This window comes from Shimia sp. (genome assembly GCF_039969785.1).
Classification (GTDB): domain Bacteria; phylum Pseudomonadota; class Alphaproteobacteria; order Rhodobacterales; family Rhodobacteraceae; genus Shimia.
Genome location: NZ_JBDVNC010000033.1, coordinates 1 through 55,915 on the forward strand (window position 1 = coordinate 1; position 55,915 = coordinate 55,915).

The 55,915-nt window shown below is 57.4% G+C and carries 58 protein-coding genes, 1 tRNA gene and 2 pseudogenes (1 of these 61 cut by a window edge); 45 read left to right on the forward strand and 16 right to left on the reverse strand.

Features of this window, described 5'->3' with window-relative positions; genetic code table 11:
• From ABJI08_RS14335 to terL, 6 genes and pseudogenes are all read left to right on the forward strand, one after another.
• A partial coding sequence (locus tag ABJI08_RS14335) for an IS3 family transposase (protein ID WP_348402763.1) occupies window positions 1-103 on the forward strand: 103 nt, incomplete at its 5' end.
• A 36-nt stretch (window positions 104-139) separates the two neighbouring features.
• Window positions 140-478 (forward strand): annotated as a pseudogene (locus ABJI08_RS14340) (IS5/IS1182 family transposase); the annotation flags it as partial.
• 104 nt (window positions 479-582) lie between these two features.
• Entirely contained in the window at window positions 583-1,272 is a 690-nt protein-coding gene (locus ABJI08_RS14345; RefSeq protein WP_348402528.1) for an RraA family protein, read from the forward strand.
• On the forward strand, window positions 1,253-1,840 hold the full coding sequence (locus tag ABJI08_RS14350) for a 2-dehydro-3-deoxygalactonokinase (protein ID WP_348402529.1): 588 nt from the start codon (window positions 1,253-1,255) through the stop codon (window positions 1,838-1,840). The genes ABJI08_RS14345 and ABJI08_RS14350 overlap by 20 nt, the downstream gene beginning before the upstream one ends.
• Entirely contained in the window at window positions 1,837-2,232 is a 396-nt protein-coding gene (locus ABJI08_RS14355; RefSeq protein ID WP_348402530.1) for a DUF5681 domain-containing protein, read from the forward strand. Before ABJI08_RS14350 ends, ABJI08_RS14355 begins: the two co-directional genes overlap by 4 nt.
• Window positions 2,225-3,658, forward strand: coding sequence for a phage terminase large subunit (terL, locus tag ABJI08_RS14360; protein WP_348402531.1), 1,434 nt, complete (start codon window positions 2,225-2,227; stop codon window positions 3,656-3,658). The genes ABJI08_RS14355 and terL overlap by 8 nt, the downstream gene beginning before the upstream one ends.
• Window positions 3,659-3,673: 15 nt before the next feature.
• On the opposite strand, the gene ABJI08_RS14365 is transcribed toward terL, so the two are convergent.
• Window positions 3,674-3,889: a hypothetical protein gene (locus ABJI08_RS14365; RefSeq protein WP_348402532.1), complete on the reverse strand. Its 216-nt coding sequence runs from the start codon at window positions 3,887-3,889 to the stop codon at window positions 3,674-3,676.
• Window positions 3,890-4,064: 175 nt separating this feature from the next.
• On the opposite strand from ABJI08_RS14365, the gene dcm reads away from it, so the two are divergent.
• The 4 genes and pseudogenes from dcm to ABJI08_RS14385 all read left to right on the forward strand — a co-directional run bounded on the left by dcm (window position 4,065) and on the right by ABJI08_RS14385 (window position 7,062).
• Window positions 4,065-5,297, forward strand: coding sequence for a DNA (cytosine-5-)-methyltransferase (gene dcm, locus ABJI08_RS14370; protein ID WP_348402533.1), 1,233 nt, complete (start codon window positions 4,065-4,067; stop codon window positions 5,295-5,297).
• A gap of 31 nt (window positions 5,298-5,328) precedes the next feature.
• A pseudogene (locus tag ABJI08_RS14375) lies at window positions 5,329-5,447 on the forward strand (very short patch repair endonuclease); the annotation flags it as partial.
• Complete coding sequence (gene vsr, locus ABJI08_RS14380) at window positions 5,424-5,750, forward strand: DNA mismatch endonuclease Vsr (RefSeq protein WP_348402764.1); 327 nt, start codon at window positions 5,424-5,426, stop codon at window positions 5,748-5,750. The pseudogene ABJI08_RS14375 and the gene vsr, both read left to right, overlap by 24 nt.
• The gene (locus ABJI08_RS14385; RefSeq protein WP_348402534.1) at window positions 5,680-7,062 is read left to right on the forward strand and encodes an MvaI/BcnI family restriction endonuclease; all 1,383 of its coding nucleotides are present in this window, start codon (window positions 5,680-5,682) and stop codon (window positions 7,060-7,062) included. Before vsr ends, ABJI08_RS14385 begins: the two co-directional genes overlap by 71 nt.
• 289 nt (window positions 7,063-7,351) lie before the next feature.
• Here the strand turns inward: ABJI08_RS14385 and ABJI08_RS14390 are convergent, their stop codons facing one another.
• The 3 genes from ABJI08_RS14390 to ABJI08_RS14400 all read right to left on the reverse strand — a co-directional run bounded on the left by ABJI08_RS14390 (window position 7,352) and on the right by ABJI08_RS14400 (window position 10,954).
• Window positions 7,352-8,509 (reverse strand): alpha/beta hydrolase, encoded by a 1,158-nt coding sequence (locus ABJI08_RS14390; RefSeq protein ID WP_348402535.1) that lies wholly within the window; start codon window positions 8,507-8,509, stop codon window positions 7,352-7,354.
• A 163-nt stretch (window positions 8,510-8,672) separates the two neighbouring features.
• Window positions 8,673-10,241 (reverse strand): DUF1254 domain-containing protein, encoded by a 1,569-nt coding sequence (locus ABJI08_RS14395; protein ID WP_348402536.1) that lies wholly within the window; start codon window positions 10,239-10,241, stop codon window positions 8,673-8,675.
• A 38-nt stretch (window positions 10,242-10,279) separates the two neighbouring features.
• Window positions 10,280-10,954, reverse strand: coding sequence for a TetR/AcrR family transcriptional regulator (locus ABJI08_RS14400; RefSeq protein ID WP_348402537.1), 675 nt, complete (start codon window positions 10,952-10,954; stop codon window positions 10,280-10,282).
• Window positions 10,955-11,102: 148 nt separating this feature from the next.
• Here ABJI08_RS14400 and ABJI08_RS14405 point away from each other — a divergent pair, with 148 nt between their 5' ends.
• From ABJI08_RS14405 to ABJI08_RS14420, 4 genes are all read left to right on the forward strand, one after another.
• Window positions 11,103-11,579 (forward strand): hypothetical protein, encoded by a 477-nt coding sequence (locus ABJI08_RS14405; protein WP_348402538.1) that lies wholly within the window; start codon window positions 11,103-11,105, stop codon window positions 11,577-11,579.
• Window positions 11,580-11,668: 89 nt separating this feature from the next.
• Window positions 11,669-11,887: a DUF3489 domain-containing protein gene (locus ABJI08_RS14410; protein ID WP_348402539.1), complete on the forward strand. Its 219-nt coding sequence runs from the start codon at window positions 11,669-11,671 to the stop codon at window positions 11,885-11,887.
• Complete coding sequence (locus ABJI08_RS14415) at window positions 11,887-12,303, forward strand: DUF2924 domain-containing protein (protein WP_348402540.1); 417 nt, start codon at window positions 11,887-11,889, stop codon at window positions 12,301-12,303. The genes ABJI08_RS14410 and ABJI08_RS14415 overlap by 1 nt, the downstream gene beginning before the upstream one ends.
• Window positions 12,300-13,904, forward strand: a complete 1,605-nt coding sequence (locus ABJI08_RS14420; protein ID WP_348402541.1) for a recombinase family protein — start codon at window positions 12,300-12,302, stop codon at window positions 13,902-13,904. The genes ABJI08_RS14415 and ABJI08_RS14420 overlap by 4 nt, the downstream gene beginning before the upstream one ends.
• A gap of 167 nt (window positions 13,905-14,071) precedes the next feature.
• Here the strand turns inward: ABJI08_RS14420 and ABJI08_RS14425 are convergent.
• A tRNA-Gln gene (locus tag ABJI08_RS14425) sits at window positions 14,072-14,146 on the reverse strand.
• 212 nt (window positions 14,147-14,358) lie between these two features.
• On the opposite strand from ABJI08_RS14425, the gene ABJI08_RS14430 reads away from it, so the two are divergent.
• Complete coding sequence (locus tag ABJI08_RS14430; protein WP_348402765.1) at window positions 14,359-15,594, forward strand: acyl-CoA dehydrogenase family protein; 1,236 nt, start codon at window positions 14,359-14,361, stop codon at window positions 15,592-15,594.
• Between the two features lie 345 nt (window positions 15,595-15,939).
• On the opposite strand, the gene ABJI08_RS14435 is transcribed toward ABJI08_RS14430, so the two are convergent.
• Both ABJI08_RS14435 and ABJI08_RS14440 read right to left on the reverse strand, forming a co-directional pair.
• Window positions 15,940-16,383, reverse strand: a complete 444-nt coding sequence (locus ABJI08_RS14435; protein ID WP_348402542.1) for a hypothetical protein — start codon at window positions 16,381-16,383, stop codon at window positions 15,940-15,942.
• A gap of 127 nt (window positions 16,384-16,510) precedes the next feature.
• Window positions 16,511-17,761: an Hsp70 family protein gene (locus tag ABJI08_RS14440; protein WP_348402543.1), complete on the reverse strand. Its 1,251-nt coding sequence runs from the start codon at window positions 17,759-17,761 to the stop codon at window positions 16,511-16,513.
• A gap of 155 nt (window positions 17,762-17,916) precedes the next feature.
• Between ABJI08_RS14440 and ABJI08_RS14445 the strand changes: the two genes are divergently transcribed.
• A complete protein-coding gene (locus ABJI08_RS14445) occupies window positions 17,917-18,660 on the forward strand; it encodes a sulfite exporter TauE/SafE family protein (RefSeq protein ID WP_348402544.1) in 744 nt (247 codons plus the stop codon).
• Window positions 18,661-18,707: 47 nt separating this feature from the next.
• Here ABJI08_RS14445 and carB read toward each other — a convergent pair whose 3' ends face one another.
• On the reverse strand, window positions 18,708-22,037 hold the full coding sequence (gene carB / locus ABJI08_RS14450) for a carbamoyl-phosphate synthase large subunit (RefSeq protein WP_348402545.1): 3,330 nt from the start codon (window positions 22,035-22,037) through the stop codon (window positions 18,708-18,710).
• A 271-nt stretch (window positions 22,038-22,308) separates the two neighbouring features.
• Here carB and aspS point away from each other — a divergent pair, with 271 nt between their 5' ends.
• From aspS to ABJI08_RS14470, 4 genes are all read left to right on the forward strand, one after another.
• Window positions 22,309-24,159, forward strand: a complete 1,851-nt coding sequence (gene aspS / locus ABJI08_RS14455; RefSeq protein WP_348402546.1) for an aspartate--tRNA ligase — start codon at window positions 22,309-22,311, stop codon at window positions 24,157-24,159.
• Window positions 24,160-24,297: 138 nt separating this feature from the next.
• On the forward strand, window positions 24,298-25,740 hold the full coding sequence (locus tag ABJI08_RS14460; RefSeq protein ID WP_348402547.1) for a DUF1800 domain-containing protein: 1,443 nt from the start codon (window positions 24,298-24,300) through the stop codon (window positions 25,738-25,740).
• Between the two features lie 9 nt (window positions 25,741-25,749).
• A complete protein-coding gene (locus ABJI08_RS14465; RefSeq protein WP_348402548.1) occupies window positions 25,750-26,982 on the forward strand; it encodes a DUF1501 domain-containing protein in 1,233 nt (410 codons plus the stop codon).
• Between the two features lie 76 nt (window positions 26,983-27,058).
• Window positions 27,059-27,772, forward strand: a complete 714-nt coding sequence (locus tag ABJI08_RS14470) for a GNAT family protein (protein WP_348402549.1) — start codon at window positions 27,059-27,061, stop codon at window positions 27,770-27,772.
• A gap of 23 nt (window positions 27,773-27,795) precedes the next feature.
• Here ABJI08_RS14470 and ABJI08_RS14475 read toward each other — a convergent pair whose 3' ends face one another.
• The gene (locus tag ABJI08_RS14475) at window positions 27,796-28,512 is read right to left on the reverse strand and encodes a response regulator (protein WP_348402550.1); all 717 of its coding nucleotides are present in this window, start codon (window positions 28,510-28,512) and stop codon (window positions 27,796-27,798) included.
• A gap of 168 nt (window positions 28,513-28,680) precedes the next feature.
• On the opposite strand from ABJI08_RS14475, the gene mce reads away from it, so the two are divergent.
• Together mce and ABJI08_RS14485 are read left to right on the forward strand one after the other, a co-directional pair.
• Complete coding sequence (mce, locus tag ABJI08_RS14480) at window positions 28,681-29,085, forward strand: methylmalonyl-CoA epimerase (RefSeq protein ID WP_348402551.1); 405 nt, start codon at window positions 28,681-28,683, stop codon at window positions 29,083-29,085.
• A gap of 51 nt (window positions 29,086-29,136) precedes the next feature.
• Entirely contained in the window at window positions 29,137-29,436 is a 300-nt protein-coding gene (locus tag ABJI08_RS14485; protein WP_348402552.1) for a DUF1467 family protein, read from the forward strand.
• Here the strand turns inward: ABJI08_RS14485 and ABJI08_RS14490 are convergent.
• Genes ABJI08_RS14490 through ABJI08_RS14500 form a run of 3 tightly spaced genes read right to left on the reverse strand, consistent with a single transcriptional unit; the run spans window position 29,405 to window position 31,843 of the window.
• On the reverse strand, window positions 29,405-30,103 hold the full coding sequence (locus tag ABJI08_RS14490) for an EI24 domain-containing protein (RefSeq protein ID WP_348402553.1): 699 nt from the start codon (window positions 30,101-30,103) through the stop codon (window positions 29,405-29,407). The genes ABJI08_RS14485 and ABJI08_RS14490 overlap by 32 nt on opposite strands.
• Complete coding sequence (locus ABJI08_RS14495; protein ID WP_348402554.1) at window positions 30,088-30,666, reverse strand: nitroreductase; 579 nt, start codon at window positions 30,664-30,666, stop codon at window positions 30,088-30,090. The genes ABJI08_RS14490 and ABJI08_RS14495 overlap by 16 nt, the downstream gene beginning before the upstream one ends.
• A 55-nt stretch (window positions 30,667-30,721) precedes the next feature.
• Complete coding sequence (locus ABJI08_RS14500; protein WP_348402555.1) at window positions 30,722-31,843, reverse strand: class II histone deacetylase; 1,122 nt, start codon at window positions 31,841-31,843, stop codon at window positions 30,722-30,724.
• 86 nt (window positions 31,844-31,929) lie between these two features.
• Between ABJI08_RS14500 and ABJI08_RS14505 the strand changes: the two genes are divergently transcribed.
• Window positions 31,930-32,187, forward strand: a complete 258-nt coding sequence (locus ABJI08_RS14505; RefSeq protein ID WP_348402556.1) for a DUF167 domain-containing protein — start codon at window positions 31,930-31,932, stop codon at window positions 32,185-32,187.
• A gap of 140 nt (window positions 32,188-32,327) precedes the next feature.
• On the opposite strand, the gene ABJI08_RS14510 is transcribed toward ABJI08_RS14505, so the two are convergent.
• Entirely contained in the window at window positions 32,328-32,567 is a 240-nt protein-coding gene (locus ABJI08_RS14510; RefSeq protein ID WP_348402557.1) for a hypothetical protein, read from the reverse strand.
• A gap of 101 nt (window positions 32,568-32,668) precedes the next feature.
• Here ABJI08_RS14510 and ABJI08_RS14515 point away from each other — a divergent pair, with 101 nt between their 5' ends.
• The 22 genes from ABJI08_RS14515 (at window position 32,669) to ABJI08_RS14620 (ending at window position 51,784) form a co-directional block, all read left to right on the forward strand.
• The gene (locus ABJI08_RS14515; protein ID WP_348402558.1) at window positions 32,669-33,379 is read left to right on the forward strand and encodes a M48 family metallopeptidase; all 711 of its coding nucleotides are present in this window, start codon (window positions 32,669-32,671) and stop codon (window positions 33,377-33,379) included.
• Window positions 33,380-33,383: 4 nt separating this feature from the next.
• Window positions 33,384-33,737 carry a YigZ family protein gene (locus ABJI08_RS14520; protein ID WP_348402559.1) on the forward strand — a complete coding sequence of 118 codons (354 nt, stop codon included), beginning with the start codon at window positions 33,384-33,386 and terminating at the stop codon, window positions 33,735-33,737.
• Window positions 33,738-33,802: 65 nt separating this feature from the next.
• Window positions 33,803-34,066 (forward strand): DUF6455 family protein, encoded by a 264-nt coding sequence (locus ABJI08_RS14525; protein WP_348402560.1) that lies wholly within the window; start codon window positions 33,803-33,805, stop codon window positions 34,064-34,066.
• Window positions 34,063-34,338: a DUF6455 family protein gene (locus ABJI08_RS14530; RefSeq protein WP_348402561.1), complete on the forward strand. Its 276-nt coding sequence runs from the start codon at window positions 34,063-34,065 to the stop codon at window positions 34,336-34,338. The genes ABJI08_RS14525 and ABJI08_RS14530 overlap by 4 nt, the downstream gene beginning before the upstream one ends.
• The gene (locus ABJI08_RS14535) at window positions 34,338-34,607 is read left to right on the forward strand and encodes a DUF6455 family protein (RefSeq protein ID WP_348402562.1); all 270 of its coding nucleotides are present in this window, start codon (window positions 34,338-34,340) and stop codon (window positions 34,605-34,607) included. The genes ABJI08_RS14530 and ABJI08_RS14535 overlap by 1 nt, the downstream gene beginning before the upstream one ends.
• Before the next feature lie 23 nt (window positions 34,608-34,630).
• Window positions 34,631-34,885, forward strand: a complete 255-nt coding sequence (locus ABJI08_RS14540; protein WP_348402563.1) for a DUF6455 family protein — start codon at window positions 34,631-34,633, stop codon at window positions 34,883-34,885.
• A 348-nt stretch (window positions 34,886-35,233) separates the two neighbouring features.
• Window positions 35,234-36,400: a putative peptidoglycan glycosyltransferase FtsW gene (locus tag ABJI08_RS14545; protein ID WP_348402564.1), complete on the forward strand. Its 1,167-nt coding sequence runs from the start codon at window positions 35,234-35,236 to the stop codon at window positions 36,398-36,400.
• Entirely contained in the window at window positions 36,397-37,494 is a 1,098-nt protein-coding gene (locus ABJI08_RS14550; protein WP_348402565.1) for a UDP-N-acetylglucosamine--N-acetylmuramyl-(pentapeptide) pyrophosphoryl-undecaprenol N-acetylglucosamine transferase, read from the forward strand. The genes ABJI08_RS14545 and ABJI08_RS14550 overlap by 4 nt, the downstream gene beginning before the upstream one ends.
• Window positions 37,495-37,496: 2 nt before the next feature.
• The gene (gene murC, locus ABJI08_RS14555) at window positions 37,497-38,906 is read left to right on the forward strand and encodes a UDP-N-acetylmuramate--L-alanine ligase (protein ID WP_348402566.1); all 1,410 of its coding nucleotides are present in this window, start codon (window positions 37,497-37,499) and stop codon (window positions 38,904-38,906) included.
• 84 nt (window positions 38,907-38,990) lie between these two features.
• Window positions 38,991-39,248 (forward strand): DUF2484 family protein, encoded by a 258-nt coding sequence (locus tag ABJI08_RS14560; protein WP_348402567.1) that lies wholly within the window; start codon window positions 38,991-38,993, stop codon window positions 39,246-39,248.
• Window positions 39,245-39,490: a DUF2484 family protein gene (locus ABJI08_RS14565; RefSeq protein WP_348402568.1), complete on the forward strand. Its 246-nt coding sequence runs from the start codon at window positions 39,245-39,247 to the stop codon at window positions 39,488-39,490. The genes ABJI08_RS14560 and ABJI08_RS14565 overlap by 4 nt, the downstream gene beginning before the upstream one ends.
• Window positions 39,487-39,804, forward strand: a complete 318-nt coding sequence (locus ABJI08_RS14570; RefSeq protein ID WP_348402569.1) for a hypothetical protein — start codon at window positions 39,487-39,489, stop codon at window positions 39,802-39,804. The genes ABJI08_RS14565 and ABJI08_RS14570 overlap by 4 nt, the downstream gene beginning before the upstream one ends.
• A gap of 2 nt (window positions 39,805-39,806) precedes the next feature.
• Window positions 39,807-40,094, forward strand: coding sequence for a hypothetical protein (locus tag ABJI08_RS14575; RefSeq protein ID WP_348402570.1), 288 nt, complete (start codon window positions 39,807-39,809; stop codon window positions 40,092-40,094).
• Window positions 40,091-41,041: a UDP-N-acetylmuramate dehydrogenase gene (gene murB / locus ABJI08_RS14580; protein WP_348402571.1), complete on the forward strand. Its 951-nt coding sequence runs from the start codon at window positions 40,091-40,093 to the stop codon at window positions 41,039-41,041. Before ABJI08_RS14575 ends, murB begins: the two co-directional genes overlap by 4 nt.
• Window positions 41,042-41,123: 82 nt before the next feature.
• Window positions 41,124-42,038, forward strand: coding sequence for a D-alanine--D-alanine ligase (locus ABJI08_RS14585; protein WP_348402572.1), 915 nt, complete (start codon window positions 41,124-41,126; stop codon window positions 42,036-42,038).
• Window positions 42,026-42,901 (forward strand): cell division protein FtsQ/DivIB, encoded by an 876-nt coding sequence (locus ABJI08_RS14590; RefSeq protein WP_348402573.1) that lies wholly within the window; start codon window positions 42,026-42,028, stop codon window positions 42,899-42,901. The genes ABJI08_RS14585 and ABJI08_RS14590 overlap by 13 nt, the downstream gene beginning before the upstream one ends.
• Entirely contained in the window at window positions 42,898-44,232 is a 1,335-nt protein-coding gene (gene ftsA / locus ABJI08_RS14595) for a cell division protein FtsA (RefSeq protein WP_348402766.1), read from the forward strand. Before ABJI08_RS14590 ends, ftsA begins: the two co-directional genes overlap by 4 nt.
• A gap of 349 nt (window positions 44,233-44,581) precedes the next feature.
• Window positions 44,582-46,222, forward strand: a complete 1,641-nt coding sequence (gene ftsZ, locus ABJI08_RS14600; RefSeq protein ID WP_348402574.1) for a cell division protein FtsZ — start codon at window positions 44,582-44,584, stop codon at window positions 46,220-46,222.
• Window positions 46,223-46,430: 208 nt separating this feature from the next.
• The gene (lpxC, locus tag ABJI08_RS14605; protein WP_348402575.1) at window positions 46,431-47,354 is read left to right on the forward strand and encodes a UDP-3-O-acyl-N-acetylglucosamine deacetylase; all 924 of its coding nucleotides are present in this window, start codon (window positions 46,431-46,433) and stop codon (window positions 47,352-47,354) included.
• A gap of 107 nt (window positions 47,355-47,461) precedes the next feature.
• Complete coding sequence (locus ABJI08_RS14610) at window positions 47,462-48,316, forward strand: outer membrane protein assembly factor BamD (RefSeq protein WP_348402767.1); 855 nt, start codon at window positions 47,462-47,464, stop codon at window positions 48,314-48,316.
• A gap of 27 nt (window positions 48,317-48,343) precedes the next feature.
• Window positions 48,344-49,990: a DNA repair protein RecN gene (gene recN, locus ABJI08_RS14615; protein ID WP_348402576.1), complete on the forward strand. Its 1,647-nt coding sequence runs from the start codon at window positions 48,344-48,346 to the stop codon at window positions 49,988-49,990.
• Between the two features lie 105 nt (window positions 49,991-50,095).
• Window positions 50,096-51,784 carry a chloride channel protein gene (locus tag ABJI08_RS14620; RefSeq protein ID WP_348402577.1) on the forward strand — a complete coding sequence of 563 codons (1,689 nt, stop codon included), beginning with the start codon at window positions 50,096-50,098 and terminating at the stop codon, window positions 51,782-51,784.
• 11 nt (window positions 51,785-51,795) lie between these two features.
• Here ABJI08_RS14620 and ABJI08_RS14625 read toward each other — a convergent pair whose 3' ends face one another.
• From ABJI08_RS14625 to cobT, 3 genes are all read right to left on the reverse strand, one after another.
• A complete protein-coding gene (locus tag ABJI08_RS14625) occupies window positions 51,796-52,140 on the reverse strand; it encodes a DUF427 domain-containing protein (protein ID WP_348402578.1) in 345 nt (114 codons plus the stop codon).
• A gap of 75 nt (window positions 52,141-52,215) precedes the next feature.
• Entirely contained in the window at window positions 52,216-54,012 is a 1,797-nt protein-coding gene (locus tag ABJI08_RS14630; protein WP_348402579.1) for an aminopeptidase P family protein, read from the reverse strand.
• A gap of 134 nt (window positions 54,013-54,146) precedes the next feature.
• On the reverse strand, window positions 54,147-55,915 hold the 3' portion of the coding sequence (gene cobT, locus ABJI08_RS14635) for a cobaltochelatase subunit CobT (RefSeq protein WP_348402580.1). It continues 106 nt past the right edge of the window; only the last 1,769 of its 1,875 coding nucleotides appear in the window; its start codon lies off the right edge, out of view — the gene reads right to left on this strand; the stop codon is at window positions 54,147-54,149.

Sequence of the window (55,915 nt, forward strand, 5' to 3'; positions counted from 1 at the left end):
AATGGCAATCTTTGAATACATCAACGGCTTCTACAATCCACGCAGAAGGCACTCAGCCCTCGGCTGGAAAAGCCCGGTCGCTTTCGAACGAAAGCTGGCTTAAACGAGCACTTGGGGCGGAACAAAAGCGGGACAGGTCCACCGGCATGGACGCTTCCGCGAGAGCGAACTGCTGCGCCACCTATTCGAAACGACCGTCGCCCGGTGCATTGAGGAAGGATTGGTCAGCGGTCAACGCATGGCGATTGATGCCAGCCTGATCGAAGCCGATGCCAACAAACAGAACTCGACACCGAAGGACGACTGGGATGCATCCACCGTCGATCCAATGGATGCGCCCCGCGCTGTACATGAGTATCTCGACACGCTGGATGAGGCCGATTTTGGTGCAGCCAGCCCGGTCCAGCCCAAATTCACATCGCATTCTGACCCGGCCAGCCAATGGACCGCTGCTCGTAAAGGTCCGGCTTTCTTTAGCTAACGGCCGCAACACAAGTCGCGCTCGTCCTGACAGGGCAAGCACCAGATTATCCGGTCAATGCACAAGCATTGCTCGAAGTAACACCATAATTGGAGGCATAAATGCCAGAAGTTTCCGCTGATCTCAGAGTCTTTAACGATTTTGAGCGTAACCCAGACCTGCTCAAGAAATTCGACGAAGTACTAAGTGCTTATTCTGTCGCAGCAATTTTTGCTGATGTGCAATATCGCACGGGTGTAATGGACAGTGCAATCAAGCCGGCCTTTCGGTCCAGAATCACCGGACAGGCCGTCACGGTGCAATTGTCCAAAGGTGATCTGGTCGATCCACTCAAGGCACTTGAAATGAGCCAGGAAGGCGATGTGATTGTGGTAGACGCAAGTGGCGATATCAACACATCGGTATGCGGTGGACTGATGGGCGGTTTGGCTCAGAACCGCGGCATCCGTGGCATGATCGTTGACGGCTCAGGGCGCGACACGGACGAGCTTGAAGATATCAATTGGCCGATCTGGACACGCGCAATCACCCCGCGCGGCACGCACACAATGTTTTCCGGGCGCAAAGAAGAACTTTCGATCAACGTGCCAATCGCATGCGGTGGCGTCGTCGTTAACCCCGGCGATTTTATCGTGGCCGACCTGATGGGCGTTGTTGTTGTGCCTTTGGCAACCGCGGAAGAAGTCGTGAGACTTGCGCAGGAACAAGCTGACCGCGAGGAAGAAACCCGAAAATGGGTCGCGAAAGGCAAAACAGTCGAGGATTTGTTGAATGAATTCGGTCGCATCTAAACCGGCATTGATTGGTATCGACTGGGGCACATCTTCGCTCCGCGCCTTCCTGATTGGCGCGGGCGGAGAGGTCTTGGATCAGGTCTCGAAGCCCGAAGGTATTATGCACGTCAAGAACGGCGATTTTGAGGGGTCATTCAGAGACCTCATAGGTCCTTGGGAAAATGCGACCAAATTGCCTGTCATCGCATCAGGCATGATTACCAGTCGAAATGGATGGTTCGAAACACCTTATGTGTCCGTGCCGTCTGGTGTTCAGGAACTCGCCGGAGCTCTTGTAAGGCACAAGTCGTCTGATGGAATGACTGTGACCTTTGTGACCGGTATGACAACCGATCATGATGGCGCGCAGCGCGGCGGGATTATTACCGATGCTTTTGCCGGGTCGGGTACGACGTTGCTGGCGGCCGCAGAGACTGGTCGGATCGGGATCGGTATGGAAATCGACCTGCACTACGCAGATCTGATCGTTCGCCGTCTGCAGGACGCAACCGGAGAAACGGCGGTCCACGCTGCGAGCTTCGAAAGTTTTGCGGCTGTCGGTGCGGAAGCTGGAGATGACACATGAGCGGCAAGGATAAGCACAGCTACGATGTCGGTTACGGCAAACCTCCCAAGAGCGGGCAGTTTCAGAAAGGGAAGTCGGGCAATCCGCGCGGCCGGCCGAAAGGGGCACGTGGCCTGAAAACCGATCTGAAAGCAGAGCTCGGTGAGCGGGTCACAATCACGGAAAATGGCCGGGCGCGAAAGCTGACCAAACAGCAACTTATGGTGAAACAGCTCACGGCGAAAGCGGTGAAAGGCGATATGCGCGCCATCAGCAAACTGGCGGAACTGGCCATATCGCTTTTGGGGCCGGAGGATGAAGTGCCGGTCAGCGCGTCGCGACTTTCACCAGAGGATGACGCCATCCTGCAGCAGTTCATGGACCGGCAAGACGGGAACCCGGGTGATGACTGACCGCCAGGCGCTCTTCGACGCCATATTGCAGCAAGATTTTCTAGCGTTTCTTTCAAAGGCGTTCACGACAGCCTCTGGGGGTGACAAATTCGTACCGAACTGGCACCACGATGCCATTGGGCATCAGCTGGGCCGGGTGGAGCGCGGCGCGGCCACACGTCTGATTGTCACCATGCCGCCACGCTACCTGAAATCCATTTCGATTTCGGTTGCCTGGGTTGCGTGGCGGCTGGGCCGCGATCCCGGGCTGAAATTCGTCTGCGTCAGCTATTCGGCCGAACTGGCCCAGAAACACGCAGGTGATTGCCGCGCGATCATGCAGACAGACTGGTATCAGCGCGTATTCCCCAACACCCGCCTGAAACGCGGCGGTGGGGCCGAAATGGACTTTGCGACCACAAAGGGCGGTGGCCGGCTGTCTACTTCGGTTGGTGGCACGCTGACCGGGCGCGGTGGCGACATCATCATCATCGATGATCCGATCAAACCTGATGAAGCCATGTCTGAAACTGCGCGGCGCAAGGTCATCCACTGGTATGCAAATACGCTTTCTTCGCGCCTGAACGATAAATCGAAAGGTGCGATCCTGCTGGTGATGCAGCGCCTGCATGAGGAAGATCTGGCGGGGCATCTGCTCGAGGCAGGTGGCTGGGATCATCTGAGCCTGCAGGCAATCGCGGAAACCAGTGAACATGTGCCGCTTGGCAGCGGGCGGATTCACGAACGGCAGTCAGGCGATGCCTTGCATCCGGAGCGTGAAGATGTGGCCCGCCTGAATGCGCTGAAAGGCGTGATGGGGTCAGCGACGTTTTCTGCACAGTATCAACAATCGCCGGTCCCGGCCGAAGGCCTGCATGTAAAGCGGGAGTGGTTCAGACAGTACAATGAAATGCCCGAGCGCCAGCCGGGAGATCTGATTGTTCAGAGCTGGAATACAGCCAGCAAAGACGGAGTGTTCAACGATTTCTCGGTCTGCATTACAGGGCTCGTCCGACAGCGCCAGGTTTTTATTCTGGATGTGTTTCGTGACAGGCTGCAGTTTCCAGATCTGCGCCGCCGAACTAATGATCTGGCGCGATCATGGCAGTCGGATATGCTATTGATCGAAGATGCGGCGAGCGGAGCGCAGCTGATCCAGGTTCTGCGCCATGAGGCCCTGCAGGGGGTGCCGACACCAATTGCGCGAAAACCCGAAGGCGACAAGGAAACGAGGTTTTCAGCCCAGACACACCGCATCGAGGCGGGCGATCTGCTGATGCCCGAAGAGGCGCCCTGGCTTGCCGGATTTGAACGCGAACTGCTCGGGTTCCCGAACCTGCGCCACGACGATCAGGTGGATGCCCTGACTCAACTCCTTTCGTGGCGATCGCCGCGCCGCGCCCGCGTCGCGATGATTCCGCCGCAGCTGATCCTACTGGAAGAGTAACGACGGCTTTCCCGTTTAATCGCGCTGATACCGCGCGGCGATCATCTCGGCCGCATCCAGCTTTCGGTCAACCTGTTGCAGGTGCTCACGCACCGACAACGCGGCAATGCGGGCCTTTTCGGCGTCTATCCACGGCAACTGCCCCTCAAGTGCGGCAAGGGCCGCGTCTTCAAGCCGGGCCGTCACTTCCGCAAACAGGCGCTGAACCGTATCTTTCGGGTCGTTTTCCATAGCGGTGACTGACGCTTCCTTTGGAAAGCAGGTCCAGTGATTTCTTTTGTGATCAGGATTAACCCGACATTCATCGAAATGTTTTCTGAATGTTCTTGCCTCACGGGAATCGTGTCGCCATAGTGACAAAAAAATTCCCCGCGAGACTGAATCGTGGCACCGGAGGACGCGCAGAATGACCGAATTCGAACTACTGTTACAGAAAACAGGGCATTCAGTCGCCGAAGCTGCAAAGATTCTCGGCTATTCTGAAGGGCATATCTACCGCTGGAAACGTGGTGAGGAAACCCCGCGCGAAGGTGCGATGAACCTTCTTCGTATGGAAGTCGATGCGCGTCAGCCGGAGACTTCCGGTGCGGCGTTTTCCTTTATCGATCTGTTTGCGGGGATTGGCGGGCTGCGCAAGGCTATGGCGAGCGCAGGCGGGCGTTGCGTGTTTACCTCGGAATGGGATCGGTTCGCCCAGCAGACCTATGATGCCAACTTTTCGGACAACCGCCCGATTGCCGGGGACATAACCGAAATCGAAGCCGAAGAGCTTCCCGAACATGACGTGCTGGTCGCGGGCTTTCCCTGTCAGCCGTTTTCAATTGCAGGGGTATCGAAAAAGAACGCTCTCGGCCGCGCTCACGGCTTTGATGATGAAACTCAGGGCACACTGTTTTTTGATGTGCTGCGGATCCTCAAGCATCACCGTCCCGCCGCCTTCATGCTCGAGAATGTGAAGAACCTGCGCAGCCATGACAAAGGCCGTACGTTCCAGGTCATCATGCGCAAACTGCGGGATGAGCTTGGCTACTATGTGCCGGAACCCCGCGTCATTGATGCCGCGCATTTCGTGCCTCAGCACCGGGAGAGGATCGTCATTGTGGGCTTCCGCGAGGAAGTGCCATTCAGTTTTGATGATGTTGTGTTGCCGCCTCACCGGGAGCGCCGCATGCGGGACATCCTGCACCCGGAGAACGGCAATGAGAACCCGGAGAGCCATTTCACGCTCGGCAATGACGCCGCCGTCAGCGGCAAATACACTCTGTCCGACAAGCTCTGGAAATACCTGCAGAACTATGCCGCGAAACACAAAGCCAAAGGCAACGGTTTTGGCTTTGGTCTGGTGGACGGTGACAGTATCGCCCGAACCCTGTCCGCCCGGTATTACAAGGATGGTTCGGAAATCCTGGTAAGCCGTGGCGAAGGCAACAATCCGCGCCGCCTGACGCCGCGCGAATGCGCCCGGCTGATGGGCTATCCTGAGGACTTCCGGATCCCCGTCTCGGATACCCAGGCCTATAAGCAGTTTGGCAACTCGGTGGCTGTCCCGGTTTTTGCCGAGGTCGCCCGTGTGATGGAGCCGCATGTCCGGTCAATTCTGGAAAATCAGAAGGCCGCACCGGTCCGCAAAGTTGGCTGACGTCCATGATAAGGCAACCCGCAGCCGTAACATGGCTGCAATCCGGGGCACTGACACCAAACCTGAAATGTTTATCCGCCGCGGGCTCCACGCCCGCGGTTTTCGTTCCGGCTGCATGACAGGAAACTGCCCGGCCGACCTGATCTTGTCTTTGCAAGGTACAAGGCAGTTGTGTTCGTGAACGGATGCTTCTGGCACGGGCATGATTGTCCGCTCTTCAAATGGCCTAAAACCCGCGAAGAGTTCTGGCGTGAGAAGATCGGGGGAAACCAACGTCGGGATGAGCAAGCGCTGAGTTCGCTTCGAGCCGCTGGCTGGCGGATTGCATGCGTCTGGGAGTGCGCGCTTAAAGGTCGTGGCAAGCTTCCGCGGGAAGACCTGATTGACAACATCTCCACATGGCTGTCCTCTGACCGGAAAGAAGCAACTTTCCGGGGCGGGGACACTGTCTGACAATCTGACATCATTGCTGGATCGCATGGCTGCAGCCGGCGCAACGGCATTTTATGCCAAACGGCTTGCTCCAAACGACAATTCCAAGAACCAGATCTATCTTGGTGGTGGTTTTGAAGCGCTCAACACTATTCCTCATGGACCGATAGAAACCGACAGCACGTCAAAGGCAGGCAGTGTGCGGGATCGGGCAAAAGCTGGAGTGCGGTTCTTTTGGATTGACGGGCAAGGTTTGTCACTGGCGCCGGATGTCTCTCTGATCCTTTATCCGAAATACCCTGAAGTGCGTATCTCCGGGCTCCTCAAAGGCGCAGAGCGGGCGCCTTCAGACCTGATGCGGTCACGAGACCCGGGGCGGGTTCTCTTCCTTGGCACATGTCCGGACGGTCGTGTCTTTGGTTTTGCTGCGGCCTGGTCTGATCCGATCGTGTCAGCCCTTGATGCAGCAGAGCTTCCCGAAACCACCGGGGTGTTTCTGAATCTGACCGGGTTACGAACCGGGATAACAGACACACGCACGGCGCTCATCAACCGGCTCAGGGAAATCCACCAGGCCGGGTGGATCAGGTCCAAAAAACTAGGCCCTCACGGACCGCAGCCCTATCAGGCCCAAAACGGCGGCGGATACACGCTTGAGGCAGAACTTGGCATTACCCCGAACGGCCATGCCGATCCCGACTACCTTGGCTGGGAGATCAAACAGTACGGTGTCCGTGACTTCATCAGGTTTGCACCCAAAAGCGTGGTCACCTTAATGACCCCCGAACCGACGGCCGGATACTACCGTGAGGCCGGGCCGGACGCATTTGTCCGGCGATTTGGCTATCCGGATCAGTCCGGCAAAGCCGACCGCATCAACTTTGGCGGCGCATACGCTATCGGCAAAGAGGCGAACGGGCTGACGGGACTGAGACTTGCTATCAGCGGCTATGATGGCCCCCAGGGCAAAATCACCGATATGGGGGGTGGTATTCATCTTGTCGATGCTGAGGGGACGCGAGCGGCAACCTGGGCCTTTGAAGGGCTGATTTCGCACTGGAACAGAAAGCACGCGCGCGCCTGTTACGTGCCATCAATCCGACAGGGGCCTCCATTTGAATACCAGTACGGCGGCCGCATCGAGATGTGCGAAGGAACGGATTTCTTTCTGTTTCTCAAGGCGGTTTCAGCGGGTGTCGTCTACTACGATCCTGCGCTCAAACTTGAGGGGGTGACATCAGCCAGACCCAAGCTCAAGCGACGGAGCCAGTTCCGGGTGCGGCATCAGGCACTGTCGGGGCTTTATCGAAAAGCTGAGCAGGAAATGCTGTGAAGACACTCATGAAGTGGCGGATTCCAGACCTTCGCTGCAGATGCGAACCACTCATGTCGGGACGGAAGAAGCCGACATTAAAACAACCTCGATTCCGCTTTTTTCTCTGCGTCGCCGCAAGTCCGCTCAGTGCCCCTTGTAGACATTCCTGCGCTGTAATCCGTTGGTGCCGTGAGCTAAATCCAGCCATTTTGCGAACACCAAATTTCTGAATCCCAGTTTTTGGCAATCGCACCATAAAATCAGCGTTATCGACGCATGCTTCTCCATTTTCTTACCGAAAAAAACTTCATTTAAAGGCTACGCTAATCGGGATCCCACCAAGTATTTCACCCAAATTAGTTGCTCTCTGGCTCCGACTAAACCGGCCGTTTTCGTTCAATCCACCGCCAATCAGCTTCACGACATCGGGCGATCCAGCGAACTTCGAGTGGCTTCCAGAACTGGAATTGCTAACCTTGGAAAGATCAATTGCGATAACACCAAGTTCTGCTAGCTCGTTGATATCCGATGCGCCAACGCGCGGAACACCTCCGGCGATACGGCGGGAAATGTTTAGAGCGCTGTCTTCCTCGGACAGCAAAACGTAGAACCTGTCGAATTTCGTATCGATTTGCTCTAGTTGGGCGCGGAACAGGTCCATATCGATATCAGGCGACGCTAGTATGATAGTCTGCAATCGCTCGTTAGCATTGAACCTGCCCGTCTGTACTGCATCTTTCATAGCTTCCATGGTAAGGAATGCCCCCATAGAATGCGCAAAAATATCGTACCCTTCTGCATTTGTGCGACCCAAAATCGAGCTTATTTCGGGTATTTTTGGTCTGGCAATCAGTGCACTATTCAAATCATACACATAGCGGGTGAGACTCGCGCCAGATGCCCAATCAAACAGCACCGGTACGCCTTGAAAACCGCTGTCCTCGACAAACTGGGCCAACCTTAGCAGTGCGTCACTTGTCGTATTGTTGTAGCCGTGTACGAAAAACAGAATGTCCCTTTGGCCTTTCGGGATTTTCTGCAGCTCGCGATTCACCGATGCAATGAAGGCCTCGTCACTTGCGTAGACTGTGGGCTCGACAATCGCGAATTCGGTTCTTGGATCAGGCGGCAGCCTTTTTGGTCGTTCTAGTTCGCCCACAACATGTGTAGGCGGAATCGATACCTGTACTGACGCGAGACCCAACTCTGGTGCGCGCTGAGCAGAGTAAAATGCGCCAACAGTTTCGGTCGCTTGCCGTGTTGATGCGATGAACACCTTTTGCCTGACCGCGGCCTCAATAGACGCGACCGGGACCTCAGGGTTATCCACTCCCACGAGTTCCGGAGGTGGAGAGCACGAAGCCAGCACCACGACCGCAGTAATGTAGAGCAGCCAGCGAAAATTGGCTCCGTTAGACCTCACCGATTTCAGCAAGCGTTTGGGATACCATCGAAAAATATACATTGGCATGTGACATCTCTCTTCTTTTCCAGTTCACGGACGATCGGGTCTGATCAAAGTCACTCTAAGATCCTCCGCAAACGCAGGCGCGAAGGTAAATGCTGAGACCCCAGCTATGAGCAGGACTTGGAGTTGTTGTTTTAGCGGTCTCATTGGATAAACCTTTCTATTGCATCGGTTCTATTTCGCCGGGTTGCCATGTCTTGTCGAACCAGGGCTCAAGCGGCCCATAGAGACGCAGAGCAGCGAACCAACCTTTTCCCGGCACGGTCTGAATCCAGTTTGCATCCTTGCCAGCAGGTGCTTCTGGTCCAAAATAAAGATCCACTGAGCCGTCTTTATTGACATCAAGCTCGTGCCGCTTGCTGTTCTTGGCTGGGAATGGCTGCTCAGTCTGAAGTTGCGAGCGCGTTTGCGGGTCGTATACGACGACCGACCAGAAATCCTTGGCGGGTACATCGGCAGGAATACTTATTTTGTAGGTTTTGCCGCCATCAGGGTATTCGCCGTTCGCATCAGTTGTGATCATCGCGTATTGCGAACCAGCCCCGACCATCTTGTTGACCATCGCCGGGGTGTTGACCGTGCCCATGTAGAACGTGAGGGTTCGAGCGTCCAAGTAACGACCTCCCAGGCCTTTGTCCCTCAAAAACTCGTGGCTGCCACCGACGAACGCAGCAAACCAACCACTATTCTCATACAAGAATGCCTCCTTCATCGGGCGGAAGAAGATCGCCCGTGCGGTAGCGTTTCCGACGGCCACAGCTTTGGTCAGCAGTGCCTTTGTCCGCGCATCTGGCTCAAACGGCTTCCCCTTCTGGATGCCGATAGAAGCGATCAATCCACGCGTTTCGGGATCAATCAGCGAAAGGGGTTCACGCTGAATGATGCTGTTCAATTCTTCATAGAAGTGAAAGTCATTGACGTGAATCGTGTTGAAGGGAACCTCAGAGCCGCTGATGAAATTCATCTCCGGCTGGTTACCTTTGTCCTTCAGGGGGTAGATTTTTAAGCCATTCCTGAACATGTCGTTGGCGACGTCAGGTTTGCCGTCAACGAGAAACCCGCGCAGGATCAGCCAGTTCACATATGTTGGCGACTTGACCACGATGTATGTCTTGCCGTCCACGTCGGCGAACTCGCCACCAATCGGTCCATCGAGATCGCCTTCGTAATCAGGCGGCAGGATCAGATACTTTCCACCCTTGCCCTGATCAAGGCCAGGGGCTCCCATATCGACGACGAAACGCTGCCATGCATCATCCACCGTTCCCGGACCAGTGCCCGGGGGGATCTCGACAACAGTCGGCCCATCCCTGTCCAACTCAAGGATAGCGGTCGCGTAAACCGTATCCGTATTGCCGGTAAGGAACAGCGGGTCCGAGTCCATCAACTTGTCAAAGAGGACGACGTCGCTTGCCCGCTTCGCCCCGATATCGACCCCACCCAGACGAATTGCCTCAATGGACGTGGCTGGTATCCCGCTCAGAAAGGCCTCCACGCCACGCATGAAGATTAAGTTGTCATAAACTTTCTGAACGGTTTCTTCATCAGGCATGCCATCAAAGAATTTCAGGTCTCCAATTGGCGTCTCTACATGATCGGGTGTCAGGATGGACTGTGGTATCTTGTTGTTGTAGCCCTGCGTGTTTTGCGCAACGCTCATTGTCCCAAGACCAAACAGCAGAAGAACGGCAATCACCGGCAGACTTTTTTTCCTTGTAGATTTAGTCATTTTCGTTCTCCCATTTTCTACACGCTGCGCTCGCGTAGCTATTTGCGAATGAGGCTCGAAGAGCCTTCGATCAGTTGCTCAGAGCCATAAAGAGTGGAAATCCAGATCCGAGCCAACGCCGTCTGAACGGGCTCCGGCGGGCTTCTGGGATGTCGACCAAACGCCTGGACGACGGTGTAGGCATCAAGACGATTGAGCGCCGTGGCGACCGGAAGAGCGTCAAATTTCGGAGTAAGGCCCTGGGCCTGGTCCGCCTCGATACGGGCACAAGCAGCTTCGTCAAACCGCTCCAAAAACCCAGTCCAGTCCTCATCAAAACGTTTGTCCATTGCGGCGGCATCGGTTATCGCCCGAAGGAAAGGCCCCCGCTGATAGCAAACGCCAACCATGCCGATAAGAGCCTCTTCAACGAGTTCGGACGGATCACCTGTACCCGAAATCCAAGGTTGGGCAGCCGTCAGGATTTCCTCTCCGATTATTTCCAACAAAACCTGCATCACGGCGCGCAGGTCTCTGAAATGTGGATAAAAAGCTGACCGGCTCAGACCTGCCGCGTCCATAATCTTTGCGACGGTCATATCGTTGAATGGATGCGACCAGACAAAGTCCAGTGCCGCATTCAAAATGGCAGCCCGTGTTCTGTCCGACTTGCGTATCTTTTGCGTGGGCTGTGGAAATATCTTTAGTGGGGATGGCAATACACTTTCTGACATAGTGTCAATTTATAATATCATCATGTCGCTCGTCAATGATTCTGATCAATAAGACACACGATTCTTAGGGATGGGTCCGGCACCTGAAGCCTAGATAGTGGGTGCGGCGAATGACCGGGAATGACCTTAGACTTGCATGCCGAGATGAGTGGTCGATTCGGGAAATTGTTCAACATCACCACTCCACAATTATCGTGTGGGAAAGTTTGATATAATGAACTTTGCTGCAGATGCATCGGGCCGGTTTGTCCGCTTCACGTCGATCAAGCCGAAAAAATGCTGCATGATGCACGAACGTCAGCAATGCGAAAGCTGCAGCGCGGCATCAGATCGGCCGACGAGCGGCAACTGTGGGCCGTCCCTGTCTTTTCCAGTACATATGGACTGGACTTCATGCGGTCCGCAAGCATGTGTGTCGGCCATGGAGAAGGATACGAAATATAATTTTGGCGAAGCATTCGCGCGGCTGACTTGTTTGCTGGAGGATGCGGCAGGTTTGGCGGCAGACGGGCAGTCCCCCCGGTTGAAAGCAATGACACGGGTTCATATTAGCGATGCGCTTGAAACAGCCCTTCACGCGGTGGGTGCCGTTTTGAATGAGATCAGGGCGGAGCTGGATCAGTAAAAACAATCCTGGAATTCACCGCCCGGCCAGTCCGGGCCAGTCTCAGTGCAAGGCTGCGGAAGAACCGTGGTCACTTACAGGAGACAGACATGATCAACCCCAAGCCGCAAACCAAACGTGCACAGCTTACGAAGCTGATCAAGCGCAAGTCAGGCGCGTCAATCGACGCGATCGGGCGAAAGCTGGAGTGGCAGCCCCATACAATCCGTGCCGAAATCTCACGCCTGCGCAAACTGGGATTAGCCGTAACCTGTACTCCCTCATCAAAAGGGCCAGTGTATCGGGTGCATGAACCGGAGCAAAACTGATGATTGCAGACCTGGAGCGCAGGATCGAAGATACCGAGACCTGGGATCACGCGCGCTGTCACGATGCCTGGATTGCAATGACGGGTACCATGCCGGGGTCGCGCCTGTCGCTGAGGTTCTTGCGCAAAGCCCTGGCCTTTGAACTTCAGTGCAAAGAGCTGGGCGGGCATACCGCGGCAATCCGGCGACAGTTCAGAGCAGGTGTCAGGTCTGCAGCTGCGTCCACACAGGCTCTTACCCCCGGCACGCAACTGGTGCGGGAATGGAATGGTCGGGTCTATCGGGTAAAGGTCACAGCGGACGGCTTTGAGATGGATGGCCAGAATTATTCTTCCCTCAGTGCCGTTGCGAAACGGATCACCGGAGCCGAGTGGAGCGGGCCGCGGTTCTTTGGCCTGAACAAACACAAGCCATGAAACGGGTCCGCTGCGCCATTTACACCCGCAAGAGTTCAGAAGATGGATTGGAACAGGACTTCAACTCGCTGGATGCCCAACGTGAGGCCTGTGAAGCCTATATCTCCAGTCAGAGGCATGAGGGCTGGGAACTGCTCCCGGATCATTACGATGACGGCGGCATCTCGGGCGGGCATCTTGAGCGCCCAGCGTTGCTACGGCTGATGCAGGCGGTGGATGCAAAGCAGGTCGACCAGATTGTCGTTTACAAGATAGACCGGCTGACCCGATCATTGGCCGACTTTGCGAAACTGGTGGATCGGTTGGATACAGCAGAGGCGTCCTTTGTCTCTGTGACGCAATCCTTCAATACAGCCACCAGCATGGGCCGATTGACGCTGAATGTGCTGCTCAGCTTCGCTCAGTTTGAGCGCGAGGTCACGGCCGAGCGTATCCGGGACAAGATCGCCGCATCCAAACGCAAAGGGTTGTGGATGGGTGGGAACGTGCCGCTTGGCTACGAGCCTGACGGGCGAACCTTGCGGATCAACCCGGATGAGGCCGAGGTGGTTCGCAAGATCTATGATCTCTATGATGATTGGGGCGCCATGAACTTTGTACGCGAGGCCGCTGCCCGGCTGGACCTGCGGTCGAAATCCAGGCGCGCACCAGACGGCAAACAGCGAGGCGGCAACCTCATGTCCCGCGGACAACTACACCACATCCTGACCAACCCGATTTATGCCGGACGCATCCGACACAAAGGAAAGGCGTTTGAGGGGCAGCATCCGGCAATCATTGATCCCGTGCGATGGGATGCATTGCAGGAACGATTGAGCGATGGTGCTGTGAAAGCACGTCGATCAAAACAGCACCGTGATCCGTCTCCGCTTGCCGGAAAGATTGTGGATGAGGCGGGGGATCGGCTCACTCCCAGCCATACGAAGAAGGGCGACAAGCGGTATAGGTACTATATCTCACAAAAGCTGGTGACCGGTGTCACACGTTTGGATGAGAAACAGCGGACATGGCGTATTCCGGCACTCCAGGTGGAAAGCGCCATTGCCACCGCGGTGCAGAAACGGATCACGCAGCTTTCTGAGGCGGCGAACGTCCAACAATTTCCCGGAATTGAAACACCGGTACACGATGCAAAAGAAGCTTTGAACGTAGTCGAACGGGTTCGCATCGCGCGTGGCCAGCTAACGGCCGATCTGAGTGCTTGCGAAGTGCACAAACTAATTGGTGCCGAATTGGATTGCGATCCTGGCGACCTCACACTCGACCTGCCATTTACCGAGCGTAGGCGCGGCGTTGAAATGAAACTGGTGGTTGGCAACGATGCCGCTGAAGTCGATGAGAAACTGCTCGCCAACATCATTCGGGCCAACCAATGGTACCTACGCCTGAAGGAAGGCAAGAGCTTTGAGACCATTGCTGCCGAAGCAGGCACCTCAAAACGTCGGGTTCAGCAGGTCATCGATATCGCATTTCTCGCGCCAGACATCGTTTGTGATATCACCAATGGTACCCAGCCCATGGGCCTGACGTCAGACTGGTGCCTGCGCCACGACCTGCCTTCCGATTGGCAGACGCAACGTAAGCGCATCACAACCCTCTGAAATCCCTGCTTCGCGTATCGCGGAAATCGCCTGTCCAGACGGATGCGTTATCGACGGTCGTAAACCCGAAGGATTTGCGTCTGACCAAGCCGTTCCCCGCCATAACCTACGGAAACCACGCAGCAATTCAGTCGCGCGTCTGGTATCATAGGTTTTGAAAGAATGGTTGGCTGGGGTGGTAGGATTCGAACCTACGATCTCCTGTACCAAAAACAGTTGCCCTACCGCTAGGCCACACCCCATCCGTGGGGGGCTAATTAATGGGGGAACGGGGCGGGTGCAAGGGCTGAAATGAACTTTTTGATGCATTTATTGGAACACGACTTTGACGAAGACCCCCGGGCCTGATTTGCGAAGGGAAACACGTGACAGACCCGACGTCACATTCAATTGCGAGCATGGACAAGGATAGCGCGTTTCGTCCATGCTGACATGCAAACAGAGCCTTTGGAGGATCGATATGGAACTGGGATTGCGTCCGGAAATGCGTCAGCTACTGGAACGGGTCAAAGAGATGATCCAAACGGATATTCTACCTTTGGAGGATGCGTTTCAGGCTGAAATCGGCAAGGGCGATCGGTGGACATATACGCCGCGACAGGCGGAAATTCTTGAGGGGTTGAAAGCACTTGCTAGGGAGCGTGGGCTTTGGAATTTCTGGTTGACGGACAGCACCCGTGGGTTCGGTTTAACGACTGTGGAATATGCGTATTTCGCCGAGGAAATGGGAAAAACGCCACTGGGAGCAGAGGTTTTCAATTGCTCGGCCCCAGACACGGGAAACATGGAAGTGTTTGAGCGCTATGGCTCTGCTGAGATGAAAGAGCAGTGGCTGAAACCCTTGTTAGAGGGGGACATTCGGTCTGCCTATCTGATGACCGAGCCGGACGTGGCGAGCTCGGATGCGACAAACATTTCAATGCCTTGCGTTCTGGACGGCGACGAATATGTCTTAAACGGAGAAAAATACTGGGCCTCTGGGGCAGGGGATCCGCGCTGCAAGGTCTATATCGTGATGGTTAAAACCGGAGGCGATGAGCAGCCGGTTTATAATCGCCAATCGATGATTGTTGTGCCCGCTGATACACCCGGGATAGAGATTTTGCGGCCCATGTTGGTATATGGTCACGATGACGCGCCGCATGGTCATATGCACATTCGGTTCACTGATGTGCGCGTGCCCAAAGCCCAAATTTTATTGGGCGAAGGGCGCGGTTTTGAGATCGCTCAGGGGCGGTTGGGGCCGGGGCGGATACATCATTGTATGCGCGCGATTGGACAGGCTGAAGCGGCGTTGGAACGGATGTGTCGCAGGGCGCTGGACCGGGAGGCGTTTGGTAAGCCGATTGCGCATCTGGGTGCCAATTATGACATCATCGCCAATTGCCGGATAGAGATCGAACAAGCGCGTCTTTTGTGCCTGAAAACGGCGTGGGTGATGGATCAGGGCGACGCCCGCGCAGCCGCGCCCTGGATCAGTCAAATCAAGGTGTTAGCGCCGAATGTGGCGCTGAAAGTGATTGACGAGGCCGTGCAGATGTTTGGCGGGACCGGCATATCACAGGACACGCCTTTGGCGCATGCCTGGACACATGTGCGGACCTTGAGGCTGGCCGATGGGCCGGACGCGGTGCACCGCCGTCAGGTTGCCCGTACTGAGCTGAAAAAATACACGCAGCAAAAGGTCTGAAACCAGCATCGGCAGCGCGTCGGTATCACGTCGGTATTGCGTCGGTTTGAAATTTCGGGGGTCCGATCCCCCGGAGTTTTCAGATCAGCGGCACCAAGGGTACACCGCCACAAGCGGCCAATGTCAGAAGGGTGGTCAGCAATAGAATAATGCGCATGTCGGTTGTCCTGTTCTGCCCGGGCCTGTTTGCGCACATCGGCGCGACCTTTGGCAAGACCTCAACGCAAACTTTGCGCGCTAAAGCACATCGCGAAAAACCTGAATCACTCAAAGTTGCCTGAAATCAGAGATTTCAACGCGTTAAGTGATGCTTGATGTATCAAGTATTCGGCGAAGTGCTTTAGTCTATTCTTCGCCGCATTGCGCCAATGCTTTGATCCGGGCCTCATCCGGGCGATGGTCAGACCAAGCCGTGTCGGGCAGCGCATAGAGCGCGTCTTGCAGCTCAAGCAATTGCTCTGGCGTGCGCACCAGCTTTTTACGCAATCGTCTCATGGCGTAACAATCGGCCTCGGCCTCGGTATTGTAAGCCGGTGTGAGCGCGTGGTGCCCACATTCATGCGCCAACCAGAATTCCCGCGCCATTGGCGGATAGCTCTCTAATATTTCCGGGTTCAGCAGGATCACGGCCCGACCGCGCGCATTTTCGGTCGCGCCGCCGATGGTTTCAAGCGTCACGTCGCCAAGATAGGGCACTTCCATACCTTGCCATGACCGGCATGTCATCGGTTTGGCAAACGCCATCGGGGCATTCAGGCAGAGCAAAAGTGTGAGGCCAATGGTTTTCATAAGGTGGCTCCTGTCAATTGAGAGGACATTACCAAGGGCAGTCGCGTTGCGAGACGACTTTGGTCAAGCATTCAGGCGAAAAATCATAATCTGACGGATGACTGATACCGGGCCAGAGGTGCCTGTCTCAATAGTCGTCTGCCGCCTGCGCCAGACCCGAGGCAACAGCGGTGAAAACCTCGTTAAAGCTGTGCCTCGCATTGGGGACATGTGGCGTGACGGTATCAGCCACGAGGTTGAGCAGACTGGAACCACCGACATAGATCACCTGATCCACGTCCGCGCCCTGGATTTGCGCCAGTTGAAGGGTTTCGCCCACACCGCGCTCTAGGTCTTTTGCGTATTGGGTAAGAATGTCGGTCAGGGACGGGGCGTCCAACGACAGCGACAAGCCCCGTTCGATGATGCCAAGGTCAATATGGGCGTTTGGATCGCTGCTGTTGGCGGCAATTTTTCCACGCTCGACCTCAAAGGCGATTTCATGACCCAGTTCATCGCGCAATACATCTGACAGCCGCGAAAACTTGTCAGGCTCCTGTGCCTGACGCAGCATATCTGCGACCTGACGGCGGGTCTGGGCGGAATAGAGGAACGGGATTTTTTCCCATGTCGCCAGATCAAGAAAAACGGCGTTGGGCGCGGGCAGGACCCCAGAGCCAAACGCGTTGCGCAAAAGGCTGTCTTTGCCCAAGAGCGGCATGACCCGGCTAAAGCTGATCGCGCCGTCAAAATCGGTGCCCCCGATGCGCACGCCGTGGTTGGCCAGAATATCTATGCCGGACGCGGTTTTGCGAAATATCGAAAAGTCAGATGTACCACCGCCGATGTCTACAATCAGCCCAATCGCGCCGATTTCCTGAACCGAGCCATTCGCGACGGCAGCGGCGGCGGGTTCGGCGAGAAAGCTGACATCGCTAAACCCGGCAGCATGGTAGCAGGCGCGCAGGTCTTCCTGGGCCTGTGCCTCTCGTGGGTCGTTGGTGCCGTGAAACACCACCGGACGCCCGGACAGGGCGCGGTCAAACCGCAGGCCGGTTTCGGCCTCGGCCTGTGTTTTGATGTGGCGCAGGAAGCGGGCAATAATGTCGACAAAGGTGACACGTTCGTTCAGAAGCTGGCGCTTTTCATGCATCAGCGACGTGCCCAGAACACGTTTGAGTGCGCGCATAAAGCGGCCCTCTTCTCCGGCAAAAAGCGCGCGGTTGGCGGGTTCGCCCAGCAGAGTTTTACGGGTTTCAAAATCAAAGAAAAACGTGGTTGGCAGGGTGGTCTGACCCGGCGCAAATTCGATCAGGTGGGGCTGTCCGTCCTGCAGGTAACCGGCGGCCGAATTTGATGTGCCAAAGTCGATGCCCAGGGCGCGCGTGGTATCGGCCATTTTGGTGCTCCTGCCTGAGTGTTGGAGCGCGGGTGTTTAGGGACTGGGCGTGGGGGTGTCAAGCTGACCATTGACAGAGGTTGTGCAGACACGCTCTATCGCCCGAGGCGGGCTGTGATTTGCCGCAACTCCAGTTCACCAGAGAAAGCGCGGCCATGGACGTTTACACAATAACATTGCTGACGCTTGGGGCACTGACGGCCGGGTTTGTGAACGGGTTTGCCGGGTTTGGCACGGCGCTGGTTGCGTCCGGGTTCTGGTTTCTGGTGTTGCCCCCCGAGATCGTGCCGCCGCTGATTGTCGTCGCGGCGCTGGCGGGGCAGTTTGTTGGGCTTTGGAAGCTTGCGGGCAGGTTGTCGTGGTCAAAATCGACCTATCTGATTTCGGGCGGCGTGTTTGGCGTGCCGGTCGGCACGTTGTTGTTGACCATTCTCGATCCGAACACTGTGAAGATGGCGATTGGAGGGATGCTGCTGTGCTATTCGCTCGTTCAATTCAGGGGCTTGTCTGATCTGAAATTACCGGTGCACAGAGATGGCATTGCTGACAGGGGGATAGGGTTTGTCAGCGGTATTCTGGGCGGGATTGCAGGGTTGTCGGGCGTTTTGCCGATGATCTGGTTGCAGGTGAACAAGCTGTCATCGGCAGAGCAGCGGGCGCGATATCAGCCGTTCAACTTGCTGATCTTGGGTTTTGCGGCCGTGGCGATGGGTTTTGTGGGCAAGTTCAATGCTGCGTTGTTGCCTTATGCGTTGATTGCCGTGCCGTTCAGCCTGTTGGGGGCATTTATCGGGGTGCGGGCTTATGTAGGCGTGTCCGAAAACACGTTCCGACAGATTGTGCTGGGGCTGTTGTTTCTGTCTGGCTGCGTGATTGTTGCGCAGACGGTCATGGGATAGCGTTTGTGGGCAAGGCCTGCGGGACAGGCCCTGCCGTGTTGGTTGTTTTACCCTTGCAGAGAGCGCACTTCCAGATCGCCTTCTTCGCGGGCCTGAATGGCGCGCGCGGCTGCATGAGACCCGGCAGCGGTGGTGAAATACGGGATGCGGTCATACAGCGCCACGGCACGGATATCGCGGCTGTCTTCAACCGCCTGAGTGCCTTCGGTGGTGTTCATAACCAGTGAAATGCCGCCGTCTTTCATGATGTCGACAATGTTGGGACGGCCTTCGTAGACCTTGTTCACGCGTTCGCATTTCACACCCTGATCCGCCAGCCATACGGCCGTGCCCGAGGTGGCAACGATGCCAAACCCAAGCCCGATCAGAATATTTGCAGCGTCCAGCATCATCGGCGTTTTGTCCGCGTCTTTGATCGAGATGAACGCGTTGCCTGAGGCGGGCAGGTCCATGCCTGCGCCCATCTGAGCCTTGAGGAAGGCACGCGCAAAGGAGCGGTCCCAGCCCATGACTTCGCCGGTTGAACGCATTTCCGGGCCCAGAATTGTGTCGACACCGGGGAAGCGGGCAAAGGGCAGCACGGCCTCTTTTACGGAATACCACGGCATGTCGGGGTCTGCCAAAGTCATCTGATCGGCGATGGGCTGTGGCTGAGATGCGTCACGTTCGCTGTAGGGCGGACGTTTGGGGAAATCTGACAACTTTTCGCCCGCCATGATGCGCGCGGCAATCGAAGCGATTGCGCTGTCGGTGGATTTGGCCACAAACGGCACGGTGCGCGAGGCACGTGGGTTGACCTCGATCAGGTAGATGTCGCCGTCTTTGACCGCGAACTGGATGTTCATCAGACCAACCACATTCAGCGCAATCGCCAGCGCGTGGGTCTGTTTTTTGATCTCGGCAATGGTGTCGCGATCCAGCGAGTAGGGGGGCAGCGAACAGGCGCTGTCGCCCGAGTGCACACCAGCCTCTTCGATATGTTGCATGATGCCGGAAATATGCACCTGTTCACCGTCACACAGCGCGTCAACATCCAGCTCGGTGGCGCCGGAAAGGTAGCTGTCCAGGAGCACAGGGCTGTCACCAGAGACCACCACGGCCTCTTTGATGTAGCGTTCCAGCTGGGTCATGTCGCGCACGATTTCCATCGCACGGCCACCCAGAACATAAGATGGGCGGATGACCAGCGGAAAGCCGATTTCCCTTGCAATCTCAAGCGCCTGAGCGTCGGTAGAGGCGATACCGTTATTGGGCTGTTTCAGGCCCAGGTCATTCACCAGTGCCTGAAACCGCTCGCGGTCTTCGGCCAGATCAATGGCGTCCGGTGTGGTGCCAAGGATTGGAATGCCTTCGGCTTCCAGCGCGTTGGCCAGCTTCAGCGGGGTTTGACCGCCAAACTGGACAATCACCCCGTGCAAGGTGCCGTTTTCCTGCTCGGTGCTCAGAATTTCCATCACATGTTCAAATGTCAGCGGTTCGAAATACAACCGGTCCGATGTGTCATAGTCGGTCGACACAGTTTCGGGGTTACAGTTGATCATGATGGTTTCGTACCCCTGATCGGTCAGGGCATAGCAGGCGTGGCAGCAGCAATAGTCAAACTCGATGCCCTGACCAATCCGGTTCGGACCACCGCCCAGAATGACCACTTTCTTGCGATCAGACGGACGCGCCTCGCATTCGACTTCGCCCATCATCGGGGCTTCGTAGGTCGAGTACATGTAAGGCGTTTGCGCTTCGAATTCGGCCGCGCAAGTATCGATACGCTTGAACACGGCTGTGACGCCCAGATTTTTGCGCGCGCGGCGCACATTGGCCTCGTCACGCCCTGTCAGGTTGCCAAGGCGCGCGTCGGTAAAGCCCAGCATCTTAAGCTTGCGCAGACCTTCTTCGGTGACGGGCAAGCCGTTTTTGCGCACAACTTCTTCGGCGTCGATGATCTCGCGGATACGGGCAAGGAACCATGGGTCAAACATGGTGACGCCGTGGATTTCGTCGTCGCTGAGTCCGTGGCGCATGGCCTGAGCAATGGTGCGCAGGCGGTCAGGGGTCTGTTGGCTGATCGCTTTGATCACAGCGGCCTTGTCCGGCGCGCCTTCGATTTCGATTTCGTCAAATCCGGTCAGACCCGATTCCATCGATGCCAGTGCTTTTTGCAGGGATTCGTGGATGGTGCGGCCAATGGACATGGCTTCGCCCACGGATTTCATCGCGGTGGTCAGGTGGGGCTCGGACCCCGGAAACTTCTCAAACGCGAATTTGGGAATCTTGGTTACGACATAGTCGATGGTCGGCTCAAACGACGCGGGCGTGACTTTGGTGATGTCATTGTCCAGCTCGTCCAGCGTAAAGCCGATGGCCAGCTTGGCGGCGATCTTGGCAATCGGAAACCCGGTCGCTTTGGAAGCCAGCGCAGACGAGCGGCTGACGCGCGGGTTCATTTCGATCACAACCATGCGCCCGTCAACAGGGTTCACCGCCCATTGCACGTTTGATCCGCCGGTTTCGACACCAATCTCGCGCAGAACCGAGATCGAGTGATTGCGCATGACCTGATATTCTTTGTCGGTCAGCGTCAGGGCAGGGGCCACAGTGATCGAGTCGCCGGTATGCACGCCCATCGGGTCCACGTTTTCGATGGCACAAACGATGATGGCGTTGTCCGCTTTGTCGCGCACAACCTCCATCTCGAATTCTTTCCAGCCCAGCAGGCTTTCATCAACAAGGATCTGGTTGACCGGAGACGCATCCATGCCGGTCCGGCAGAAATGGATGTAATCTTCGCGGTTATAAGCCACGCCGCCGCCGGTGCCGCCCAGCGTAAAGGCCGGGCGAATGATGGCTGGCAGGCCGATGTCTTCGAGTTCTTCCAGAGCCAGACGCACGCCTTCTTCCAGATCGGCAGAGCCGTCATCTTTCTTGGGCGCGGTGACAATGGCGGCGCGTGGGTTTTCGATGCCCAGCCGGTCCATGGCTTCGCGGAACAGTTTGCGGTCTTCGGCCATTTCGATGGCGTCGCGCTTGGCGCCGATCATCTCGACACCAAATTTATCCAGCACACCCATTTCTTCCAGAGCAAGCGACGTGTTCAGACCTGTCTGGCCGCCCATCGTGGGCAGCAATGCGTCGGGGCGTTCCTTTTCGATGATCTTGGCCACAATCTCGGGCGTGATCGGTTCGATATAGGTGGCATCCGCCAGTTCGGGGTCGGTCATGATCGTGGCCGGGTTCGAATTGACAAGGATGACGCGGTAGCCTTCTTCGCGTAGCGCTTTACACGCCTGCGCCCCCGAATAGTCAAACTCACAGGCTTGACCGATCACAATGGGACCAGCCCCGATAATCATGATCGAGGAGATGTCGGTTCTTTTGGGCATGGCGGACCTCGGGGTTGGGGCGAGCATGAGTGGAGGAGTCGCCCGAAATCGCAAATTGTCGTGGGTTATAGACATCGCAGGGCAAGGTGCAAGGGGGGAGCAGGCAAAAGGTTGTGCCAGTTTTTTTGGATCGGAATGCCAATGGAAACAGGTCTGGAAAAGAAATGCTGTCTGGTCGGGTGGATTTCGACCCGAGTTCCCTTGACTTTGCGCGCCACAAAAGGTGTACCAGCGCGACTTCACCATTCTGACCCTCAAGAGGGGAGCGACTATGCACGCCTTTCGCAGCCATACCTGCGCCGATCTGAACAAATCTCATGTGGGCGATACTGTCCGTCTGTCGGGCTGGGTCCACCGTGTCCGTGACCACGGCGGCATCCTGTTTATCGACCTGCGCGACCATTACGGCGTGACACAGGTTTTGTGTGACCCGGACAGCCCGGTCTTTTCCGAAATGGAAAAGGTGCGGTCCGAATGGTGCATTCGCATCGACGGCAACGTCAAAGCGCGCGACGAAGATCTGGTGAACGCCAAGCTGCCGACCGGCGAGATCGAAGTGTTTGTACGTGATCTGGAAGTGCTGGGTGCTGCGGACGAATTGCCTTTGATGGTGTTTGGCGATCAGGAATACCCAGAAGAAACCCGCCTGAAGTATCGCTTTCTCGACCTGCGTCGGGATGTGATGCAAGAGAACATGAAACTGCGTTCAGACGTTGTGATGTCGATGCGCAAGCGGATGTGGGATCAGGATTTCCGCGAATACCAGACCCCAATCATCACGGCATCTTCGCCAGAAGGCGCGCGCGACTTTCTTGTGCCATCACGTCTGCATCCGGGAACGTTTTATGCGCTGCCTCAGGCGCCGCAGCAGTTCAAACAGCTGATGATGGTGGCCGGGTTTGACAAATACTTCCAGATCGCGCCGTGTTTCCGCGACGAAGATCCTCGCGCCGACCGCTCGCCCACCGATTTCTATCAGCTCGACATGGAAATGAGCTTTGTCACCCAGCAGGACGTGTTCGATACGATCCAGCCGGTGCTGAAGGGCGTTTTTGAAGAGTTTGGCGGGGGTCGCAAGGTTGATCAGGACTGGCCTCAGATTTCTTATGCCGATGCTGCCAAGTGGTATGGCACCGACAAGCCGGACCTGAGAAACCCGATCAAGATGCAGGTTGTGTCCGAGCATTTTGCCGGTTCAGGGTTTGCCATCTTTGCCAAGCTGCTGGAGCAGGAAGGCACCGAAGTGCGCGCCATTCCGGCACCATCCGGGGGCGGGCGTAAATTCTGTGATCGCATGAACAAATTTGCGCAGGAACAGGGTTTGCCCGGCATGGGCTATATCTTCTGGCGCGAAAAAACCGCCGATGCCGTGGCGCAGGAGCTGGGCATCAAAGTCAAAGAGGCGCAAGCCATGCTGAAATCGGGCGAGGTCGAAGGCGGCATGGAAGCGGCTGGTCCGCTGGCCAAAAACATCGGCCCCGAACGCACCGAAGCCATCCGCCAACAGCTGGGTCTGGGCATTGGCGATGCTGCGTTCTTCCTGGGTGGCAAGCCCAAAGCGTTTGAAGGTGTAGCTGGGCGTGCCCGAGACGTGATCGGCAAAGAGCTGAAGCTCTTGGACGAAGACCGGTTTGCCTTTGCGTGGATTGTGGACTTCCCGATCTATCAGCAAGACGAAGAAAACGGCGGGCTGGACTTTGACCACAACCCGTTCTCGATGCCACAGGGCGGCATGGCCGCGCTTGAGGGCGATCCGCTGGCGGTGCGTGGGTATCAGTATGACCTGGCCTGTAACGGGTACGAGCTTGTGTCCGGCGCGATCCGGAACCACCAGCCCGAAATTATGTTCAAGGCGTTTGAGCTGGCCGGGTATGGCAAAGACGAAGTCAGGAAACGGTTCGGCGGTATGGTCAACGCGTTCCAGTATGGCGCGCCGCCCCACGGTGGGTGTGCTGCTGGTGTTGACCGCATCGTGATGCTCTTGGCAGATCAGCAAAACATCCGCGAAGTCGTGATGTTCCCGATGAACCAACGCGCCGAAGACCTGATGATGAACGCGCCCAGCGAACCCACGTCAGATCAGCTGATGGAATTGGGCTTGCGGGTTATCCCACAAGAGTAACTTCATCACAGTCGATTATTCATCGGGGCTGCTCACGGCGTGAGTTGCCCCTTTTTCGATCGGCGGTTTTTGACCGAATTCTGGACTTGAGCTGCGATTAGATGTGAAATCAAAATCAAAGGACCTATATCTGAATAAGTGAAAAACTCGGTTCGTTTTGCCGAGATGGAGGTTGTTTTGCAGTTCGATCCGCATTTAGCAGAAATTCGTTTCGGATGTGGTTTGTCGCCAAAGGTGTCTGCGCCCGCTTCCGTCGAGGCGATGCTGTCCAGCCTGGCAGGGCCTGACCAAGCCGCTTTGGCCTTTCCTATCTCTGAAACAAAGGACGTTCTGGAACTGAATGTCGAGTTTCGACGCATTAAAAGGAAAATCAGTCAGGCCAAAAAGCAGGGGAATTTCGAGCCAGAGGACAAAGAGGTGCTGAACAACGTCACGCGAAAGCTCCGTCGGTTGCGTGAAACATGGTTGAACCAGGCATTGATGCGCGGCGTCTGGACTGAAGACGGATTTCGCGAAAGGCTTAGTCATTTTTGGTTTGATCATTTCTCTGTGCGTGGCAAAGATCCGGCTTTTGCCAATTTGACAGCAACTTATGTTGAGACTGCTATCCGCCCGAATATTGCTGGGAAATTTGGCGATATGTTGCTGGACGTTGTGTTGCATCCACATATGATACGATTTCTGGATCAGCAAAACTCGATCGGTCCCGAGAGTGATTTTGCACAAAAACGGCGCGCTCAGGGCAAGCCTGTGGGTCTGAATGAGAATTTGGCGCGTGAAATTCTGGAATTGCATACGTTGGGTGTCGGCGGTCCGTATTCTCAGAAAGACGTGCGCCAATTGGCTGAACTGCTGACCGGGCTGACAAGTCCACAAAACGTACTTTTTGGGTACAAAGCAGACCGTGCTGAACCCGGATCAAAAGTAGTTTTGGGCAAATCTTATGGTGGACCGCAAGTCCAATTGCAGGACATTCGTAACGTGTTGAATGATCTGGCTGTGCATCCGGTGACGGCGCGTCACCTGGCACGCAAGCTTGCGGTGCATTTTGTGTCAGATCGCCCACCTGACGCGTTGGTCGAGGCTATTTCTGTACGGTATCTTGAGACTGGTGGCGATCTGGTTGAGAGCTATTCCGCGATGTTGAATCACCCGCTTGCATGGTCGCGCAAAAAGGCGAACTTCAAGCGACCTCTTGCGTTCATCATGTCGGCAATGCGTGCGCTCGCCGTGCCCGAAACTGTGACCGGCGGCTGGAAGCCAATGCATTTTGAACGTAATCTGGCACACCCGATGGCGCTTATGGGTCAAAACTGGCTGGCGCCATTGGGTCCGGATGGTTGGGCCGAAGATGACGAACACTGGCTGTCGCCACAAGGTCTGGGTGCCCGTTTGCAATGGTCTATGGCCACGCCACCCAAACTTGTAGATGCATTGCCGGATCCGCGGAGCTTTGTGGTGGACGCGCTGGGAGCGAACGCTGCAGAGGATGTCATATTTGCGGCCCAGGCCGCTGAAACCCGCAATGTCGGTGTGGCGATGGTATTGATGTCACCGGCATTTCAAAGGCACGGGGTATAAGAGATGGCTATGGCAGAAAACCTGACGCGGCGTGCCTTTTTGACGAAATCGACGGCACTGGGCTGTTCCGCAGCGGCCAGCCCTTTTCTGACAACGGCAAGCTTCGCGTCGCTTCCGACGCAAAATCGGGTTGTTGTCATTATTCTGCGTGGCGGAATGGACGGGCTGGATGTGTTGCGCCCCTGGGGCGATGACCGCTTTTCAAGCATACGTCCAACGCTTGCCAAAAGCTTTGATGAGAAATTGATGCTGGATCAGTTTCATGGTCTACATCCCCGGCTCAAACCGATGTTGCCCCTGTGGCGCGCTGGTGAGCTTGCGTTTGTCAGGGCCGTGTCCACGCCGTATCGCAACAAACGCAGCCATTTTGATGGTCAGGATATTCTCGAAGCGGGCACCCCGGGTTTGCCGTCCGAGTATGGGCGGGACGGCTGGTTAAACCGTATGCTTCAGGGCATGCAACATACGCACGGGGAAACAGCCTATTCCATTGGAACACAACCTATGTTGCTGAGCAGCGGACAGGCAGATTTTTTTAATTGGTCCCCTGATGCGGATGTCGCGCTGAGCGCGCAGGGGTTGGAGCTTTTGCAGCGTCTCTACAGGCAGGATCCGGAAATGCACTCGGCCCTGATGCAGGCTGTCTCACTCTCGGAAAGCGACGGCGATTCTGCGATATTTGAAACCGCAGGCGAAGATATGACTATGGCCGTGCAAAACAACATGGCACCAGGCAAAGCCCGTCTGGCCACCAGACGAGTGGCCGAGTTTGCCGCCGGGCGTTTGGCCGATGATGCGCGAGTGGCTTGTTTTTCCATCGGTGGCTGGGACACCCACGCCAATCAGGGGGTGTCCCTGAATCGCCCGCTGAGCTATCTGGCAGACACGTTAAATACGCTAAAAAGCGGTATGGGGTCCCATGCGTGGCAGCGCACTACCGTGGTCGCGATGACGGAATTTGGACGTACAGTGCGGGAAAACGGGACCAAAGGAACAGATCACGGAACGGGCGGGACAATGGTGCTGTCGGGCGGAGCGCTGCGGGGTGGGCGGATTCTTGGGCAGTGGCCGGGACTGGCTGAGGAAGACTTGTTTGAACGGCGTGACCTGATGCCTGTGGATGATGTGCGGCGCTGGGCGGCATGGGTCATGCGGTCGAGTTTTGGACTTGAAACCAGTTTTCTGGAGCAAACCGTGTTTCCCGGTCTTGAATTGGGGGATGATCCGGGCATTTTGCTCTGAAGGCTTTTGACGGATGCTCTTTCCCTCTTGTTCAGTTTGTGCCAACAATTTCAGCGAACAAGGGGAGTTTCACATAATGCGCGATGAACGGCCCGTCGGGGAAGCTGTGTCAGGATGGGCGTCACCGCCAGCGCCATCCGGTGACATACTGGATGGTACGTTTTCGCGGCTGGAGCCCCTGAATGCCGAGGCACATGCAGCATTGTTGTACCGTGCGTATCAGGCGGATGACTGGGTTTGGGATTATATGCCCTATGGCCCGTTTCATTCGGCCGCTCAGTATCACCGTTGGGTGCGCGAAACAGTCGCAAATCCGGACCATTTCTTTTACGCGATCTATTCGAAGGAAAAGCAGGCCTTTTGCGGGGTCGCGTCTTATCTGCGGATCAAGCCGGAAGCCGGATCCATCGAAGTGGGCAATATCAATTTTGCGCCGATGATGCAGGGCAGTCGCGCGGCCAGCGAAGCCATGTATCTGATGATGAAATGGGCGTTTGAGGCGGGATATCGGCGGTACGAGTGGAAATGTGATGCGTTGAATGCCCCATCGCGGCGCGCGGCCCAAAGGCTGGGGCTCAGCTATGAAGGCGTCTTCCGGCAGGCTTTGGTCTATAAGAAGCGCAATCGTGACACCGCCTGGTTTGCCGCCATCGACAAAGAGTGGCCTGCGCTGAAACAGACGTTTGACGTATGGCTGTCGCCGCGAAATTTCGACGATCAGGGGCGTCAGATCGAACGCCTGAGCGATTTGACAGGTTTGGTGCGCGCGGCAAGCGATCCGACCCTGTAGAAACGGTTCGCTGGCCGCGCGGTTCAGATCGCCGGGCTTTGTTCAAGTCGTTCTTTGACCAGACCATTCAGCCGGGCGACATCTGACATCGGTATTTGTCCGGACTGGCGGGCCTTGCTGATCGTTTCCACCACATCCAGCAACGAAGTGTCACGGGCGCTGCGGGCAAGACCGCTGAGAAACTGTGTCACATAGTCGATTGTTTCTGCGGCCTGATCATCCTGAAGCGTGTCAGCGATGTGGAGCAGGTCATCGCGGTAGGCAACGGGGTCCGGGTCAATGAATTCGTCGTGAACAGCGCGGGGACCAGTGGGGCGGCGGTCAGGCGGCAATCGTGACAGGATGGCATGTTGAAAAGCCGACAGGCTGGAGATTGGTTTGGCCAGAAAGCCGTCTGCGCCTGCGGCGTCGGACAGGGTCTCGGCAAAATCATCGCCGGACATGCCTAACACAACTTCGACCCGGGGGCTGGCCTTGGTCAGTTCCTCGATCAATTCGGTGCCTGACCCGTCGGGCAGGCCAAGGTCAATAATGGCCACGCTGGGGCGATAAATCTGCAAATGGCGGCGCGCCGAAGCCAGACAATCGGCCCGTCGGATGCGCGCGCCTGACCGTATGCACAACAAGCGCAATGCGTCACAGGCAAAACGGCTGTCCTCGACCACAAGTATAGTCATGCCCAGCATTGGGCGTTGCGGGGTCGGAATATTGAGCGGGGTGAGTGGGGCGAAATCATCCATGACAGGCTCCTTAGGCAGACGGTAACGGGACCGGGCCACATTAGCGCCGTCTTGCCTAACGAAGTGTTAATCGGCCTGCGCCGACCCGCGACGCCCTGCCGCTTGTGTCATGGGGAAGGGTTGCCCATAAGGAGGCCGGACCTGAGACCCGACCAAAAGGATATCGACATGATTGGACGTCTGAACCACGTGGCCATTGCCGTACCGGACCTTGAGGCTGCTTCAGAGCAGTATCGCAGCGCGCTGGGTGCCAAGGTGAACGCACCGCAAGACGAGCCGGACCATGGCGTAACCGTGGTGTTTATTGAACTGCCCAACACCAAGATCGAATTGCTGTACCCGCTGGGCGAAAACAGCCCCATTCAGGGGTTTCTCGACAAGAACCCGTCCGGTGGTATCCATCACATCTGTTACGAGGTTGATGACATTATCGCAGCGCGCGACCATCTTCAGGAAACCGGTGCCCGCGTTCTGGGGACGGGAGAGCCGAAAATCGGTGCGCATGGCAAGCCTGTGTTGTTCCTGCACCCCAAAGATTTCAACGGCTGTCTTGTAGAGCTGGAACAGGTATAACATATCGGGTTGGGCGGCATCACGTCGCCTGACAGACAAAAGGATGCCCCCATGTCGATCACTTCGGCCATCGTGCTTTATGCAGTTTTGTGGTTCATGACCTTCCTGATCGCCATTCCGATCCGGCTTCAGACCCAGGGCGACGTGGGAGAGGTTGTGCCGGGCACCCATGCCGGGGCCCCCGAGCACCATTATCTTAAGCTTAAAGCCAAGATCACCACCGCTGCAGCGGCGGTGATGTGGGCGATCCTGTTCTGGATTATCACGTCAGGCGCCATCACAGTGCGTGACTTTGACTGGTTCAACGTGATGACACCACTTACTTCTGAAGCTGATGGAACAGGTGGGTAAAGGTCGCTGCGCCCAGGATCGGGATAAACAGGTTCACCAGCGGTAGCGACAGGGGCATCGCCATCAGCGTGCCCGCCAGCCAGATTGTGCCAACGTGTTTTTTACGCAGTGCCTTGGCACCTTCACGCCCAACACGGCGCATCGCGGCCAGTTGAAAATATTCACGGCCCAGCAGAAAGCCGTTCATGCTCCAGAATATCAACAGCGCAAAGGGTGGGAAAAACGCATAGACCACCAGCGCCAGAAGGTTTGCGAAAATCAGCAGGCCCAGAAAGTTGACCGTGTCACGCAGCGCATCCCCAAACGGGACCGAGGCCACTTTGGGCAGTCTGGGATAGTGGCGATCTTCGACCGCCTGCGCGACCTCGTCCAGAAACATCGATGTGATCGCAGAGGCCACTGGCACCATCAGAAACACGGACAGCGCAATCATGACAAACAGCGATGTCCACGTGATCAGATCGGGCAGCCAGCTGACATCTCCGATCAATTCCTGAATGGTTTCTGCCGCACCAATCCAGTTCAGGAATGCCAGAAATGCTGCATAGGCGGCAATCAAAAGAACAATTGTAAGGCCGACGCCCAGCAGCAGAACGCGACGGAACCGCGCGTCACCCATTTGCCCCAGCGCCTTGAAAAAAGACGAGAAAACTACTGTGAAACCCATGTGACTTTCTCCTGAAGATTGGGGCGTGGACGTTCGGGCGGGGCGGCGCGTTCCGTGCCGATATGAATAAAGCCAGCGACGCGTTCATGCGGGGCCAGACCCAGGCCCTTTTCAACAAAACCTCGATCATGGCTGGCCCAGCCGGACAACCAGTTGGCACCCCAGCCCGTAGCCAGCGCGGCGTTCAGCAGTTGAAGGCAAACCGCGCCTGCCGAATAGGTTTGTTCGATAGCGGGCACTTTTTCAGCAATCACCGGCGCCTCGATCACGGCAATTGCCAGATCGGCATTTCCAAATTGGTCGCGCCCCTTGGTGATCTTCTCTGGCTCGATCCCCAGGGCTTCGCCGCGTTCACCGCATAGCTGGGCCAGTCGTTGCAACGCGGGGCGTTCCAGCACCAAAAGGCGCCATGGCTCCAATTTGCCATGGTCAGGCGCACGCAACGCGGCGCGCAGGATAGGGTCAAGCTGATCCCGGTCAGGCACGGGGGTGGTCAGGGTCTTGGCCGGGCGTGAGCGGCGCGTCAAAAGAAACTCCAGCGCCTGCGGATTGGGGTCGGGCATGATAGCATTCCTGTGTCTCGGGACGCGTCACATGTCGGGCGCGTGTCGGGGAAATTCAACCTTTTTCGGGAGCTGAGGCAAAAAACCGGACCATTTCATCAATCTCGCCGCGCAGGAATGCGTCAAAGCGGGCGTTGGGCTGGCGTTTGCGCAGCGTTTCCGCCATTGGGTCCGCAGCGCTTTTGGCTGAACCGGACAGTTCTTCAAGCACCCCGTGGCCGCAAAACGGGACATAGGCCTCGGAATAGCCACCTTCGTGCACCATCACGAGTTTGCCGTCACAGAGTTTTTCAGCAGCCCGCATCACCTGTCTGGTCATTTGGCGGAATGTGTCCGCCGTGGCCATCATCCGGGCCAGCGGGTCAAACGCGGCGGCATCAAAGCCGCAGGCGATGACAATCAGGTCGGGGGCATATTTGTCCAGTTCGGGCAAAACAATCCGCGCCATCGCGTCAAGATAAGCCGTATGTCCACAGCCCGGCGGCAGGGGGATATTCATGTTATATCCCAAGCCCTTGCCCTGGCCCCGATCCGCCATATCCCCGGTGTCCAGCGGGTAGTTGTGTTCCTGATGCAGCGAGATGGTCAGCACATCATCGCGGTCATAGAATATCGCCTCGGTGCCATTGCCGTGATGCACGTCCCAGTCGATCACAGCGACACGCTGGCACAGCCCTTCGGCGCGGGCTGTTTCGATGGCAATCGCAATATTGGCCAACAGGCAGAACCCGTTGGGCCAGTCCGGCAGACAATGATGACCCGGCGGGCGCGACAAGGCGTAGGCGTTTTGCATGTCCCCACGCAGCACCGCGCGCACCGCTGCCTGCGCCAGCCCGGCGGACAGCGCCGCGATTTCAAATCCGCCCTGTCCAAACGGTGTGCGCAGCCCAAGATCACCGCCGCCCTGATCGGACATCTCTTTGAACTCGCGTAGAAAATCGCGCGGGTGTACGCGCGCAAGCTGGTCCGGTGTCGCCGGATCAGCGCTGCACAACTTTAGATCGCCGCTCAGCCCGGTGACATCCATCAGGTTCTTCAGACGGCGCTTGGTTTCGGGGCTTTCGGGCAGGCCACCAGCCGCCAATGGCTGGACCAGGCCTCCGACAGGCAGGGTCAGCGCGTAGTTTCCCCCTGAATGCCAGAAACACCGCTCGTCCCAAAAGAACCCTGTTGTCATTGCGTTATTCCCCCGGCTTTGAATGCGCTGTAGATAAGCAGCGCCAGACGGCAAAGTAAATCTTGGGTCTTGGGGGGGGGAATGACATGTCCAGCGCGCCACGTGATCTGATAGCGCCCGGTGACACGTTTTCCGTGCGGGTCACGCCAAAAGCGTCCCGCAACCGGATCACGGTTCAGGATGGGGCCATTCGCGTCTATGTCACCGTGGTGCCCGAGGATGGCAAGGCCAACGCAGCGGTGCAAAAGCTGTTGGCCAAGGCGCTGGGCGTTTCCAAATCACGGTTGACGTTGGTGCGCGGTCATACGGCGCGCGACAAGGTGTTTCAGCTCGAGACGGCGTGAACCGATATATGAGTTCTTTTGGCGGTACCCAAGCTGCGAAACGGACCCGCAGCGCAGCTGCCATGCCCAACGCTTTGAGGCGCAGCCTGGCTGCGCTGAAAAAGGGGCGGGAGCGCCACCGGTTGGTAAAACTGACCGCGTTAGTCTGCGTTTCTTTTCAGCATGTACACACCCTCGGGCAGATCCAGCGCTGCCGCCAGATCCTGGGCTTGTGTATTTGACAGGGTGATTTTCTGGGTGCTGTCGCTGCGCGGATCATATTGTTCGATGGTAATACAGTCTTCAAACAGATGAATGATCACATCCTCGCCCAAAGGTGCCCGACCTTCGTCAACAAGCGTTACCACGGTGGCGTCAAATTCGTGCTCGATACTGAACATACACTTCAGAGTAACGCCCTTTACCGCAGGCGCAAGCACTTCGCACTGGAAACCGGGCAAGCGCTTGATTAGTCTTGCAGTCCTGTGAGGGAGTTTTGAGAATGCGCTGGATCCTGGTTCCGATTGCCCTGTTGATTGCCGGATGTGAAACCACCACAACGTCCGGCACCGCACCTCAGCCTGCGCCGGTGGCACAAACCCCGACACGGGCCATCAGCGCGGGCGAAGCTAACAGGTTGCTGGCACCGGTTAAAGCGCGGGTTGAACCTGTGGCGGAACGGGAATGCCGGGCACGCACCCAGGGGCGCGTCAATTGCGACTATGCAATTTCGGTTGATAGCAGGCCAAATCAGCCTGCCAATGCCTATCAGACACTGGATAAATCCGGGCGTCCGTTGATTGTGTTCACCTCGGCCCTGATCGCGCAGACGCGCAACCCCGATGAACTGGCCTTTGTGATGGGACATGAAGCAGCGCATCATGTGGCCGGGCATATAGGCCGGTCTCAACAAGACGCCGCGGCTGGCGCGATCCTGGGCGCAGTTCTGGTCGGGTTGGCCGGTGGCAGCGGTGAAATGCTGGATCTGGCTATGAATGTCGGAGCAGATGTTGGATCACGGTCCTTTTCTAAGAATTACGAGTTAGAGGCCGATGCGCTGGGCACTGTGATTGCGCACAAGGCCGGGTATAACCCGGTGCGCGGTGCAGAGTTTTTTAACCGTATTCCCGATCCCGGCGATCAGTTCCTGGGCACGCACCCCCCCAATGCATCGCGCATGCAGATCGTGCGACAAACCGCAGCCAAACTCTGACACCATGCAGCAGATCAAAAATGTGGTGAGCGACCGTGGGTCGAAATATGCGGTGTCCGGCGGCGCGGTTGGCGATCGCAAGGGCGTGGATGCATTTCTCAAAACCTTAAAGCGGGATCGCAAATTTGCCAAAGCCACGCATAATACCTGGGGTGTCTTGCTTGAGGATGGCACCCCGCTCAAGGGTGATGACGGTGAAAGCGGGGCCGGGCTGGTGATTGTGCGCATGCTGGAGCGCGAAGGTCTTAGAAATCACGTTGTGGTTGTAACGCGTTGGTATGGTGGCACAAAACTGGGGGGCGACCGGTTTCGCAGGGTTCAGGATTGCGTGCGCGCCTATCTTGAAAAGTGGAATTGATACAGGTCAAGGGCATCAAAAAAGTAAAGTGATACGGTTTGTGCATATCCGTAATGGAGATTTGGATGCACCAGCCAAACAAAGCCAAGAAGCACGCGGCGCTTCTGGACCGGGCCGCCCGGCATATCGGTGTGGACCTTCAGGACAAGGCCATTTCCGGCGCTTTGCCGTTTGACGGCATTGCTGACGCTGTGTTGCGCTGTATGCAATGTGCGTCGCCAAATGACTGCGCACGCTGGCTGGAGACTCCAAGCGACGTGTCGGGTCAACCGCCCGAATATTGCCGCAACGCCGGTTTGCTGGCGCATTTGCGAGCGGACCCGGCATGAAACCGCTGGGCGACACCAACGTTCATTACTGGCTGGCTCAACGTATGGCGCGTGCGACTGAGACTGATCTTGTCGCGGCCATGGAAAAAGCGGACCTCAGTCAGGAAGACTGGGCCCAGATGGTGGCCGATTGCCGGGGTTGCGCGTGGACACGCGGATGCGAACGCTGGCTGGCACTGCACAGCGAGGAAACGGCACAGTCGGCTCCGTCTGATTGTGCCAATCAAGACCGATTTCAAAAATTGAAAGACGCATTGGAGGCGATGAACTGATGGGGTTTGCACGTCCGCTTGGCGATCCGGCCAAGCATTTCTGGCTGACGCGCAGTGTTGCGCGGGCCTTGGGATTGTCGCTGAGCGAAGCAATGGCCGAAGGGACGTTAACTGCGGCGGGCTATGCCGATTTGGTGACGCGGTGTCGGACATGTACGCGCGTTCAGGATTGCGAGACATGGCTGAGCGAGTGCGGTGGATCATCTGACATAGCGCCGGAATGCTGCATGCACAAATGCATGCTGGAAACGTTGGCATCACGCCACTGATGAACTTTTAACGGGAGGAATACATGGGACTTTTTGATAAACTGAACAAGCACTCGGACCTTGTTGGCGAGATGTCTGATCGGGTTGGGGTCGACTGGGAGAAGGCGTTGCAACAGCGTCCGGAACTGGCCGAGCAATATCGCTCTGCTGTTCTGAAATGCACACAATGCCGGGATGTTGGCGCCTGTCAGGGGTGGTTAAAAACCCATGATCACGCGGACGACGCGCCGGATTATTGCAAAAACCAGGGTCTGTTCGCCGAGTTGCAGGGTAAATAACGCCGCGCGATCATGCGTAACGATCGCCAGGTCTAAGGCGAGATGCGGGCAGGGTGCGCGGCCCGCTTTTGGTCGTGTTTTGCCAATACACGTGCGCGCGCCGGCACGGACGGATCAATTCTCCTGCCGCATCGTTGTCAGTCGAAAGATGCGAATTCGCCCGGATAAGGCGCATTGCGGCGCATGGCGTAACCCCCATCACGCATCGCCAAAAACAACCCCGAGCATGATGTCGGCATTTTTGGGCCGCAGGTGATTCGGAACGCTTCCCAAATGATTCGTTCGGTGATACGATTGCCCCACAGACCCGGAAAACGGGCGTATTGAGGCAAATTTCGGCGGGTTCCGATGACAGAGATGGTTTATGGCGCGCTTCCTATTCAGGAGCGTGAACCGGTACTTCCTAAGTGGTGGCAGACGCTGGACAAATGGTCGATGACGTCGATCCTTTTGTTGTTTGGAATTGGTATCCTGCTGGGGCTCGCTGCGTCGCCGCCTTTGGCTGCCAAAAACGGGTTCGAGCCGTTTTATTACGTGAAGAAACAAGCGATTTTTGGTGGTGCCGCGATGGTCGCGATGCTGCTGACGTCGATGATGACGCCCCAGCTTGTGCGCCGTCTCGCGGTGATCGGCTTTATTGTCACGTTGCTTGCGACTGCCATGTTGCCGTTTTTCGGAACAGATTTTGGCAAGGGCGCGATGCGCTGGTATTCGCTGGGCTTTGGGTCGGTGCAACCGTCAGAGTTTCTTAAACCCGGCTTTGTCGTTGTGGCCGCCTGGTTGATGGCGGCAAATGAAGAGATCAATGGCCCACCCGGGCGCATGTGGTCGTTCCTGTTGATGGTGACAATTGTCGTGATGCTGGCATTGCAGCCCGATTTTGGTCAGGCCTGTCTGATCCTGTTCGGCTGGAGCGTGATGTATTTTGTGTCGGGCGCCCCGATGCTGTTGATTGGCGGCATTCTTTTTTCGATCTATCCTGCAGCGCAGCTGTCCTATAGCAATTCCGAGCATTTCGCGCGCCGTATCGACGGGTTTCTGGACCGGTCGCTGGATCCCACAACCCAGATTGGATATGCCACCAATGCGATCCGCGAGGGTGGCTTGTTTGGCGTGGGGGTCGGCGAAGGACAGGTTAAGTGGAGCCTGCCGGACGCACATACGGACTTTATCATCTCTGTGGCAGCCGAAGAATACGGGCTTATTCTGGTGATGTGTATCATCGCGCTTTATGCGGTGATTGTGCTGCGCAGCTATTTCCGTCTGATGCGCGAACGTGACCCGTTCATCCGTCTTGCTGGCACCGGGTTGGTTGCGATATTTGGCGTTCAGGCGATGGTCAATATGGGCGTCGCCGTGCGCCTTTTGCCATCCAAAGGCATGACCTTGCCGTTTGTCAGCTATGGCGGCTCCTCTCTGATTGCGGGGGGGATTGCGGTTGGTATGATTCTGGCGTTTACCCGCACCCGGCCCCAGGGTGAGATTGGGGAAATTTTGCGGGGACATTTGAAATGACACAGCAGCCGGTTCTGGTGATCGCGGCGGGCGGCACCGGGGGCCATATGTTTCCGGCGCAGGCGCTGGCCGAGGTCATGCTGCGCAAAGGTTGGCGGGTCAAGCTGAGCACGGATGCTCGTGGCGCGCGCTATACCGGTGGGTTTCCACATACGGTCGAGATCGAGCAAGTCAGCAGCGCAACTTTTGCCCGGGGTGGCGTGCTGAGCAAGCTGGCCGTGCCGTTCCGCATTATGGGCGGCGTGCTGAGCATGGCCGCGAAATTCCGCAAAGACCGGCCTCAGATTGTGGTTGGCTTTGGCGGATATCCCAGTATTCCGGCCATTGGTGCTGCGTGGCTGCTAAAGCTGCCGCGCATGATCCACGAGCAAAACGGCGTATTGGGACGGGTCAACGAAAAATTCGCCACACGGGTCGATGAGATCGCCTGTGGCACATGGCCAACAGAGTTGCCAGCGGGTCTGGAAGGCGTTCACACAGGCAATCCTGTGCGCAAGTCTGTTCTTGAGCGGGCCGGGGCCAGCTATATTCCGCCCGGTGATTACCCGATGTCGATTTTAGTGATTGGCGGCTCTCAGGGCGCGCGCATTCTAAGCGACACGGTGCCCGGTGCCATTGCGGCATTGCCTGAAAACATTCTGCGCAATGTGCGGGTCAGTCACCAGGCGCGCGACGAAGATTTTGATCGCGTTACCGCATTTTATAACGAGCACGGGATTGACGCGGATGTGCAGCCGTTCTTTCACGATGTGCCTGCCCGGATGAGCGAAGCACAGCTTGTGATCTCGCGCTCGGGTGCGTCCAGTGTTGCAGACATCAGCGTAATTGGGCGCCCCTCTATCCTGATCCCATACGGTGCAGCGACCGGGGATCATCAAACCGCAAATGCGCGTGGATTGGTCGAGGCGGGTGGTGCCATCCTGATCCCGGAACCCAAATTGTCGGTCGAGGTTCTGACCGATCAGATCACAACTATTCTCTCGAACCCGGACGGCGCCAGCCAGATGGCGCGCGCGGCGACGGCTATCGGCAAACCCGATGCCACAGACGCATTGGTCGCATTGGTCGAGATGTTGGCAAGTAAGGAAGCGTAACGATGAATGCTGCAACGAAACTGCCCGGAGACGTGGGGCCAATCCATTTTGTCGGAATGGGTGGTATTGGCATGTCCGGTATTGCCGAAGTTTTGCTGAACCACGGCTATGTGGTGCAGGGCTCTGACCTGAAGGCAAGCAAGATCACGGACCGGCTGGTTTCACGGGGTGCGACGCTGTTTATCGGGCAAAAGGCGGAAAATCTGGAGAATGCCGAAGTTGTGGTGATCTCTTCTGCGATCAAACCGGGCAACCCGGAACTGGACGAGGCGCGTCGGCGCGGTATGCCGGTGGTGCGCCGGGCGGAAATGCTGGCCGAGCTGATGCGGTTGAAGTCCAATGTCGCCGTTGCCGGGACGCATGGCAAAACCACCACCACAACCATGGTGGCCGCGCTGTTGGATCACGGACAATACGATCCGACAGTGATCAATGGGGGTATCATTCACGCATACGATTCCAATGCGCGGGTCGGGGATGGCGAATGGATGGTTGTTGAGGCGGATGAAAGCGACGGCACATTCAACCGGTTGCCCGCGACCATCGCCATTGTCACAAATATCGATCCCGAACACATGGAGCATTGGGGCACCGAAGAGAACCTGCATCGCGGGTTTCTGGAATTTGTGTCCAACATCCCGTTTTACGGGCTGGCGGTGTGCTGCACCGATGATCCGGATGTGCAGACGCTGGTTGGGAAAATCACCGACCGTCGTGTGGTGACATTTGGGTTTAACGCGCAGGCGGATGTGCGGGCGCTGAACCTGACCTATGAGGCGGGCGTGGCGCATTTCGATATCGCACTTCAGGGCGAAGATGCGCTGATCGAAGGTTGCACGCTTCCGATGCCCGGGGATCACAATGTGTCTAATGCGTTGTCAGCGGTCGCAGTCGCGCGCCATCTGGGCATGAAAAAAGACGAAATCCGCGAGGCTCTGGCTGCGTTTGGTGGCGTCAATCGACGGTTCACCAAAGTGGGTGAGGTCAATGGCGGTGTGCCGGTGATCGACGATTATGGCCACCATCCGGTTGAAATTGCCGCCGTTCTGAAAGCCGCGCGTCAGGCGATTGGTAAAGACAGCACCGGCCGGGTGATTGCCGTGCATCAACCGCACCGGTTTTCGCGCCTGTCATCGCTGTTTGAAGATTTCTGCGCCTGTTTTAACGAGGCAGACGTGGTGGGCATTGCCGAAGTGTTCGCTGCTGGCGAAGACCCGATCCCCGGGGCAAGCCGCGATGATCTGGTGGCGGGTTTGGTGGCACATGGCCATCGCCATGCCCTGGCCATCGACAGCGAAGACGCATTGGCCGAATTGGTCAAAGCAGAGGCGAAGCCCGGCGATATCGTGGTCTGTCTGGGCGCAGGTACAATCAGCACGTGGGCCAATAATTTGCCCCAGCGGTTGGGATGATTTCCGGATAAGTGCGCATCAAAACGCAGGGAACCTTTGAAACCCCATGACACTTTGCATGAATATCATTCCGGGAGCGGCGCATTGAGTATTGCGCTTGTTCTGGCCTGCTTCTGGGTTCTGGCCGCAACAATTGTGGCGATGTTGCCAATGCACCGGCAATATGTGCCCGGTGTGATGTTGCTGGTCGCGGCGCCGGTGTTGATTGGGTTTATCGGATGGCAACACGGCGCTTTGTTGGGTGGTGTTGCCCTGTTTGGATTTTTGTCGATGTTCCGACGCCCTTTGCGCCACTTTTATCGCAAGGCGCGCGGACTGGAGATTGAGGAGGTGCGCGAATGAGTCTGTCTTTGATTTTGGCGCTGGCCTGGCTTTTGGCGGCCAATCTGCGGGCGATGTTCCCGTCCAAAGATAATCTGTGGAAATTTGCCTATGTCATGATTGGTATTGGCGTGCCAATCCTGATCGGCGTGGCCGTGCAAAACGGTATCTGGATGGCGCTAATTGTGTTTGTCATGGCCGCGTGGGTGATGCGCTGGCCGGTGATCTATCTGACCCGTTGGGTCAAAAGGCAACTGGGATGATGCTGGATGTTGCGCTGGGGCTGAATGCCGTGATCTGGTTTGCGGCGCTGGTGTTCCCGGCCTTTGGGTTCGCCAAAGGGTATTATGATCAACGCCCGGTCCTGGTGCGCGCGCAACTGATCCTTTTGTGCCTGCTTGTGCTGCTGCTGGCCGTGGGGCAGGGCCTGAAATACACCGCCACGCCCGAGCAAAGCGAAGATGTGAGCGAGCTTTTGAGCTATCGGCTTTGGGCCATTGGCGGGCTTGCGGTTTCTTCGGCGCTGGGGTGGGCCACCTATTTTCTGGGACGCAAGCTGGCCCTGCGAAAGAGCTAGGCATGTCTGCAGCTATTCCGGTCCTTCTGGTTATTGGCTCTTTCGGTCTGGGCCTTTGGCGCGGCGCTATATCAAGCCAGAACTGGCGCAGGCTGGTTAAGGCGCTGGGGCTTATCCTGCTTGGAAACCTGTTGGTTTTTGGGACGTCGCATATGTCATCGCTAGAGGTCAGCGTCGCATTAATTGGCATTTGGCTTTACATTATCTTGCCCGCGACGGTGGGGTTTTGTATCGGTGCCGGGCTGGGGCTGATCGGGCGCTGGCTGACACGCAAGGATCACATTGAATGACCGACATGCCACAAACCCGCGGAAAACTGAAAGCCAACGTCGCGCTGGATGGCCTGACATGGTTGCGTGTGGGCGGGGCGGCGGATTGGTTGTTTCAGCCTGCCGATACACAGGACCTTGCGGACTTTTTGCGCGATTTGCCTCAGGACGTTGCTGTTTTTCCGATGGGCGTTGGCAGCAATCTGATTGTGCGCGACGGCGGGTTGCGCGCGGTGGTGATCCGCATGGGACGCGGCTTTAATACAATTGAGGCTCAGGGTAATCGGGTGCGCGCCGGCGTGGCTGCTTTGGATGCGCATGTGGCACGCAAGGCGGCTGAGGCGGGTATTGATCTGACATTTCTGCGCACCATTCCCGGTGCCATCGGCGGTGCCGTGCGCATGAATGCTGGGTGTTATGGCACCTATGTGGCCGATGTTTTTGTCGAGGCCACGGCAGTGACACGACAGGGTGAGATCGTGACGCTGAGCGCGCAGGACCTGAATTTCCGCTATCGCCAAACCGATTTGCCCGACGGCTGGGTCATCACCGAGGCCGTGTTTGAGGGGCCATCGGGCGATGCCAATGCGCTGAGCGATCACATGGAAACGCAGCTGGCCAAGCGCAATGCGACGCAGCCAACCAAGGATCGTACGGCAGGCAGCACCTTTAGAAATCCGGCTGGGTTTTCGTCAACCGGGCAGGCGGATGATGAGCATGATCTTAAGGCGTGGAAGCTGATCCAGGACGCCGGAATGCGCGGCGCGCAGGTGGGTGGCGCACAGATGAGCGAGATGCACGCCAATTTCATGATCAACACCGGTGGCGCAACCGCCGCAGATTTAGAAAATCTGGGCGAGGATGTGCGAAAAAGGGTTTTCCAAAACAGCGGAATACAGCTAGAGTGGGAAATTATGCGCGTCGGTGAACCGGCGGCAGAAAAAAGACCGGCCTCAGGCACAGAATAGGCCGGAAAAAGAATGATAAAACAGGGCGGTACGGGTGAAATATAACACCTGAAAAGCCCGGGACATTGAGGCACAGCGGGTTATGTCGAGCAGGGCAAACCCCAAAGTTGCGGTATTATTGGGCGGCCCCTCTGCCGAGCGCGAGGTCAGTCTGTCATCTGGGCGTGAATGCGCTGCCGCACTGAGGGAAGCAGGTTACAACGTTGTCGAGGTCGATGCAGGCCACGACCTTGTTGCGCGCCTGAACGAGATCAAACCGGATGTTGCGTTTAACGCTCTGCATGGCCGTTGGGGTGAGGATGGGTGTGTGCAGGGTATTCTGGAGTGGATGGGCTTGCCCTATACGCATTCCGGGGTGCTGGCCTCAGCTTTGGCGATGGACAAGCAGCGCTCCAAGGACGTCTACCGTGCCGCCGGGTTGCCGGTTGTTGAAAGCGTGATCTGCCCTAAATCCGAGGCTTCGACCCGCCACGTCATGGCGCCGCCCTATGTGGTGAAGCCAAATAACGAAGGCTCATCCGTTGGTATTTACATCGTCAACGAGGCCGCCAACAGCCCTCCACACCTTTCCGATGACATGCCGGATCAGGTGATGGTCGAGACTTATGTGCCCGGACGCGAGCTGACCACCACAGTGATGGGTGACAAGGCATTGTCAGTAACGGATATCATCACTGATGGCTGGTATGATTATCACGCGAAATATGCCGAAGGCGGATCGCGTCACGAAATCCCCGCCAATATCCCCAAAGACATTTTTGACGCCTGTATGGACTATGCCCTGCGCGCCCATGACGCGCTGGGATGCCGGGGTGTCAGCCGCACCGATTTCCGTTGGGATGAGGCGCGCGGGCTGGACGGGTTGTTCCTGTTAGAGACCAATACCCAACCCGGAATGACGCCAACGTCGCTGGCGCCCGAACAGGGGCAGGTTGTGGACATGGGGTTCCCGGAATTCTGTGCTTGGATGGTGGAGGACGCCTCGTGCAACAGGTAGATACGCGCTCTGATCCTGCCCCGTCACGGTGGTCTTATCGTCTGCAGCGGCTGATGTTGACGCCGTTGTTTCGCCTGTTCCTGCGGTTTGTTTTGCCCTGTGCGCTGGTGGCTGGCGCGGCGCTGGTCTGGTTGTCCGATCAAAGCCGGGTCGACAAGCTGATGATGGCCTATAATGACATTCGCACCGAAATTGCCACGCGCCCCGAATTCATGGTCAACGCTATGGCCATTGACGGCGCGTCTAAAAGCATTGCCGAAGACATCCGTGAAATCATGCCGATTGATTTCCCGACCAGCTCGTTTGATCTGAATCTGCCGGAAATTCAGGACCGCATTTCTGAACTGCCCGCAATTGCCAGGGCCTCTGTCCGGGTGCGTCCCGGTGGGATTTTGCAGATCGAAGTGGCCGAGCGTGATCCGGTGATCTTGTGGCGCACATATGACGGATTGGCGCTGGTCGATGTCGAAGGATACATCACCGGTCCTGCGCGGGCGCGCACGTTGCACCCTGCGATGCCGTTGATGGCAGGTGCCGGTGCCGACCGCGCCGTGGAAGAAGCCTTGCAGCTTTTCGCCGCTGCGGGCCCATTGGCCAGCCGGGTGCGCGGCCTTGTGCGCGTCGGAGAGCGGCGCTGGGACGTGGTGCTTGACAGAGAACAGCGCATTTTGCTGCCCGAAGTTGGCGCCGTGCAGGCGCTTGAGCGCGTGATCGCGCTGAGTGATGCACAGGAAATGCTGGAAAGAAATCTATTGGTTGTCGACATGCGACTGGCAACCCGTCCAACCATTCGTCTGGCCGAAGCGGCCGTCGAAGAATGGTGGCGGATCAGTCAGTTGTCTTTGGGGAAAGCGAAGCAATGATCGAGCTTTATGAATCACAGCGCGCCATGCGCAACATGCGCAAAGCCGCCATGCAGCGCGGCGTTGTCGCGGTTCTGGATGTGGGCAGTTCCAAGATTGCCTGCCTTGTTCTGCGCTTTGATGGCACGGACAGGCTAGCGGAAACCGACGGTGTCGGCTCGATGGCGGGGCAAAGCGGGTTTCGCGTCATTGGCGCGGCGACCACACGGTCGCGCGGCGTGCGCTTTGGCGAAATCAACGCCATGCAGGAAACCGAACGCGCCATTCGCACCGCCATTCAGGCGGCGCAAAAGATGGCCAAGATCCGGGTTGATCATGTGATTGCCTGTTTTGCCGGGGCCGATCCACGGTCTTACGGGTTGGATGGCAGCATCGATCTGGAAGGGCACGTGGTCACCGAACAGGACGTGGCGCGGGTGTTGTCTGCCTGTGACGTGCCTGACTTTGGCGGAGAGCGCGAAGTGTTGCATGCACAACCGGTGAATTTTGCACTGGACCACAGATCCGGTCTGGCCGATCCGCGCGGACAGATGGGGCAAACCCTGACCACCGATATGCACATGCTGACCGTTGACGAAGCCGCAGTTCAGAACCTCGCACATTGTGTGAAACGTTGTGACCTTGATCTGGCAGGGATTGCGTCTTCTTCTTATGTGTCGGGCATGGCGGCGCTTGTTGAGGATGAACAGGAACTGGGCGCGGCCTGTGTGGATATGGGCGGCGGCGCAACCGGGCTGTCGATCTTTATGAAAAAGCACATGATATATGCCGATACAGTGCGCATGGGCGGCGATCATGTGACCGGCGATATCTCGATGGGTCTGCAGGTTCCCACGGCCACGGCTGAGCGGATCAAGACATTCTATGGCGGTGTCGTTGCCACGGGAATGGATGACCGCGAGACGATCGATCTTGAAGGCGACACAGGTGATTGGGAACATGACCGTCGCTCGGTCAGCCGGGCTGAGCTGATTGGCATCATGCGTCCGCGGGTCGAAGAAATTCTGGAAGAAGTGCGCGCGCGGCTGGATGCGGCTGGGTTTGATAATCTGCCCAGCCAGCAGATCGTGCTGACCGGTGGCGGCAGCCAAATTCCGGGCCTGGATGGTCTGGCGTCAAAAATACTGGGTCAGCAAGTGCGTCTGGGGCGTCCGATGCGGGTGCATGGCCTGCCACAGGCGGCCACAGGGCCGGGGTTTGCCAGCGCAGTTGGCATGTGCCTGTTTGCAACCCATCCACAGGATGAATGGTGGGATTTCGACCTGCCAGTGGAACGTTATCCGGTCCGCTCCCTGCGCCGGGCAGTGCGCTGGTTCCGCGACAACTGGTAGGCCATTTTGTGGGTGACGGCGTGTGTGGCATGGGCTATCCTTTGCCCAACCGACCCGCAAAAGGGTGGACCATCAGGCCGGGCAGTGGCCTCTGAGTAACGAAGATACGGTTTTCCCTGTTGCGTTGTTTCGCGACGGTGAGTCGCTTTTTGTTGTGTGTCACGTGTCCGAAAGCGCAAAATCTGTAAAAACCGGCAAGATACCGCTAGGCACTCATCTTTTTTGCCCACATTTTGTGGTATTTAGTGCTTTTTTGGATGACGGGTCCATAAAGCACAGGTAATAATGGGCGTGAGTAGGCAGAAAAAACGTCCCGCATCAGCGGGTAAAACAACAGGCGGACAGTTCTATGACATTGAATCTGACGATGCCCGATGAGGCGGACCTGAAACCACGTATCACCGTGTTTGGTGTTGGCGGGGCCGGTGGCAACGCGGTCAATAATATGATCGCGAAAGAGCTGGAAGGTGTGGACTTCGTTGTGGCCAATACCGATGCGCAGGCATTGCAACAAAGCGACGCGGGCAATCGCATTCAGCTGGGTGTGAAAGTCACCGAAGGTTTGGGCGCAGGGGCGCGCGCAACCGTTGGTGCTGCTGCTGCCGAAGAAAGCATCGAACAGATTGTCGATCATCTTGCGGGCGCGCACATGTGCTTTATCACGGCTGGTATGGGTGGGGGCACCGGTACTGGTGCAGCTCCGATTATCGCGCAAGCCGCCCGTGAACTGGGTGTTCTGACGGTGGGTGTTGTCACCAAACCGTTCCAGTTCGAAGGCAACAAGCGGATGCGTCAGGCCGAAGAAGGCGTTGAAAGTCTGCAAAAGATGGTCGACACGCTGATCATCATTCCAAACCAGAACCTGTTCCGTCTCGCGAATGAGAAAACCACCTTTACCGAGGCGTTTTCGCTGGCCGACGATGTTCTGTATCAGGGTGTTAAAGGTGTGACGGACCTGATGGTACGTCCCGGCCTGATCAACCTCGACTTTGCTGATGTGCGGGCCGTGATGGACGAGATGGGCAAAGCGATGATGGGCACCGGTGAAGCCGAGGGCGAAGATCGCGCCGTTCAGGCCGCTGAAAAAGCCATTGCCAACCCGCTGCTGGACGAAATCAGCCTGCGTGGTGCACGTGGCGTGCTGATCAACATCACCGGCGGACACGATCTGACGTTGTTCGAACTGGACGAAGCCGCCAATCGCATCCGCGAAGAAGTGGACGCAGACGCGAATATCATCGTTGGCTCGACACTGGATGACGGTATCGAAGGCGGCATGCGCGTTTCGGTTGTGGCCACGGGTATCGATGCATCAGAAATGACATCGCCAATGCCAATTCCGCGCCGTTCGATGAAGCAGCCCCTGACACAACAGGTCGCTCAGGAAGTTGAAGAGACCGAACTGGTTGCCGAAGAAACTGTTGCGGCAGTGGAAGAGGCCGGGCCAGTTTACGTTGCTCAGCAAGCCCAGGAGCCAACCTTGTTCTCGGACATGGATGCGCAAAGAACCGCTGCCGAAGACCAGATGGAAGACATCTTTGACGACGAGCCAGCCGCGCCGGTCTTTGAACCTGCTGCACGGGACGACGATCTGCCACCTCCGGCGTATCAACCCGCACCGGTTCAGGCGTTTGAGCCCGAGTTCGTTGCCGAGGAAGAAGAGCCGCAAGACTATGTCGCGCCTCAGCGTCCGGCAGCTGGTACTCCGACACCGCAGATGATCGAGCGTCTCAAGGCAGCCGTCGACAAGGCACCCGCTGCTGCACCTGCGCGTCCGGTTGAGCAACCACATGCCGAGGAAAAAGCGCGCTTTGGGATCAACTCTCTGATCAACCGTATGACCGGTCACGGCCACGAAGCTGCTGCACCACGTGGCGCTCAGCCAGTGCGTCAACAGCCCAGTGTGCAGGCTGCCGAGCCAGAACAGCAGATGGACGAAGATCAGGAGAAGATCGAAATTCCAGCTTTTCTGCGACGTCAGGCAAACTAAATTAACAATAAATATTGTTAGAAAGGTCGCGGTTTTCGCGGCCTTTTTCTTTTTATTATCAGCGTCTTAAAGTCACATTGGCGGTGTTTTGCCGAAATGTTTCAGGCATGTTTCAGACCGTTACAAAGATTGAATTGAGCTATAGCGGTGAAACGACTACCTCAATGATGCGGCGCTATGGGGTGCGCCACGTTGATAGGGGACAGTTGTGCAAGTCACGCTCAAATCATCCGTACGTTTTTCCGGCAAGGGCCTTCATTCGGGCGCTGCTGTGAACCTTGTTGTGCATCCGGCATCCGCCGATTACGGCATCTGGTTCCGGCGCGGTGATATCCTGATTGGGGATGCGATGGTTCCGGCGCGTTGGGATGCGGTGAAACAGGCGACATTGTGCACCCAGATTTCCAATGACGCAGGCGTGTCGGTTTCGACCGTTGAACACTTGATGGCGGCTTTGGCCGGATGTGGTGTGCACAATGCGTTGATCGAACTGGATGGCCCCGAAGTCCCGATCATGGATGGCAGCTCTGCCGGATTTGTCCGCGCGATCCTGAAAACCGGTCTGATCGAACAGGGTCGGTCGGTGCGTGCGATTGAAATCCTGAAGCCTGTGACCGTGACGCGCGGAGAAGCCGTGGCGCAATTGTCTCCGGCAACTGAATTGCGGATCGATTTTGACATTGATTTTGTGGATGCCGCGATTGGCAAGCAATCTAAGACCCTGAACATGGCCAATGGCAGTTTTGTGCGCGAATTGTGCGACAGCCGGACCTTTTGCCGTAAGGCAGATGTTGACGCGATGCGCGCCAATGGGCTGGTGCAGGGCGGCGATCCTGCCAAAAACGGCGTTGTCTTTGACGGTGACAAGGTGCTGAGCCCGGGTGGTTTGCGCCATGCGGACGAACCTGTACGCCACAAAATGCTGGACGCTTTGGGCGATCTGGCGCTGGCGGGTGCTCCTATCCTTGGACATTACCACGGTATCCGTGCGGGCCATGCGCTGACCAATGACTTGCTGCGCGCCCTTTTTGCTGATCCAACTGCCTGGCGGTTTGTGGAATGCACCCCCCGGATGGCCGCGCGTCTGCCTGGCGCGGGCGTGCATATGGCAGAATTTCCCGCCGTCGCCTAACACATGTCTGACAAAACGTGCCAAAGGCGTTTTGCCCCGGAATTTTATGTGTTAACAGCGTGTCAAAGGGTGGGGTTTGCCCACCAGCGAGCAAGAGGTTGCGCAGCATGACAGGCTTTGGGGTGCGAGTCCGGTTTGTGGGGTCAGTTCTGGCGATTGTCGCGCTGACGGCCTGCAACAACTCGACTGCGGACAAAGTACGTCGCGGATCGATCCCGATGGAAACCTTCTCGGCTGAGCAGATTTATGAGCGCGCCGAATATGAGCTGAGTCGGAACAAGGGCGCGGATGCGGCGTTTTTCTTTTCCGAGATCGAGCGGCTTTACCCATATGCGGAACTGGCCAAGCGGTCTGTGATCATGCAGGCATTTTCTTACCATCAGGCCAAGATGTACCCGGAAAGCCGGGCTGCGGCGCAGCGGTTTATCGACTTTTATCCGGCGGATGATGATGCCGCATATGCGCAATATTTGCTGGCGCTCAGCTATTATGACCAGATTGACGAAGTTGGGCGCGATCAAGGCCTGACGTTCCAGGCGTTGCAAGAGCTGCGCAAGGTCATCGAGATTTATCCCGACAGCGAATACGCGCGTTCGGCGATGTTGAAATTCGATCTTGCCTTTGATCACCTTGCCAGCAAAGAAATGGAGATCGGTCGCTATTACCTGCGCCGCGACCATTACGCTGCCGCGATCAAACGGTTCCGTGTCGTGGTCGAGGATTTCCAGACAACCACACACACGCCCGAGGCGTTGCATCGTCTTGTCGAAGGCTATCTGTCTCTGGGTCTGACCAATGAGGCACAGACTGCAGGGGCGATCCTTGGGCACAACTTCCAGTCTACGGAATGGTATCAGGACAGCTACAAGCTGTTGACGGCGGCTGGCCTGAAACTGAAGGTGACCGGCGACAACTGGTTGTCGGATGTCTATCGTCAGACCGTCAAAGGCGATTGGCTGTAGACCGTGCTGGGCCGGGGGTGAGCGCGCATGCTGCGCACGCTTGAAATCAGAGACATGCTGATCATTGACCGGTTGGAACTTGGGTTTCAACCGGGTCTGAATGTACTGACCGGGGAAACTGGTGCGGGAAAATCGATCCTGCTGGACAGCCTTGGGTTTGTTCTGGGGTGGCGTGGACGCGCCGAACTGGTGCGCGCTGGGGCAGAGCAAGGCGAAGTCATGGCCGAGTTTGATCTGCCTGAAGGTCATCCGGCACATGCCATTCTGCACGAGGCGGGGTTGCCCGGCGGGGACGAGCTTATCCTGCGGCGCGTCAATCGCAGTGACGGGCGCAAGACGGCGTGGGTCAATGATCGGCGCTGTTCAGGCGAGGTCTTACGGCAATTGTCCGAAACTCTGCTGGAATTGCACGGACAACATGATGATCGTGGCTTGTTGAACCCGCGCGGGCACCGGGCTTTGCTGGACAGTTTTGCCGATACCGGCGCTGCGCGCATCAAGACACGCAAGGCGTGGGGCGCGATGGCATCGGCGCGCGGGGCGTTGGCCGACGCCGAGAAAGCGCTCGAAGCTGCCAAGGCTGAAGAGGAATTCCTGCGCCACGCGGTTGCCGAACTGGACACGCTGGACCCGCAACCCGGCGAAGACGCCGAGCTGGACGCACGCCGCCGCATGATGCAAGGGGCTGAAAAGGTGCGTGAAAATGTCGGACGGGCGCAAACAGCGCTTGGCAATGACGGCGCCGAGGGCGCGATGGTCGACGCCATGCGCTGGCTCGAGGACGCGCTGGAAGGCACCGCCGGACATCTGGAAGGCCCGCTGGCCGCTTTGGGCCGGTCTATGGTTGAACTGGGCGAAGCGGTTGACGGCGTAGAACGGTGTCTTGAGGCGCTGGACTTTGATCCCCAAGAGCTGGAACAGGTCGAAGAGCGCCTGTTCGCAATGCGCGGACTGGCCCGCAAACACAATATCGTGGCAGATCAGCTGGATACATTTGCCGACGACTTGCGCGCCCGGTTGGTGGCATTAGATGCGGGTGAAGGCAACATCGCCGATCTGCGCGCCACGTTGGCCAAAGCCGAAGCATCTTATGAAACTGCCGCGTCGGATCTGAGTGCGCGTCGGGCCAAATCCGCAGGCGCGTTGGATCGCGCTGTTATGGCAGAGCTGGCCCCGCTCAAGATGGAGCGCGCGGTTTTCGAGACTCGTATTACCAAGGGCGAAGCAGGCCCGGACGGGCGCGATCTGGTGGAATTTGTGGTGGCGACAAATCCGGGGGCCCCGGCAGGGTCTCTGGCCAAAATCGCCTCGGGCGGCGAACTCAGCCGGTTTTTGCTGGCGCTCAAGGTCTGTCTGACGCCGGATGTTGGCGGCATGACCCTGATCTTTGACGAAATTGACCGGGGTGTGGGCGGTGCGACAGCGGCTGCCGTGGGACGCCGTTTGGCAGCATTGGCGCAGCAGGGACAGGTTCTGGTGGTTACACATTCACCGCAGGTTGCCGCCCTTGGGGCGCATCATTGGCGGGTTGAGAAAAGCGTCACGCGGGGCCAGACTCTTAGCCGGGTTGTTCCTTTGTCGCCAGATGACCGTGTGGACGAGATTGCACGCATGTTGTCGGGTGACACCATCACACCAGAGGCCCGCGCAGCTGCGGGTGCGTTGTTAGACTAGACGCCTTCAATTCGCATCAAACACGCCGTTTCGCTGTGGTTAACACTTTGCCTTTCCAAGGCTTTCCTCTACATCTGAGTGAAACATCCAATTTTTCGGAGCGACATGGCAAAGTCGGTCGGATCCTTTCTGTCTGAAAGCGCGCGGTCGGCGGCGCAAACCTGCAAAGGCGGTTGGAAAGTGCTGGCCGACAGAGGGCCAAGCCAGTTTCAGTTCTGGATCATCGCGCTTTTGATCGGGATCGCCGCCGGGTTTGGCGCGCTTGGGTTTCGCAAAGCCATCAACTGGTTGCAGGCAACACTTTACGGTGCCGAAGACCTGACCCAATTGCACAGCTTTGCCGGAACTTTGCCCTGGTATCTGTTGCTGATCATTCCCACCATAGGCGGCTTGCTTGTCGGATTGATCCTGCACCATTTTACACCGGATGGCCGCGTGCGGTCGGTGGCAGACGTGATCGAAGGCGCTGCCCTGCATGAGGGGCGCGTCGAACGTCGCGCAGGGCTGGCCTCGGCTCTGGCCTCACTGATCACCCTCAGCTCTGGCGGGTCAACCGGGCGCGAGGGGCCGGTCGTGCATATGGCCGGAGTCATCTCAACCTGGGTCAGCACGTGGATCAGAGCCGACGGTATTACCGGGCGCGATCTGCTGGGCTGTGCGGTTGCGGCGGCGGTGTCGGCCTCGTTTAATGCACCAATTGCGGGCGCGTTGTTCGCGCTTGAGGTGGTGTTGCGTCATTTCGCGGTACACGCCTTTGCCCCGATTGTGATTGCCAGCGTCGCCGGAACCGTGATCAACCGGTTGGAATTTGGCGACGTGACAGAGTTTCACGTGCCCAACGCATCCGCGCTTGCATTTTATCAGGAATTGCCCGCCTTTTTGTTGCTGGGCGGGATATGCGGCCTTGTTGCCGTGGCGCTGATGTGGACGATTTTCTGGGCCGAGGATATGGCCAATCACGTTCAGGCCGAATTGCGTATGCCGCGCTGGCTGCGCCCTGCGGTATCCGGCGCGCTGCTTGGCCTGCTGGCGATCTGGTTTCCCCACATCATCGGCGTAGGCTATGAAACCACCTCTGCCGCGCTGACCGGGCAACTGGTGCTGCACGAAGCGGTGGTGTTTGCGGTGCTCAAGGTGGTGGCCGTGTCGATCACCATGGCCGGACGTATGGGGGGCGGGGTGTTTTCACCGTCTCTGATGTTGGGCGCGTTGACCGGGCTGGCCTTTGGCATGATCGCCACGGCTGTATTCCCCGAGGTGTCCGGCACAACAACACTTTATGCCCTGGCAGGCACTGGCGCAGTTGCTGCTGCTGTGCTGGGCGCGCCGATCTCGACAACGCTGATCGTTTTCGAACTGACCGGCGACTGGCAAACCGGGCTGGCCGTGATGGTCAGCGTTTCGATTTCAACCGCTTTGGGGTCCCGGCTTGTAGACCGGTCATTTTTTCTATCTCAGCTTGAGCGGCGCAATGTGCATGTGGCGGCGGGGCCGCAGGCCTATTTGCTGTGCATGTTCCGTGTCACCACGGTAATGCGCGACACAGAAGACGCGCGCGCCGCGCCCGAAGACCGGTGTTGGGACATGATTTCCGAAGGCACCTATGTCGATGGCAATGCCACCTTAGAAAGCGCAATGCCGCTATTTGAAACCACCGGGGCAACCTTTATTCCTGTGGTGACGCTGGGCGGCGCAGATGAACCGCCCGAACTGTTGGGCGCTTTGTTCCACGTCGACGCGCTGCGCGCCTTTAACCGTGCTCTGGCCGCCACGGCCGCCGAAGAGCACAGCTAAGCCAAGCGGCTTCAGATGCGTTCAACCGCGACAAGCTCACTTGTCGCAAAAGCGATGTAGCCTTTGATACGAGCTGCATCTTCCGACGGTGCCTCATAGCTCCAGCCCGCATTTGGGATGGTCCGGCTTTTGGTCACGATCGTGAAATAGGCCGCCGCACCTTTGTTTGCGCAAACTGTGCTGTGGTCGGTCTGGTCCAGAAACGCCATGGCGATGTCTTCGCGTGGAAAATAGATGACCGGGTCATGTTGCCCTTCGCTCAGCTCCAACGCATTGGCGCTTTCTCCCAGAACCGCTCCGCCTGCGCGCACAGTCCAGTTGCCATTGGCTTTACGAATGGTGATCAGCTTGGTCATCAGGGTTTTCCTCCGTTCGCGGCGTCCTGTGTCCTGCCGCATGAGACAGGGGCATGTCATACTGGCGCGTCGGAGTCAAAGCGGCGCGGTGGCACGCTCCAGCCAGATGCGGGTCTGATCATCCAGCCGTGCGCTCAACCGTGCGCGACACTCTGCGTGATATGCATCGATCCAGTCGCGTTCCTGCGGGCTGAGCAGGTCGTGCATGATCAACCGACGGTCAATCGGCGCATAGGTCAGAGTGGTAAACTGCAGCATCTCGCGGTGATCATCCCCGCCGGGGAGGGCAGGGGCGTTTTCCACCACAATCAGGTTCTCAATGCGAATGCCAAAAGCGCCGGGGCGGTAATAGCCCGGCTCATTGGACAGGATCATACCCGGCTCTAACGGAACATCGCTGACCCGGCTCAACCGCTGTGGGCCTTCGTGCACACACAGATAAGCGCCGACGCCGTGCCCAAGCCCATGGTCGAAATCCTGCCCCGCCATCCACAGGGGCAACCGCCCGATGGCTTCGATATGGCTGCCTGCCAACCCTTTGGGCCAACGCAGACGTGACACGGCGATCATGCCCTGCAACACACGGGTAAAGGCGGTGCGTTCTTCCGTGCCCATATCTCCTACCGGCAAGGTGCGGGTGATGTCGGTGGTGCCATCCTGATACTGTCCGCCACTGTCCAACACCAAAAGATCGCCCCGCGCCAGCGTGCGGTTTGACTCTTCGGTGACCCGGTAATGCATGATGGCACCATGCGGGCCGGTGCCCGATATCGTGTCAAAACTGATGTCCAAAAGTGCATTGCTCGCGCGCCGACAGTCTTCAAGTGTGGTGACGGCGTCAATCTCGGTGATGCCGCTGGTGGCATTATCGTCAAACCACGCCAGAAACTGGCTCACTGCAGCCCCGTCACGCAAATGCGCTTCGACCATGCCCGCAACTTCGGCGGCATTCTTGCGCGCCTTGGGCAGTGCACAGGGCTCAGGCCCCCAGTGGATCGCGATGCCTGCATCATCCAGCGTTTGGCGCACAGCAACCGGCACGCTGCCTTTGTCCAACTGTACAGGCGCATCCACTGTTGCCAGATAAGGCAGAAAATCCTGCGGATCGTGCTGCTGAACGTCTGGCCCCAAATGACCGCGCACGGCCTCAAGCTTGGCATCTGCCATAAACAACGCAACACTTGCGTCTGCGTGCAATACGGCAAACCCATGCGCCAACGGATTGCGCGGAATGTCCGCACCGCGGATGTTCAGCAACCAGGCAATGCTGTCCGGCAACGTCAAAACCGCCGCGCTGTGCCCGGCTTTGCTCAGCTCCGCCGCCAGCCGGGCACGTTTGTCGCCGTGAGGCTCGCCCGCAAATTCAATCGGATGCGCGCGCACCGGTGCCATTGGGGGGGCTGGCTGGTCGGGCCAGATCCGGTCAATCAGGTTGTCACCGGGCACCAATGTCACGCCACTGCCGTCCAGCGCCTTTTGCAGCTCTTCAATCTGTCCAACCGTGTAAAGCCACGGATCAAAACCAATCCGCCCGCTGTTCAGATGATCCCTGATCCATGCGCCGGGTTTCACTTCGGGCCAATCCACAGGCGTGAAACATGTCGCCACCTGTTCCACCACCTGAACGCGATAGCGCCCATCAACAAACACACCCGCAATGTCTTCCAGAACCACACAAAATCCCGCCGATCCGGTGAAGCCGGTCAACCACGCCAACCGGTCATCGCGCGGCGCAACATATTCGCCCTGATGCGCATCGGCGCGTGGCACCAGATAGCCCTGCAATCCCGCGCGCGCCAGTTCAGCGCGCAAATCCGCCAGCCGTCCCGGCCCCTGATCCGGGCGTGCCAAAACCTCAAAACTCTGAAACATCACATCCCTCCTGAACCGCTGACCTCACGCTATCGCCACCGCCCGTAAAGACAAGCGCCCATACCTTCAATTTGCCAAAAATACTTGGGGTGACTTGGCCAAAGGCCAAGAGGGGCAACGCCCCTCATGCCCGTCTATCCAGCGCGACGCAGACCCATGACACGGGCACGTGCGCGCGGGTCGGTATCAAACAACGCGGCCAGCTGTTCTGTCATCGCACCTGCCAGCTGTTCCACATCTGTGATCGTAACCGCGCGATCATAATACCGCGTCACATCATGGCCGATCCCAATCGCCAGCAACTCCACCTGACGGCGCTTTTCCACCATCGCGATCACGTCACGCAGGTGTTTTTCCAGATAATTGGCCGGGTTCACCGACAGGGTGCTGTCATCTACAGGCGCGCCATCTGAAATTACCATCAGGATTTTGCGCGCCTCATTGCGCGCCAGCATACGCCGATGCGCCCATTCCAGCGCCTCGCCGTCAATGTTTTCCTTCAGCAAGCCCTCTTTCATCATCAATCCAAGGTTCTGGCGCGACCGTCGCATCGGCGCATCGGCCTTTTTGTAGATGATGTGGCGCAGATCGTTCAGGCGTCCGGGCTGTTGCGGGCGCCCGTCATTCAGCCACTTTTCGCGGCTCAGTCCACCTTTCCACGCGCGCGTGGTAAAGCCCAGAATTTCCACCTTCACGTTGCACCGTTCCAGCGTACGCGCCAGAACATCAGCGCAAATCGCGGCAATCGAGATTGGCCGCCCGCGCATCGAGCCGGAATTGTCCAGCAGTAGCGTCACAACGGTATCGCGGAATTCGGTGTCTTTTTCGACCTTGAAACTCAGCGGGGTGGTTGGGTTTGCCACCACACGCGCCAGCCGTCCGGCGTCCAGAATGCCTTCTTCAAGGTCAAATTCCCAGGACCGGTTTTGTTGCGCCTGCAAGCGGCGCTGCAGTTTGTTGGCCAACCGGCTCACGGCGCCCTTCAATGGCTCCAGCTGTTGATCCAGATAGGCGCGCAACCGTTCCAGTTCGACCGGTTCCGCCAGATCTTCTGCGGCAATCTCTTCGTCATTGCGCGGATCAAAAACGTTATAATCCGGGTCCGCTTCGGAAAACGGTGGGGGAGGGGGCGGGTCCAGCGGCGCTTCGCCCTCTGGCATCTCGGCCTCTTCGCCCATTTCATCCTCGGCCATGTCATCCATTGTGACCTGAGCTTCGGACATGTCCTGTTGGTCTTCCTGAGACTGCTCGGGATTGGCTTCGCTTTCTTCTTGGCTATCGTCCTGACCAGAGCTGTCCGGATCGTCGGTATCGTCCGAATTGTCTTCGGCCTCATTCTCTTGATCATCGTCCATTTCATCAGGATCTTCGCCGAGCTGGTCGCCATAGCCCAGATCTTCGATGATCTGGCGGGCAAATTTGGCAAAACCTTTCTGGTCGGACAGCATGTCCTGCAAATCGTCCAGATGATCGCCTGCGCTTTGTTCGATGAACCCGCGCCACAGCTGCATGACATTTGCCGCCCCGGTTGGCAGATCACGCCCGGTGGCCAGATGCCGGATCAGATATCCTGCCGCGACGGGCAGGGGGGCTTCTTGCGTTGACGTCAGATCGCCATAGCCACGCCCGGTGGCCTCATGTGCGATTTTGACATCGATGTTGCTGGCTGTGCCGGGCATGTCGCGCGCGCCCATGGCCTCGCATCGGGCGGTTTCCATCGCTTCATAAAGCTCGCGCGCAATGCCCTGTTGGGGGGCATAGCGGGCGTGGGTGCCATCGTCGTGGTATTTGCGCTGCAACGCCAGCGCATCGGCAGTGCCGCGCGCCAACAGCACTTCGTCCCGGCTCATGCGGCGGCTGACCTGAGGCAGGCGCATTGAATCACCCGACACCCCTGCGGGGT

Bases quoted from the DNA above. Each gene is read 5' to 3' on its own strand.
- ABJI08_RS14345 (WP_348402528.1), top strand. From the start codon at position 583: ATGCCAGAAGTTTCCGCTGATCTCAGAGTCTTTAACGATTTTGAGCGT.
- ABJI08_RS14350 (WP_348402529.1), top strand. From the start codon at position 1,253: ATGAATTCGGTCGCATCTAAACCGGCATTGATTGGTATCGACTGGGGC.
- ABJI08_RS14355 (WP_348402530.1), top strand. From the start codon at position 1,837: ATGAGCGGCAAGGATAAGCACAGCTACGATGTCGGTTACGGCAAACCT.
- terL (WP_348402531.1), top strand. From the start codon at position 2,225: ATGACTGACCGCCAGGCGCTCTTCGACGCCATATTGCAGCAAGATTTT.
- ABJI08_RS14365 (WP_348402532.1), bottom strand. From the start codon at position 3,889: ATGGAAAACGACCCGAAAGATACGGTTCAGCGCCTGTTTGCGGAAGTG.
- dcm (WP_348402533.1), top strand. From the start codon at position 4,065: ATGACCGAATTCGAACTACTGTTACAGAAAACAGGGCATTCAGTCGCC.
- ABJI08_RS14390 (WP_348402535.1), bottom strand. From the start codon at position 8,509: ATGTATATTTTTCGATGGTATCCCAAACGCTTGCTGAAATCGGTGAGG.
- ABJI08_RS14395 (WP_348402536.1), bottom strand. From the start codon at position 10,241: ATGACTAAATCTACAAGGAAAAAAAGTCTGCCGGTGATTGCCGTTCTT.
- ABJI08_RS14400 (WP_348402537.1), bottom strand. From the start codon at position 10,954: ATGTCAGAAAGTGTATTGCCATCCCCACTAAAGATATTTCCACAGCCC.
- ABJI08_RS14410 (WP_348402539.1), top strand. From the start codon at position 11,669: ATGATCAACCCCAAGCCGCAAACCAAACGTGCACAGCTTACGAAGCTG.
- ABJI08_RS14415 (WP_348402540.1), top strand. From the start codon at position 11,887: ATGATTGCAGACCTGGAGCGCAGGATCGAAGATACCGAGACCTGGGAT.
- ABJI08_RS14420 (WP_348402541.1), top strand. From the start codon at position 12,300: ATGAAACGGGTCCGCTGCGCCATTTACACCCGCAAGAGTTCAGAAGAT.
- ABJI08_RS14435 (WP_348402542.1), bottom strand. From the start codon at position 16,383: ATGAAAACCATTGGCCTCACACTTTTGCTCTGCCTGAATGCCCCGATG.
- ABJI08_RS14440 (WP_348402543.1), bottom strand. From the start codon at position 17,761: ATGGCCGATACCACGCGCGCCCTGGGCATCGACTTTGGCACATCAAAT.
- ABJI08_RS14445 (WP_348402544.1), top strand. From the start codon at position 17,917: ATGGACGTTTACACAATAACATTGCTGACGCTTGGGGCACTGACGGCC.
- carB (WP_348402545.1), bottom strand. From the start codon at position 22,037: ATGCCCAAAAGAACCGACATCTCCTCGATCATGATTATCGGGGCTGGT.
- aspS (WP_348402546.1), top strand. From the start codon at position 22,309: ATGCACGCCTTTCGCAGCCATACCTGCGCCGATCTGAACAAATCTCAT.
- ABJI08_RS14465 (WP_348402548.1), top strand. From the start codon at position 25,750: ATGGCAGAAAACCTGACGCGGCGTGCCTTTTTGACGAAATCGACGGCA.
- ABJI08_RS14470 (WP_348402549.1), top strand. From the start codon at position 27,059: ATGCGCGATGAACGGCCCGTCGGGGAAGCTGTGTCAGGATGGGCGTCA.
- ABJI08_RS14475 (WP_348402550.1), bottom strand. From the start codon at position 28,512: ATGGATGATTTCGCCCCACTCACCCCGCTCAATATTCCGACCCCGCAA.
- mce (WP_348402551.1), top strand. From the start codon at position 28,681: ATGATTGGACGTCTGAACCACGTGGCCATTGCCGTACCGGACCTTGAG.
- ABJI08_RS14485 (WP_348402552.1), top strand. From the start codon at position 29,137: ATGTCGATCACTTCGGCCATCGTGCTTTATGCAGTTTTGTGGTTCATG.
- ABJI08_RS14490 (WP_348402553.1), bottom strand. From the start codon at position 30,103: ATGGGTTTCACAGTAGTTTTCTCGTCTTTTTTCAAGGCGCTGGGGCAA.
- ABJI08_RS14495 (WP_348402554.1), bottom strand. From the start codon at position 30,666: ATGCCCGACCCCAATCCGCAGGCGCTGGAGTTTCTTTTGACGCGCCGC.
- ABJI08_RS14500 (WP_348402555.1), bottom strand. From the start codon at position 31,843: ATGACAACAGGGTTCTTTTGGGACGAGCGGTGTTTCTGGCATTCAGGG.
- ABJI08_RS14505 (WP_348402556.1), top strand. From the start codon at position 31,930: ATGTCCAGCGCGCCACGTGATCTGATAGCGCCCGGTGACACGTTTTCC.
- ABJI08_RS14510 (WP_348402557.1), bottom strand. From the start codon at position 32,567: ATGTTCAGTATCGAGCACGAATTTGACGCCACCGTGGTAACGCTTGTT.
- ABJI08_RS14515 (WP_348402558.1), top strand. From the start codon at position 32,669: ATGCGCTGGATCCTGGTTCCGATTGCCCTGTTGATTGCCGGATGTGAA.
- ABJI08_RS14520 (WP_348402559.1), top strand. From the start codon at position 33,384: ATGCAGCAGATCAAAAATGTGGTGAGCGACCGTGGGTCGAAATATGCG.
- ABJI08_RS14525 (WP_348402560.1), top strand. From the start codon at position 33,803: ATGCACCAGCCAAACAAAGCCAAGAAGCACGCGGCGCTTCTGGACCGG.
- ABJI08_RS14530 (WP_348402561.1), top strand. From the start codon at position 34,063: ATGAAACCGCTGGGCGACACCAACGTTCATTACTGGCTGGCTCAACGT.
- ABJI08_RS14535 (WP_348402562.1), top strand. From the start codon at position 34,338: ATGGGGTTTGCACGTCCGCTTGGCGATCCGGCCAAGCATTTCTGGCTG.
- ABJI08_RS14540 (WP_348402563.1), top strand. From the start codon at position 34,631: ATGGGACTTTTTGATAAACTGAACAAGCACTCGGACCTTGTTGGCGAG.
- ABJI08_RS14545 (WP_348402564.1), top strand. From the start codon at position 35,234: ATGACAGAGATGGTTTATGGCGCGCTTCCTATTCAGGAGCGTGAACCG.
- ABJI08_RS14550 (WP_348402565.1), top strand. From the start codon at position 36,397: ATGACACAGCAGCCGGTTCTGGTGATCGCGGCGGGCGGCACCGGGGGC.
- murC (WP_348402566.1), top strand. From the start codon at position 37,497: ATGAATGCTGCAACGAAACTGCCCGGAGACGTGGGGCCAATCCATTTT.
- ABJI08_RS14565 (WP_348402568.1), top strand. From the start codon at position 39,245: ATGAGTCTGTCTTTGATTTTGGCGCTGGCCTGGCTTTTGGCGGCCAAT.
- ABJI08_RS14570 (WP_348402569.1), top strand. From the start codon at position 39,487: ATGATGCTGGATGTTGCGCTGGGGCTGAATGCCGTGATCTGGTTTGCG.
- ABJI08_RS14575 (WP_348402570.1), top strand. From the start codon at position 39,807: ATGTCTGCAGCTATTCCGGTCCTTCTGGTTATTGGCTCTTTCGGTCTG.
- murB (WP_348402571.1), top strand. From the start codon at position 40,091: ATGACCGACATGCCACAAACCCGCGGAAAACTGAAAGCCAACGTCGCG.
- ABJI08_RS14585 (WP_348402572.1), top strand. From the start codon at position 41,124: ATGTCGAGCAGGGCAAACCCCAAAGTTGCGGTATTATTGGGCGGCCCC.
- ftsA (WP_348402766.1), top strand. From the start codon at position 42,898: ATGATCGAGCTTTATGAATCACAGCGCGCCATGCGCAACATGCGCAAA.
- ftsZ (WP_348402574.1), top strand. From the start codon at position 44,582: ATGACATTGAATCTGACGATGCCCGATGAGGCGGACCTGAAACCACGT.
- ABJI08_RS14610 (WP_348402767.1), top strand. From the start codon at position 47,462: ATGACAGGCTTTGGGGTGCGAGTCCGGTTTGTGGGGTCAGTTCTGGCG.
- recN (WP_348402576.1), top strand. From the start codon at position 48,344: ATGCTGCGCACGCTTGAAATCAGAGACATGCTGATCATTGACCGGTTG.
- ABJI08_RS14620 (WP_348402577.1), top strand. From the start codon at position 50,096: ATGGCAAAGTCGGTCGGATCCTTTCTGTCTGAAAGCGCGCGGTCGGCG.
- ABJI08_RS14625 (WP_348402578.1), bottom strand. From the start codon at position 52,140: ATGACCAAGCTGATCACCATTCGTAAAGCCAATGGCAACTGGACTGTG.
- ABJI08_RS14630 (WP_348402579.1), bottom strand. From the start codon at position 54,012: ATGTTTCAGAGTTTTGAGGTTTTGGCACGCCCGGATCAGGGGCCGGGA.